Origin of the sequence: Belnapia moabensis DSM 16746 (genome assembly GCF_000745835.1) — a bacterium.
In the GTDB taxonomy this organism is placed as follows: Bacteria; Pseudomonadota; Alphaproteobacteria; order Acetobacterales; family Acetobacteraceae; genus Belnapia; species Belnapia moabensis.
On record NZ_JQKB01000006.1, the window covers coordinates 54729 to 109127 of the forward strand.

At 71.8% G+C, this 54399-nt stretch carries 57 protein-coding genes (2 of these 57 running past the window's edge); 36 read left to right on the top strand and 21 right to left on the bottom strand.

The features are described 5' to 3' along the window. Positions 1 to 383, bottom strand: partial view of a secondary thiamine-phosphate synthase enzyme YjbQ gene (locus EP26_RS05310; protein ID WP_043336649.1) — the 5' portion only. Its footprint begins 43 nt before the window's first position; the window shows 383 of its 426 coding nt (coding positions 1-383); the start codon lies at positions 381 to 383; its stop codon lies beyond the left edge, outside the window. Between the two features lie 37 nt (positions 384 to 420). Between EP26_RS05310 and EP26_RS05315 the strand changes: the two genes are divergently transcribed. The 7 genes from EP26_RS05315 (at position 421) to EP26_RS05345 (ending at position 7436) form a co-directional block, all read left to right on the top strand. Then, positions 421 to 2091 (top strand): stimulus-sensing domain-containing protein, encoded by a 1671-nt coding sequence (locus tag EP26_RS05315; RefSeq protein ID WP_052388824.1) that lies wholly within the window; start codon positions 421 to 423, stop codon positions 2089 to 2091. Positions 2092 to 2152: 61 nt separating this feature from the next. After that, positions 2153 to 3085 (top strand): hydroxyacid dehydrogenase, encoded by a 933-nt coding sequence (locus tag EP26_RS05320; protein ID WP_043336651.1) that lies wholly within the window; start codon positions 2153 to 2155, stop codon positions 3083 to 3085. Between the two features lie 5 nt (positions 3086 to 3090). Beyond that, entirely contained in the window at positions 3091 to 3882 is a 792-nt protein-coding gene (locus tag EP26_RS05325) for a TrmH family RNA methyltransferase (RefSeq protein ID WP_245624299.1), read from the top strand. A gap of 2 nt (positions 3883 to 3884) precedes the next feature. Next, on the top strand, positions 3885 to 4985 hold the full coding sequence (locus tag EP26_RS05330) for an ABC transporter permease (protein WP_043336653.1): 1101 nt from the start codon (positions 3885 to 3887) through the stop codon (positions 4983 to 4985). Further along, on the top strand, positions 4985 to 5737 hold the full coding sequence (locus EP26_RS05335; protein WP_043336656.1) for an ABC transporter ATP-binding protein: 753 nt from the start codon (positions 4985 to 4987) through the stop codon (positions 5735 to 5737). Before EP26_RS05330 ends, EP26_RS05335 begins: the two co-directional genes overlap by 1 nt. Next, entirely contained in the window at positions 5737 to 6756 is a 1020-nt protein-coding gene (locus tag EP26_RS05340) for an MlaD family protein (protein ID WP_043336659.1), read from the top strand. Before EP26_RS05335 ends, EP26_RS05340 begins: the two co-directional genes overlap by 1 nt. Further along, positions 6753 to 7436, top strand: coding sequence for an ABC-type transport auxiliary lipoprotein family protein (locus tag EP26_RS05345; protein WP_052388826.1), 684 nt, complete (start codon positions 6753 to 6755; stop codon positions 7434 to 7436). The genes EP26_RS05340 and EP26_RS05345 overlap by 4 nt, the downstream gene beginning before the upstream one ends. Here the strand turns inward: EP26_RS05345 and EP26_RS05350 are convergent. The 7 genes from EP26_RS05350 to hisF form a co-directional block, all read right to left on the bottom strand. After that, entirely contained in the window at positions 7363 to 7761 is a 399-nt protein-coding gene (locus EP26_RS05350; RefSeq protein ID WP_052388827.1) for a response regulator, read from the bottom strand. The genes EP26_RS05345 and EP26_RS05350 overlap by 74 nt on opposite strands. A 106-nt stretch (positions 7762 to 7867) precedes the next feature. After that, a complete protein-coding gene (locus EP26_RS05355; RefSeq protein WP_043336661.1) occupies positions 7868 to 8911 on the bottom strand; it encodes a sensor histidine kinase in 1044 nt (347 codons plus the stop codon). 61 nt (positions 8912 to 8972) lie between these two features. Further along, positions 8973 to 9917: a glutathione synthase gene (gshB, locus tag EP26_RS05360; protein ID WP_043336663.1), complete on the bottom strand. Its 945-nt coding sequence runs from the start codon at positions 9915 to 9917 to the stop codon at positions 8973 to 8975. A gap of 61 nt (positions 9918 to 9978) precedes the next feature. Then, positions 9979 to 10830, bottom strand: a complete 852-nt coding sequence (locus tag EP26_RS05365; RefSeq protein ID WP_043336665.1) for a SirB1 family protein — start codon at positions 10828 to 10830, stop codon at positions 9979 to 9981. A 3-nt stretch (positions 10831 to 10833) separates the two neighbouring features. Beyond that, on the bottom strand, positions 10834 to 11220 hold the full coding sequence (locus EP26_RS05370; protein WP_043336666.1) for a histidine triad nucleotide-binding protein: 387 nt from the start codon (positions 11218 to 11220) through the stop codon (positions 10834 to 10836). A gap of 17 nt (positions 11221 to 11237) precedes the next feature. Further along, complete coding sequence (locus EP26_RS05375; RefSeq protein ID WP_043336669.1) at positions 11238 to 11768, bottom strand: phosphoribosyl-ATP diphosphatase; 531 nt, start codon at positions 11766 to 11768, stop codon at positions 11238 to 11240. A 3-nt stretch (positions 11769 to 11771) separates the two neighbouring features. Further along, entirely contained in the window at positions 11772 to 12560 is a 789-nt protein-coding gene (hisF, locus tag EP26_RS05380; RefSeq protein ID WP_043336671.1) for an imidazole glycerol phosphate synthase subunit HisF, read from the bottom strand. 363 nt (positions 12561 to 12923) lie between these two features. On the opposite strand from hisF, the gene EP26_RS05385 reads away from it, so the two are divergent. The 7 genes from EP26_RS05385 to EP26_RS05415 are packed head-to-tail and all read left to right on the top strand — an operon-like array spanning position 12924 to position 19812. Continuing rightward, complete coding sequence (locus tag EP26_RS05385; RefSeq protein ID WP_052388828.1) at positions 12924 to 14639, top strand: putative bifunctional diguanylate cyclase/phosphodiesterase; 1716 nt, start codon at positions 12924 to 12926, stop codon at positions 14637 to 14639. Then, complete coding sequence (locus EP26_RS05390) at positions 14636 to 16342, top strand: ATPase domain-containing protein (RefSeq protein WP_052388829.1); 1707 nt, start codon at positions 14636 to 14638, stop codon at positions 16340 to 16342. The genes EP26_RS05385 and EP26_RS05390 overlap by 4 nt, the downstream gene beginning before the upstream one ends. Further along, positions 16339 to 16632 (top strand): circadian clock KaiB family protein, encoded by a 294-nt coding sequence (locus tag EP26_RS05395; RefSeq protein WP_043336673.1) that lies wholly within the window; start codon positions 16339 to 16341, stop codon positions 16630 to 16632. Before EP26_RS05390 ends, EP26_RS05395 begins: the two co-directional genes overlap by 4 nt. 48 nt (positions 16633 to 16680) lie before the next feature. Further along, positions 16681 to 18105: a LutB/LldF family L-lactate oxidation iron-sulfur protein gene (locus EP26_RS05400; protein ID WP_157033412.1), complete on the top strand. Its 1425-nt coding sequence runs from the start codon at positions 16681 to 16683 to the stop codon at positions 18103 to 18105. Then, positions 18102 to 18866 (top strand): LutC/YkgG family protein, encoded by a 765-nt coding sequence (locus EP26_RS05405; RefSeq protein ID WP_084112339.1) that lies wholly within the window; start codon positions 18102 to 18104, stop codon positions 18864 to 18866. Before EP26_RS05400 ends, EP26_RS05405 begins: the two co-directional genes overlap by 4 nt. Next, entirely contained in the window at positions 18863 to 19408 is a 546-nt protein-coding gene (locus EP26_RS05410; RefSeq protein WP_043336675.1) for a Smr/MutS family protein, read from the top strand. The genes EP26_RS05405 and EP26_RS05410 overlap by 4 nt, the downstream gene beginning before the upstream one ends. Beyond that, positions 19405 to 19812, top strand: coding sequence for a helix-turn-helix domain-containing protein (locus EP26_RS05415; protein ID WP_052388830.1), 408 nt, complete (start codon positions 19405 to 19407; stop codon positions 19810 to 19812). The genes EP26_RS05410 and EP26_RS05415 overlap by 4 nt, the downstream gene beginning before the upstream one ends. Before the next feature lie 3 nt (positions 19813 to 19815). Here EP26_RS05415 and EP26_RS05420 read toward each other — a convergent pair whose 3' ends face one another. The 3 genes from EP26_RS05420 to EP26_RS05430 all read right to left on the bottom strand — a co-directional run bounded on the left by EP26_RS05420 (position 19816) and on the right by EP26_RS05430 (position 21950). Continuing rightward, on the bottom strand, positions 19816 to 20349 hold the full coding sequence (locus EP26_RS05420) for a hypothetical protein (protein ID WP_157033413.1): 534 nt from the start codon (positions 20347 to 20349) through the stop codon (positions 19816 to 19818). A 99-nt stretch (positions 20350 to 20448) separates the two neighbouring features. Beyond that, complete coding sequence (locus EP26_RS05425; RefSeq protein ID WP_043336679.1) at positions 20449 to 21060, bottom strand: Maf family protein; 612 nt, start codon at positions 21058 to 21060, stop codon at positions 20449 to 20451. Next, on the bottom strand, positions 21057 to 21950 hold the full coding sequence (locus EP26_RS05430) for a pyruvate, water dikinase regulatory protein (RefSeq protein ID WP_043336681.1): 894 nt from the start codon (positions 21948 to 21950) through the stop codon (positions 21057 to 21059). The genes EP26_RS05425 and EP26_RS05430 overlap by 4 nt, the downstream gene beginning before the upstream one ends. Positions 21951 to 22262: 312 nt before the next feature. Here EP26_RS05430 and hemE point away from each other — a divergent pair, with 312 nt between their 5' ends. The 6 genes from hemE to EP26_RS31675 all read left to right on the top strand — a co-directional run bounded on the left by hemE (position 22263) and on the right by EP26_RS31675 (position 27898). Next, positions 22263 to 23321 carry a uroporphyrinogen decarboxylase gene (hemE, locus tag EP26_RS05435; protein WP_043336682.1) on the top strand — a complete coding sequence of 353 codons (1059 nt, stop codon included), beginning with the start codon at positions 22263 to 22265 and terminating at the stop codon, positions 23319 to 23321. A gap of 187 nt (positions 23322 to 23508) precedes the next feature. After that, positions 23509 to 24585 carry a ferrochelatase gene (gene hemH / locus EP26_RS05440; RefSeq protein ID WP_043336684.1) on the top strand — a complete coding sequence of 359 codons (1077 nt, stop codon included), beginning with the start codon at positions 23509 to 23511 and terminating at the stop codon, positions 24583 to 24585. Further along, positions 24585 to 25235, top strand: coding sequence for an HAD family hydrolase (locus EP26_RS05445; RefSeq protein WP_043336687.1), 651 nt, complete (start codon positions 24585 to 24587; stop codon positions 25233 to 25235). Before hemH ends, EP26_RS05445 begins: the two co-directional genes overlap by 1 nt. A 3-nt stretch (positions 25236 to 25238) precedes the next feature. Then, positions 25239 to 25820, top strand: coding sequence for an MORN repeat-containing protein (locus EP26_RS05450; protein WP_043336688.1), 582 nt, complete (start codon positions 25239 to 25241; stop codon positions 25818 to 25820). 4 nt (positions 25821 to 25824) lie between these two features. Then, entirely contained in the window at positions 25825 to 26277 is a 453-nt protein-coding gene (hemJ, locus tag EP26_RS05455; protein WP_043336690.1) for a protoporphyrinogen oxidase HemJ, read from the top strand. A gap of 154 nt (positions 26278 to 26431) precedes the next feature. Next, entirely contained in the window at positions 26432 to 27898 is a 1467-nt protein-coding gene (locus tag EP26_RS31675) for a DUF2231 domain-containing protein (RefSeq protein WP_052388831.1), read from the top strand. Here EP26_RS31675 and def read toward each other — a convergent pair. After that, complete coding sequence (gene def, locus EP26_RS05465; protein WP_043336691.1) at positions 27895 to 28473, bottom strand: peptide deformylase; 579 nt, start codon at positions 28471 to 28473, stop codon at positions 27895 to 27897. The two genes, EP26_RS31675 and def, sit on opposite strands and share 4 nt — an antisense overlap. Before the next feature lie 316 nt (positions 28474 to 28789). On the opposite strand from def, the gene rho reads away from it, so the two are divergent. From rho to EP26_RS05485, 4 genes are all read left to right on the top strand, one after another. After that, entirely contained in the window at positions 28790 to 30064 is a 1275-nt protein-coding gene (gene rho / locus EP26_RS05470; protein WP_043336915.1) for a transcription termination factor Rho, read from the top strand. 53 nt (positions 30065 to 30117) lie between these two features. Further along, positions 30118 to 30687: an HD domain-containing protein gene (locus EP26_RS05475; protein ID WP_043336693.1), complete on the top strand. Its 570-nt coding sequence runs from the start codon at positions 30118 to 30120 to the stop codon at positions 30685 to 30687. Positions 30688 to 30999: 312 nt separating this feature from the next. Then, a complete protein-coding gene (locus EP26_RS05480; protein WP_052388832.1) occupies positions 31000 to 31986 on the top strand; it encodes a Bug family tripartite tricarboxylate transporter substrate binding protein in 987 nt (328 codons plus the stop codon). Then, positions 31986 to 32732: a GNAT family N-acetyltransferase gene (locus tag EP26_RS05485; RefSeq protein ID WP_043336694.1), complete on the top strand. Its 747-nt coding sequence runs from the start codon at positions 31986 to 31988 to the stop codon at positions 32730 to 32732. Before EP26_RS05480 ends, EP26_RS05485 begins: the two co-directional genes overlap by 1 nt. Here the strand turns inward: EP26_RS05485 and EP26_RS05490 are convergent. From EP26_RS05490 to EP26_RS05500, 3 genes are read right to left on the bottom strand one after another with little or no spacing between them, the layout of a single operon-like run. Further along, positions 32719 to 33627: a LysR family transcriptional regulator gene (locus tag EP26_RS05490; protein ID WP_052388833.1), complete on the bottom strand. Its 909-nt coding sequence runs from the start codon at positions 33625 to 33627 to the stop codon at positions 32719 to 32721. The genes EP26_RS05485 and EP26_RS05490 overlap by 14 nt on opposite strands. 58 nt (positions 33628 to 33685) lie before the next feature. Beyond that, on the bottom strand, positions 33686 to 34654 hold the full coding sequence (locus tag EP26_RS05495) for a quinone oxidoreductase family protein (protein ID WP_043336696.1): 969 nt from the start codon (positions 34652 to 34654) through the stop codon (positions 33686 to 33688). Beyond that, complete coding sequence (locus tag EP26_RS05500) at positions 34651 to 35187, bottom strand: methylated-DNA--[protein]-cysteine S-methyltransferase (RefSeq protein ID WP_052388834.1); 537 nt, start codon at positions 35185 to 35187, stop codon at positions 34651 to 34653. Before EP26_RS05500 ends, EP26_RS05495 begins: the two co-directional genes overlap by 4 nt. A 104-nt stretch (positions 35188 to 35291) precedes the next feature. On the opposite strand from EP26_RS05500, the gene EP26_RS05505 reads away from it, so the two are divergent. Genes EP26_RS05505 through EP26_RS05535 form a run of 7 tightly spaced genes read left to right on the top strand, consistent with a single transcriptional unit; the run spans position 35292 to position 41686 of the window. Continuing rightward, the gene (locus tag EP26_RS05505) at positions 35292 to 35651 is read left to right on the top strand and encodes a (2Fe-2S) ferredoxin domain-containing protein (RefSeq protein ID WP_043336697.1); all 360 of its coding nucleotides are present in this window, start codon (positions 35292 to 35294) and stop codon (positions 35649 to 35651) included. Continuing rightward, positions 35644 to 36945: a tRNA uridine-5-carboxymethylaminomethyl(34) synthesis GTPase MnmE gene (gene mnmE, locus EP26_RS05510; protein WP_043336699.1), complete on the top strand. Its 1302-nt coding sequence runs from the start codon at positions 35644 to 35646 to the stop codon at positions 36943 to 36945. The genes EP26_RS05505 and mnmE overlap by 8 nt, the downstream gene beginning before the upstream one ends. A 1-nt stretch (position 36946) precedes the next feature. Next, positions 36947 to 37561, top strand: coding sequence for a hypothetical protein (locus EP26_RS05515; protein ID WP_043336701.1), 615 nt, complete (start codon positions 36947 to 36949; stop codon positions 37559 to 37561). Positions 37562 to 37583: 22 nt separating this feature from the next. Beyond that, the gene (mnmG, locus tag EP26_RS05520; protein ID WP_043336704.1) at positions 37584 to 39455 is read left to right on the top strand and encodes a tRNA uridine-5-carboxymethylaminomethyl(34) synthesis enzyme MnmG; all 1872 of its coding nucleotides are present in this window, start codon (positions 37584 to 37586) and stop codon (positions 39453 to 39455) included. Further along, complete coding sequence (gene rsmG / locus EP26_RS05525; RefSeq protein WP_043336706.1) at positions 39452 to 40060, top strand: 16S rRNA (guanine(527)-N(7))-methyltransferase RsmG; 609 nt, start codon at positions 39452 to 39454, stop codon at positions 40058 to 40060. The genes mnmG and rsmG overlap by 4 nt, the downstream gene beginning before the upstream one ends. After that, on the top strand, positions 40029 to 40847 hold the full coding sequence (locus EP26_RS05530) for a ParA family protein (RefSeq protein WP_245624300.1): 819 nt from the start codon (positions 40029 to 40031) through the stop codon (positions 40845 to 40847). Before rsmG ends, EP26_RS05530 begins: the two co-directional genes overlap by 32 nt. Then, a complete protein-coding gene (locus EP26_RS05535) occupies positions 40844 to 41686 on the top strand; it encodes a ParB/RepB/Spo0J family partition protein (protein ID WP_043336707.1) in 843 nt (280 codons plus the stop codon). Before EP26_RS05530 ends, EP26_RS05535 begins: the two co-directional genes overlap by 4 nt. A gap of 64 nt (positions 41687 to 41750) precedes the next feature. Here EP26_RS05535 and holA read toward each other — a convergent pair whose 3' ends face one another. Genes holA through leuS form a run of 3 tightly spaced genes read right to left on the bottom strand, consistent with a single transcriptional unit; the run spans position 41751 to position 45917 of the window. Continuing rightward, entirely contained in the window at positions 41751 to 42770 is a 1020-nt protein-coding gene (holA, locus tag EP26_RS05540; RefSeq protein ID WP_043336708.1) for a DNA polymerase III subunit delta, read from the bottom strand. Then, positions 42770 to 43333, bottom strand: coding sequence for an LPS assembly lipoprotein LptE (gene lptE / locus EP26_RS31680; RefSeq protein WP_052388835.1), 564 nt, complete (start codon positions 43331 to 43333; stop codon positions 42770 to 42772). The genes holA and lptE overlap by 1 nt, the downstream gene beginning before the upstream one ends. Next, entirely contained in the window at positions 43299 to 45917 is a 2619-nt protein-coding gene (gene leuS / locus EP26_RS05550; RefSeq protein ID WP_043336709.1) for a leucine--tRNA ligase, read from the bottom strand. Before leuS ends, lptE begins: the two co-directional genes overlap by 35 nt. 134 nt (positions 45918 to 46051) lie before the next feature. On the opposite strand from leuS, the gene EP26_RS36175 reads away from it, so the two are divergent. Genes EP26_RS36175 through EP26_RS05570 form a run of 4 tightly spaced genes read left to right on the top strand, consistent with a single transcriptional unit; the run spans position 46052 to position 50841 of the window. Continuing rightward, positions 46052 to 47146: an alpha/beta hydrolase gene (locus EP26_RS36175; RefSeq protein ID WP_052388836.1), complete on the top strand. Its 1095-nt coding sequence runs from the start codon at positions 46052 to 46054 to the stop codon at positions 47144 to 47146. Between the two features lie 43 nt (positions 47147 to 47189). Next, positions 47190 to 48050, top strand: coding sequence for an FAD binding domain-containing protein (locus EP26_RS05560; RefSeq protein WP_043336710.1), 861 nt, complete (start codon positions 47190 to 47192; stop codon positions 48048 to 48050). Next, positions 48047 to 50353 (top strand): xanthine dehydrogenase family protein molybdopterin-binding subunit, encoded by a 2307-nt coding sequence (locus tag EP26_RS05565; RefSeq protein ID WP_043336711.1) that lies wholly within the window; start codon positions 48047 to 48049, stop codon positions 50351 to 50353. The genes EP26_RS05560 and EP26_RS05565 overlap by 4 nt, the downstream gene beginning before the upstream one ends. Then, the gene (locus EP26_RS05570; protein ID WP_043336715.1) at positions 50350 to 50841 is read left to right on the top strand and encodes a (2Fe-2S)-binding protein; all 492 of its coding nucleotides are present in this window, start codon (positions 50350 to 50352) and stop codon (positions 50839 to 50841) included. Before EP26_RS05565 ends, EP26_RS05570 begins: the two co-directional genes overlap by 4 nt. On the opposite strand, the gene EP26_RS05575 is transcribed toward EP26_RS05570, so the two are convergent. From EP26_RS05575 to EP26_RS05585, 3 genes are all read right to left on the bottom strand, one after another. Further along, on the bottom strand, positions 50838 to 51374 hold the full coding sequence (locus tag EP26_RS05575) for a DUF3576 domain-containing protein (RefSeq protein WP_043336717.1): 537 nt from the start codon (positions 51372 to 51374) through the stop codon (positions 50838 to 50840). The genes EP26_RS05570 and EP26_RS05575 overlap by 4 nt on opposite strands. A gap of 109 nt (positions 51375 to 51483) precedes the next feature. Next, a complete protein-coding gene (locus EP26_RS05580) occupies positions 51484 to 53067 on the bottom strand; it encodes a porin (protein ID WP_084112343.1) in 1584 nt (527 codons plus the stop codon). A 121-nt stretch (positions 53068 to 53188) separates the two neighbouring features. After that, positions 53189 to 53776 (bottom strand): thiamine phosphate synthase, encoded by a 588-nt coding sequence (locus EP26_RS05585; RefSeq protein ID WP_043336721.1) that lies wholly within the window; start codon positions 53774 to 53776, stop codon positions 53189 to 53191. A 3-nt stretch (positions 53777 to 53779) separates the two neighbouring features. On the opposite strand from EP26_RS05585, the gene EP26_RS05590 reads away from it, so the two are divergent. After that, positions 53780 to 54399 carry the 5' portion of a YggS family pyridoxal phosphate-dependent enzyme gene (locus EP26_RS05590; protein ID WP_043336723.1) on the top strand. It continues 46 nt past the right edge of the window, so only the first 620 of its 666 coding nucleotides appear in the window; it begins with the start codon at positions 53780 to 53782; its stop codon lies beyond the right edge, outside the window.

Genomic DNA, 54399 nt, shown 5'->3' on the forward strand with positions numbered 1-54399 from the left:
GGCCGCGTCCGGTGCTCGTAGAGGAAGATGCCCTGCCAGGTACCAAGCACCGGCACGCCCTCCGCCACCGGGATGCTGAGCTGCGTCTGGGTCAGCATCGCGCGGATATGCGCCGGCATGTCGTCCGGCCCCTCCTCCTCGTGCCGGTAGCGGCCGTCGCCGCCCTCCGGCACCAGCCGGGCGAGGAAGGCCTCGAGGTCCGTCCGCACCTCCGGCGAGGCATTCTCCTGCACGACCAGCGAGGCGGAGGTATGCCGGCACCAGATCGTCAGCAGCCCGGTGCCGAGGCCCTGCTCGGCCACCCAGCGGCGCACCGGCCCGGTGACCTCGGCGAGGCCCCGCCCCCGTGTCGCAACCTCCAAGGTGTGGATGCGCTGTTCCATGCCCCTCTCCCGCCTCAAATCGCTGTAGAATGCGCTCATGCCCGATGTCGGCGTCCTCCAGGACCAGCAGATCGCTCCCGGCCCGCCTCGGCGGAAGCGCTGGGTCTCGCCCCTGCTGCGGCGCATCCTGCTGCTGAACGTGCTGCCGCCGGCCCTGTTGGCTGCCGCCATGCTCTATCTCGACCAGTACCAGAACGGGCTGCTCGCCGCCGAGGTCGAGGCGCTGCGGACCCAGGCGCGCATCTATGCCGGCGCCATCGCGGAGGCCGGCACCCGCATGCAGGACGACCGCGCCGTGCTGGTGCCGGAGGCCGTCCGCCCGCTGCTGCGGCGCCTGGTCGACCCCTCGCCCAACACCCAGGCGCGGCTGTTCGACAATACCGGCCTCGTCGTCGCCGACAGCCGGGTGCGCGAGGGCTCCGGCGGCGCCGTGGTGACGGAGCCGCTGCCGCCGCCCGAGCCGCGCGGCGCCTTCTCCATCACCATCGCCGGGCTCTACGACAAGCTGCTGCGGCTGGTGCCGCGCGACAGCCATTCGGACGTGGCAGTGGATATCGCCCCCGACGCCCCCTCCTTCGACTGGCAGCCGAATCTCGGCCCCGACCGGCGGGAGGAGCTGCGGCTGGCGCTGGAGGGCGGCGTGACGCCCTATATCCGCCGCACCGCGGATGGCCGGCTGCTGGTCTCGGTGGCGGAGCCGGCGCGGCGTGGCAACCAGTCGGTCGGCATCGTCCTGCTGACGCGGGAGGCGCGCGAGGTCGACCAGCGCCTGTTCGAGATCCGTGCCAGCGTGCTCGGCATCTTCGTCATCGCGCTGATCCTGACGGTGCTGCTCTCGCTCTACCTGGCGCAGACGCTGGCGAGCCCGATCATGCAGCTCGCCGGCGCGGCGGCGGCCATGCGCCAGGGCGAGGGCCGCGGCGGCAGCGTCCCCCCCGCCGTGCTGGCGCGGCAGGACGAGATCGGCATCCTGGCGCGCGACCTGCAATCCGCCGCCCGCGCCCTCTGGGCCCGCATCGACACCAATGAGCGCTTCGCCGCCGATGTGGCGCATGAGCTGCGCAACCCGCTGACCAGCGTGCGCAGCGCCATCGAGACGCTCCGCCGCATCGAGAACCCCGACCAGCAGCGGCGGCTGCTCGCCATCATCGCCGAGGATGCGGTGCGGATGGACCGGCTGATCGCCGACATCTCCGACAGCTCGCGCGTCGATGCGGAGCTGTCGCGCACCGTCGCCGTGCCGGTGGACATCTCCCCCATCCTCTCGACGCTCGCCGAGCTGCACAACGCCACGCGCGGCGAGGACGACCCGCAGGTGGTGCTTGAAGCCCCGGCCGGCCCGCTGGTGGTGCGCGGCGTCGAGGGGCGGCTCGTGCAGGTGATGCGCAACCTGCTCGGCAACGCCCTCTCCTTCAGCCCGAAGGAAGGCCACGTCTGGGTCCGCGCCCGGCCGACCGGCGCCATGGTCGAGGTGGTGGTGGAGGACGAGGGCCCCGGCATCCCCGAGGCCAAGCTCGAGGGCATCTTCGAGCGCTTCTACTCCGAGCGGCCGAGCGGCGAGCATTTCGGCAAGCATTCCGGCCTCGGCCTCTCGATCAGCCGGCAGATCGTGGAAGGCCTGCGCGGCCGCATCGCCGCCGAGAACCGGCGCGACGCCGAAGGGAAGGTGACGGGCGCCCGCTTCGTCATCCAGCTCCCCATCGCATAGCAACGCCCCGCAACATCCGCTCACGCGACTTCCGCCCGGAACCCGGCTATCCTCCGCCGCCATGGGTCATATCATCATCACCGAGTACATGGCGGAGACGGCCATCGCCCAGCTGAGCGAGGCCCACCCAACGCTCTACGACCCCGATCTCGGCACCGCCCCGGAGCGCCTGCGCGGCCTGCTGGCCGAGGCCCGGGCGCTGATCGTCCGCAACCAGACCCGCGTCGATGCCAGCCTGTTGGACGCCGCGCCCAGGCTCCGCGTGCTCGGCCGGCTCGGCGTCGGCCTCTACAACATCGACCTCGACGCCTGCCGCCGGCGCCGGCTGGAGGTGATCCCCGCCGCCGGCGCCAATGCGGATTCCGTCGCCGAATACGCCATCCTCTCGGTAGGCATGCTGCTGCGCGGCGCCTTCCAGGCGAGCGCCGCCGTGGCCGCCGGGGAATGGCCGCGCGAGCGCCTCAGCACGGGTCGGGAGATGTCGGGCAAGACGCTCGGCATCCTCGGCTTCGGCGATATCGGCCGCCGCGTCGCCCGGCTGGGCCGCGCCTTCGGCATGCGGGTCGTGGCGCATGACCCGATCCTGCCGCTCGACCATTCCGGTTGGGCCGAGACGGGGACGGAGCCGGTGCCCCTCGCCCGGCTGGTGGCCGAGGCGGATGCCATTACCCTCCACGTCCCGCTGGAGCCGGCGACGCGCGGCCTGGTCTCCGCCGAGCTGCTGGCGGCGATGAAGCCCGGCGCCATGCTGGTCAACGCCTCGCGCGGCGGGGTGGTGGACGAGGCGGCGCTGGCGGCCGCGCTGCGCGCCGGGCATCTCGGCGGCGCCGTGCTCGACGTCTTCGAGGAGGAGCCGCTGGCCCCCGGCAACCCGCTCGCCGGGGTGCCGAACCTGATCCTCACGCCGCACATCGCGGGCGCGACACGGGAGAGCAACCTCCGCGTCTCCTCCCTCATCGCCGCCCGGGTGCTGGTCGCCCTGGCGATGGACTGAGCCGCGTGCTGCCCGACCCCGCTCCCATCCCCCGCCCGCCGGAGCCGCACCGCATCTGCGGCGCAGCACCTGTGCGCGCCCTCTTCATCCGCCGGCCCGAAGCCGTGCTGCGGCTCTTCTACACCGAGGCGATGCGGCGCATGGCCGGGCCGCTCTGCGCCCATCTCGCCCGCACCCGCCGGCCCTACCGCGAGGTGCCGCCGGAGGAGCTGGCGCGCATCGCCGGTACGCCGCACCATGGCGGCATCTGCGCCATCGCCCAGGTGCGCTATGCCGAGCGGCTGCAGGGCCCCGTCCTCCCGGCCGACCTGCCGATGGCGCCGCTGCTGCCGGTGCTGGACGGCATCGGCAACCCGCACAACCTAGGCGCCATCGCCCGCTCCGCCGCCTTCTTCGGCTGCCGCGCCCTGCTGCTGTCGGAGGATGGGCGCCAGGCCGACCTGTCGGACGCCGCCTTCCGCACCGCCGAGGGCGGGCTGGAACTCCTGCGGGTGCTGCGCGCGCGCGAGCTGCCGGCGCTGCTGCGGGCGATGCAGCGCGACTTCCTGGTCGTCGCGGCCACCGCCGCGGGTGGCCTCGCGCCGGAGGCGCTGCCGCGCGACCGGCCGGTTGCCCTCGTCCTCGGCAATGAGGAGCAAGGGCCCTCGACGCCCGTGCTGGAGGCCTGCGCCGGCCGGGTGACGCTGGCCGCTGCCGGGCCGGTCGAGAGCCTCAACGTCTCCGCCGCCGCCGCGGTGCTGTTCCACAGCCTTGGCGGCGCCCCGGTTCAACCCCCGCGCCCCCGGCCCCGCCGCTGAGCATGCCGGCGACGCTCGCCGCCACGGCGGACGGCCCGGCCGCCCGCCTCGCCTTCGCCGGCAGCCTCGATGCCGCCGCCACCGCCCGGCTCTGGCCGGAGGCGATGCGGCGGATGCAGGGCGTGCGCGCCCTTACCCTCGACCTCGCCGGCCTCACCGCGCTCGACACCGCGGGCGCCGTGCTGCTGCTGCGGCTGGAGCACATGGCGGGGGAGACGGCATGGCACGGCCTGCCCGCCGGCCCGCTCCAGGCCGTGCTGGACCGCACCCGCCAGGCGCTGGCCGCCCCCGCGCCCGCCGAGGCGCCGCGCCTGCCGCCGCTCGCGCTCCTCGGCCAGGCGACGCTGCGGCGCGGGCAGGACATGCTCGGCCAGGTCGCCTTCCTCGGCGAAGCGGTGGTCGCCGGGATGGGCACGCTGCGTCGGCCCTGGCGCCTCCGCCTCGGCGAGGTGCTGCGCCACCTGGACGAGGCGGGGCTGCGCGCCTTCGGACTCACCCTGCTGCTCGGCGTGCTGATCGGGGTGATCCTCGCCTTCCAGTCCTCCATCCCGATGCGCCGCTTCGGGGCGGAGATCTTCATCCCCAACCTCGTCGGCATCTCCCTGCTGCGCGAGCTCGGGCCGCTGATGGCCGCCGTCATCCTCGCCGGGCGCACCGGCTCCGCCTTCGCCGCCGAACTGGGCACCATGGTGGTGAACGAGGAGATCGACGCGCTGCGCATCATGGGCATCGACCCGGTGGCCTGGCTGGTGCTGCCGCGGCTGCTGGCGGCGATCCTCGTCATGCCGGTGCTCGCGCTGCTGATGGACCTCGCCGGCCTCCTCGGCATGGCCGGGGTGATGGCCTCGCTCGGCTTCCCGCCGGTCAGCGTCGTCGCCCAGCTGCGCCGCGCCATCGCCCTGCACGACCTGCTGGGGGGCTTGCTCAAGGCCGCCATCTTCGGCCTCTCCATCGGGCTGATCGGCTGCCGCGCGGGGCTCTCCGCCGGGCGCGGGCCGCGCGCGGTGGGCGATGCGGCGACCATGGCCGTGGTCGGCGGCATCGTCTCCATCGTCGTGCTGGACGGCATCTTCTCCGTCCTGTTCTTCCGGCTCGGCTGGTGATGGCCGAGAGCGTGCTGCGCGTCGAAGACCTGGCCGCCCGCTTCGACGGGCGCACCATCTTCGAGCATGTCTCCTTCGAGGTGCGGCGCGGCGAGGTCTTCGTCATCCTCGGTGGCTCCGGCTCCGGCAAGTCGACGCTGCTGAAGCACATCATCGGCCTCTACCCGCCGGCCGAGGGGCGCGTCGCCATCCTCGGCGAGGCGATGGAGGGGCTCTCGGGCGAGGCGCGCAATGCGCTGCTGCGGCGGATCGGGGTGATGTGGCAGTCGGGCGCGCTGTTCGGCTCGCTCACGCTGGCCGAGAATGTCGAGGTGCCGCTCGAGCAGCACACCAGCCTGCCGCCCGAGGCGCGCGCCCTGGTGGCGCGGGCGAAGCTCGGCCTCGTCGGCCTGGGCGATGCCGCTGGGCGCCTGCCGGCCGAGATCTCGGGCGGCATGGCGAAGCGGGCGGGCATCGCCCGCGCCATGGCGCTCGACCCGCCCATCCTCTTCCTCGACGAGCCCTCGGCGGGGCTCGACCCGATCACCTCCGCCGGGCTCGACGCGCTCATCAGGCAGCTCGCCCGCGACCTCGGCACCACCTTCGTCGTGGTGACGCATGAGCTGCAATCCATCCTCGCCATCGGCGACCGCTGCATCATGCTCGACAAGGCGGCGCGCGGGATGATCGCCGAGGGCGACCCGCGCCGCCTGCGCGAGGAGAGCGACAACCCGGTGGTCCGGGCCTTCTTCCGCCGCGAGGTGCTGGACTGATGCCGCAGAGCCGTGGCCTTTATTTCCGCGTAGGCGCGCTGGTGCTCGCCGGCCTCGCCCTGACGGTCGGCTTCGTCCTGTTCTTCACCGCCAGCCGCTTCGGCCGCGGCACCGTCGTCTACGAGACCTATCTGCGGGAGTCCGTGCAGGGCCTCGATGTCGGCTCGGCGGTGCGCTACCGCGGGGTCGCCATCGGCCGCGTCACCGAGATCGGCCTCGTCACCGCCGAGTACCGCGTACCGGACCGCACCGCCTTCGGCGCCGTCTTCCAGCTTGTCTTCGTCCGCTTCGCCGTGGACATCGCCAAGGCGGGCGAGGTGCCCTCGGTCGACGAGGCGATCCGCCTCGGGCTCCGCGTCCGCATCGCCGCGCAGGGCATCACTGGCGTGAACTACCTGGAGATGGACTTCCTCGACCCCGGCCGCTTCCCGCCCCGCGAGGTGCCCTGGGAGCCGCGCTACCCCTATGTGCCGGCGGTGGCCTCCACCGTCGCCCAGGTGCGGAACGCGGCGGAGGACCTGTTGCAGAAGTTGCAGAACGCGGACCTCGCCGGCCTGCTCGACAACGGCATCGGCCTGGTCGCCGAGCTGCGCGCCCAGCTGCGCGACGGCGATGCCGCCGTGGCGCTGCGCGAGGCGGCGAGCCTGCTCCGCAGCCTCCGCGCCCAGGCCGAGGGCGCCGACCTGCCGGGGCTGGCCGCCGAGCTGCGCGGCACCGCCGCCGAGGCCCGCGCCCTGCTAACCGCGCGCGAGACGCAGCAGACCCTCGCCAACGCCGCCGCTGCCATGGCGGAGTTGCGCACGGTCGTCGCCCGCCTGCCGAACACCGTCTCCACGCTCGACGGCAGCCTGCGCAACGTGCGCGGCGCCACTACCGACCTCCAGGCGGAGCTCGGCCCGATCCTGCGCGACCTGCGCGTCGCCATCGCCAATCTCCGCGAGACGACCGAGCAGCTCCGCCGCTACCCCTCCCAGGCCATCCTCGGCGCCCCGCCGCCGGCGCCGGAGTCCCGCCGATGACCGCTCGCCGCTCCCTCCTGCTGCTGCCCCTGCTCGCCGGGTGCAGCGTGCTGCCCAACCGCCCCTACCAGGAGACCCAGCGCTTCGGCCTCGCGCCGGAGCGGCCCAGCCGCACGACCCCGTCGCGCAACGCGCCGGTGCTGCTGGTCCGCAGCCTCCACGCCGCGCCGGGCCTCGATGGCCGCGGCCTGCGCAGCCTCACCGCCGGGGGCGAGGTCGCCACCGCCTACTGGCAGGAATGGGTGGCACCCCCTGCCGACCTGGCCGAGGAGGCGCTGCGCCGCTGGCTGCTGGCGAGCGGCCGCTTCGCCGCCGTCACCCAGCCCGGCTCCCGCCTGCGCGCCGACCTGGTGCTGGAGGGCGAGCTGATCCGCCTGCAGGCCGAGCCCGCCGCCGGCCGCGCCGTGGCGGCGCTGGCCATCCTGCTGCTGGCCGAGCCGCAGAGCGGCCCCGGCGAGGCCCGCATCCTTGCCCAGTTCACCGCCGAGGGCAGCGCGCCCCTGCCGCCCGGCCTCGACCCGCGCGCCCCTGGCCCGGAGGCGGCGGCCGCGCTCTCCGCCGCGCTCGGCGAGGCCTTCGCCCGGGTGGAGGAAGGGCTGGCTTCCGCTACCTCTCGCGCTCCAACCGTTCCACCTCGTCGGCCAGCCGACCGAAGGGGGTCGGCTTCGTCAGGATCGTGAGCGGCCCGCCGAGGGCCCGCAGCGCCGCCACCGCCTCCGGGACATGGTTGGCCGACATGACGACCACCGGCAGGTCCGGCCGGCCGGCGCGCAGCCGCCGCACCAGCTCATCGCCGCGCAGCCGCGGCATCTGCATGTCGGTCACCACCGCGTCGAAGGGGCCGAGCTGCGCCTCCAGCTCCAGCGCCGCCTGGCCGTCGCCCGCCATGGTCACCGCATGGCCGCGCTCTTCCAGCTCCTGCTCCACGGCCATGCCGATCAGCGCCTCATCCTCGGCGACCAGGATGCGCAGCCTGCGAGGCCGGGGCTGAGGGGGATCACCCATCCTGTCGGTGTCCATTTAATGAGGAAGGCGAACGCGATTGTGCAGAACAAGACACAACCCGGCCATGCAGTCTAAGCAAATCGCATAAAGATGCGGCGGCGCCGGCTCAAACCGCCGGGAATCGCATGGTCCAGCGCAGGCCCGGCCGGTTGCCGCCGGGGCTGGCCGGCCCCGCCTCCAGGCTGCCGCCGAGCTGCCCGGCCAGCGCCCGGCTGATCCGCGTGCCGAGGCCGCTCCCGCGCGGCGGCGCCTCGGGGTTGAACCCGACGCCGTTATCCTCGACGACGAGCAGGAATTCCGCCTCCACCCGGCGGAACAGCACCAGCAGCCGCCCCTCCATGTCGCCCGGGAAGGCGTATTTCAGCGCATTGCCGACCAGCTCGTTGACCGTCAGCCCGATCGGCACGGCGCGGGCCATCGGCACCGCATGGTCCTCCGCCTGCACCAGCAGGGCGATGGGGCGCAGGTCGACCGCCGCCTCGCGCAGATCCTGCACCAGCCCTTCGAGGAAGCCGCGGCTATGCACCACCGCCTTGCCGTCGTCCCGGTGCCGGTCGAGCCGGGCATTGATCCGTGCCAGCGCCATGATCCGGCCGGATGCGTCCTGCAAGGCCTCGCGCGCCTGCGCCTCCCCCACCGTACCGGCCTGGAGGTGCAGCGTCGCCGCCAGCCGTTGCAGGTCGTTGCGTGCCCGGTGCACGGACTCGCTGAGCAGGGTGCCGCGCGCCTCGGCCACCTTCGCCAGCTCCGTATTGGCGACGGCGAGGCTCAGCCGCTCCTGCGCCAGCCGGGTCAGGGCGATGTGCAACGACTCCATCAGGAAGGCGGTGAAGAGGGCGATGCCGACGAAGAGGAAGAGCGACAGCAGGTCGGAGGCCCGGGCGACGCTCAGTATGCCAATCGGCTCGAACAGGAACCAGACCGCCAGCGCCCCGCTCAACAGGCTGGCATAGATGCCGGTGCCGCGGTCGAAAACGATCCCGGCGATGATGACCGCCGGAAAGAAGAACAGGAAGGGCAGCCCCGGCTGACTGCCGAAGATCCACAGCCGGAGGCCGAGGCAGACCAGCACGAGCAGCGTGGTCGCGCCGTAGCGCATCCAGACCGGCAGCCCGCGCGAGCGGGCGGAGAGCAGGAAGAGGCGTTCCATTGAGGCACTCGAGCCAGCGGCAACCGGAAGCGGCGCCGCCGGGCCCAACGTTCGCGGAACGTCAGCGTTTCGCTTCGATCGCGTCCCAGATCGCCCGCTCCAGATGCACGCCGTCGAAGCGCGCGATCTCCTGCAAGCCGGTCGGCGAGGTGACGTTGATCTCGGTGAGGTAGTCGCCGATCACGTCGATGCCGACGAAGATCATCCCCCGCTCGCGCAGCGCCGGGCCGATGCGGGCGCAGATCTCCTGCTCGCGCGCGGTGAGCGTCGTCTTCTCCGGCCGGCCGCCGACATGCATGTTGCTGCGCGCCTCGCCCGCCGCCGGCACGCGGTTGATGGCGCCCATCGGCACGCCGTCGACCAGGATGATGCGCTTGTCGCCCAGCCGCACCTCGGGGACGTAGCGCTGCACCATCAGCGGCTCGCGCGAGCGTTCGGTGAACATCTCGATCAGGCTGTTGAGGTTGGAATCGCCCGGCTTGATGTGGAACACGCCGGCGCCGCCATTGCCGAAGAGCGGCTTGACGATGATGTCCTGGTGCTTCTCGCGGAAGGCGAGGATCTGCGCGCGGCTCGACGTCACCAGCGTCTCCGGCATCAGCTCGGGGAATTGCAGGACGAAGAGCTTCTCGGGCGCGTTGCGCACGCTCGCCGGGTCGTTCACCACCAGCGTCTTCGGGTGGATGTGCTCCAGCAGGTGCGTCGCGGTGATGTAGGCCATGTCGAAGGGCGGGTCCTGCCGCATCAGCACCACGTCCATGGTGGCGAGGTCGATCTCCTCCCGCGGCCCGAAGGCGTAGTGCGCGCCGTGCTTGCGCTCGACGGTGACCGGTTCGCCCTGCGCCAGCAAACGCCCGCCGATGAAGGCGAGGTCGCGGACATGGTAGTGCCAGAGCTGGTGGCCGCGGGCCTGCGCCTCCAGCATCAGGGCGAAGGTGCTGTCGGCATCGATGTTGATGCCGGCGATCGGGTCCATCTGGACCGCCACCCGGAGGGCGCGCGCCATGGTCGTCTCCACTTGGTTCGTGGCGATTCCGTGCCCCGAACCGGCGGAAAAGGCCAGAGGGTCAATTGAGACGGTGGCGCAGCTCCTCGACCACCATCCGCGTCCGGCTCGCCGCTGGCCCCTCCGGCTCCAGCTCCAGCGAGCGTTCGAGGCAGCCGAGCGCGGCGGCGATGCGGTCGAGCCGCTGGTTCATCAGCCCCGCCTCGCGCCAGAGCAGCGCCTGGTCCGGGGCGAGGCGCAGCATGTCCTCGAGGCAGGTGAGTGCCCCCGCCAGCTCCCCCGCCCGGAGCCGCCGCAGCTTGATGTTGTTCTGCAGCCGCATCAGCACCGCCCGCTTGTCCATCAGCCGGACCAGGCCCGGCCGCAGCTCCGCCCGCTCGCCCTCGATCCGCTTGATCAGCGCGCGCAGGTCCGGCGCCTGCAAGCCGGTGCCGCCGGCGAAGACATCGATCAGCGCCTGCCCGCGCCCGCCCTCCACGGCCAGCAGGAAGTGGCCGGGGAAATCGACGCCATGCGCCGCCCAGCCCGCCGCTTCCGCCGCGTGCAGCCAGAGGATGCCCAGCGCGACGGGCAGCCCCCGCCGCCGCTCGGCGACGCGGATGAGGTTGGCATTGGCCGGATTCTCGTAATCCTCGGTGTCGCCCTGGAAGCCGAAGCGGCCATGGATCACTTCGGCCAGTACGGCGCGGCGGCGCTCGGCATCGCCCGCATCGGCCACCGGGTCCGCCGCCGCGGCGGCGACGGCCGCCTGCGCTAGTTCCGAGAGCAGGGCGGAGGCCCCCCGCCAATCCGCCTCCGGCGCATCGATCCGGGCGAATTGCAGTGCGACCGCCGCCAGCTCGATCTCCGCGTCCGGCAACTGCCCGGCGGCGGCGAGGGCGGCGCGGGCCTCCTCCTCTGGGCTCTGGGCCATGCGCTACTCCCGCGGCTGCGGCACCATCCGGCCGAGGCGGCGGCCGCCGAAGAGATGGACGTGGAAATGCCCGACCTCCTGGCCGGCATACTCGCCCATGTTGGAGAGAAGCCGATAACCGTGCTCCTCCAGCCCGAGTTCCCGCGCTATCCGCCCGACCGCGCGCCAGAAGCCGGCGATGGCCTCGGCCGGAGCCTCGGCATGGAAGTCGGCGGCGCTGACGTAAGGCCCTTTCGGGATCACCAGCACATGCACCGGCGCCTGCGGGGCGATGTCGTGGAAGGCGAGCGCATGCTCGTCCTCGGCGACCTTCTTGCACGGAATCTCGCCGCGCAGGATGCGGGCGAAGATGTTGCCCTGGTCATAGGGCGGCTTGCCGGAGACGGACATGGCGATCCTCCAACCTGTCAGGCGAGCTTGGTCGTGCGCGCGGCCCGGACGATGCCCTTGGGCCGCGCCGCCTTCTCGGCGATGCCGCTGATGCCCTCGCGCCGCCGCAGCTCCGCCCAGACCTCCTCCGGGCGGATGCCGGCATCCACCCAGACGACGACGAGGTGGTAGAGCAGGTCGGCGGATTCCAGGATCGTCTCGGTGCGATGGCCGAGCGTCGCCTCGATGACGCATTCCACCGCCTCCTCGCCGAGCTTCTGCGCCACCTTCGCCGTGCCGCGCGCCATCAGCCGGGCGGAATGCGAGGTGGCGGCATCGCCCGCCAAACGCCTGCTCTCCACCGTGTCCCACAGCCGGTCGAGCACCGCCGCGTCCCCATCCTGCGGCACTTCGAGCGGGGCGAGGTGGCGGCCCTCGGCGCGGCGCACCGCCTTCTTCGGCTTGGCCTTCGCGGCGGGCAGCCGCTCCGGCACCGGTACCGAACCGGGCACCGCCGCGCGCTTCTTCGCGGCCTTCGCCGCCGGCTTCCTCTTGGTATCCTTCGCCATGCGTCAGGCGGCCTCCGTCTCGGGCAGGGGCTCGGGCAGGGGGCGGACCGGCAGCCCGGCCCGGGCCAGTGCCGCCTTGGCATCGGCGATGCGGAACTCGCCGTAGTGGAAGACGCTGGCGGCGAGCAGCCCGGTCGCCCCGACCCGCGCGCCCTCGACGAAATGCTCCATGGTGCCGACGCCGCCCGAGGCGACGATCGGCACCGGCACCGCGGCGCGGACCGCCCGCAGCAGTTCGAGGTCGAAGCCGGATTTCGTGCCGTCGCGGTCCATGCTGGTCAGCAGGATCTCGCCCGCGCCGGCCTCCGCCATGCGCCGCGCCCAGCCGACGGCCTCGATGCCCGTCGGCTTCCGCCCGCCATGGGTGAAGACCTCCCACCGCCCCTCGCCGACCTTGCGCGCATCGACCGCGACGACGATCGCCTGGCTGCCGAAGGCCTCCGCCGCGCGCGAGACGAGCTCCGGCTCGGCGACGGCGGCGCTGTTGATGCTCGCCTTGTCGGCCCCGGCCAGCAGCAGCCGCCGCACATCCTCGACCGAGCGCACCCCGCCGCCCACGGTCAGCGGGATGAAGACCTGCGCCGCGGTGCGCGAGACGACGTCGAGGATGGTGTCGCGGTTCTCATGGCTCGCCGCGATGTCGAGGAAGGTGACCTCGTCGGCCCCTTCGCGGTCATAGGTGCGCGCCTGCTCGACCGGATCGCCGGCATCGCGCAACGCGACGAAGTTGACGCCCTTGACGACGCGGCCGTCCTTCACGTCGAGGCAGGGGATGACGCGGAGCGCGAGCACTTTTCACCTGTCGGGTTGGAGGAGGGGCCGGTGCATCGCATGGCGAAGAAGCGGCCGGGGGTCAAGCGGCGACCTGATTGCGCGACGAGCCTTACCCGCCAGCAGTCGTTACAGGAAAGGTTCGAGTCGATCCGGTGTCTTCTGTTGACGCCGAAACCCGAAAGTTGCTATCTGGCATATCAAGACACTTTTTGCGCGAGCGACTTGCTGTGCTCAGCATTCGTCGAGTCAGATCAGAGGCCATGACTGTTCCCGGTTCCGGCAGCTGCGCGTGAACCGCGGGGAGACGGCCATTTATCCTTTTCATGTTTCTTTAACCGGCTATCCCGGTATGTGCCTGCAAATAGGCAGGATATCCGCCTCATGAACCGGATTTTCGAGCGGGCCATACGCCGCGCCGAAGCTACCGGCATCGAGCTCACCCTGAACGAACAGACGCTCGAAGGATTCTCGGACGGCATCGCCATCGCCGACCTCGCCCTTCACGATCACCCGCTGATCTATGTCAACAGCGCCTTCGAGCGCATCACCGGCTATCGGCGGGAGGATCTGCTCGGCCGCAATTGCCGCTTCCTCCAGGGCACCGATCGCACCCAGCCCGCGATCCACGAGATGGCCCAGGCCATCGCCGAAGGGCGCGACATCGGCGTCGTCCTGCGCAATTTCCACCGCGACGGCACGCCCTTCTGGAACGAGCTGCGGCTGCGCCCGCTGCGCGACGCCGAGGGGCGCGTCACCCACTACCTCGCCATCATGCGGGACGTGACCGCCCTCCGCGACCTGAACGACCAGCTGGTCCGCACCGCCACCTTCGACGAGGTGACCGGCCTGCTTACCGGCCGCGGCCTGCTCGACCGCCTGGCCATGCTGGAGACGGCCGAGCCCGTCCTGATGCTCTGCTGCGACGTCGACCAGCTGCGCGACGTCAACGCGACCTATGGCCGCTCCGCCGGGGACATCCTGCTGCGCGAGCTGGGGCGGCGGCTGGGGGCGGCGCCCGGCCTGGTCGCCGCCAGCCGGCTCGGCGCCGGGCAATTCGCCGCTGCCCTGCACCGCCCGGCCGAGCCGGAGGCGGCCATCGCCACCCTGCATGCCGCGCTGCGCCAGCCCTTCACCCTGCCGGGCGCCACCGTCTCCCTCACCGTCACCATCGGCTGGGCCGAGGCCGCCTGGGCCCCCCATCAAGCGGAGCCGCTGCTGATCGAGGCGGAGGCGGCGCTCTATGCCGCCAAGGCCGCCGGCCATGGCGAGCGCCGCGCCTTTGACCCGGCGGTGGAGCGCGATGCCCGCCGCCGCCTGCGCATGACCGCCGATCTGCGCCATGCCCTGGCCAACCGGGAATTCGTGCTGCACTACCAGCCGAAGGTCGAGCTCGCCACCGGCCGCATCACCGGGCTGGAAGCCCTGCTGCGCTGGCACAACCCGGTCTTCGGCCTGCAGTCGCCCGACCGCTTCCTCCCCGTTGCGGAGCAGAGCGGGCTGATCGTCGAGATCGGCGCCTGGGCCCTGGCCGAGGCCGCCCGCACCGCCGCCGAGCTGCATCGCCGCGGCCATGCCATCCAGGTCGCGGTCAACGTCTCCCCGGTGCAGTTCCACCGCGACGACGTCCCTGCCCTGCTCCGCCGCATCCTGGCCGAGACCGGTGCGGAGCCCGGCTGGATCTCGGTCGAGCTGACCGAGACGGTGCTCGCCGACCGCACCGCGCGGACGCTGGCCTGCTTCCGGGCGCTGCGCGAGATGGGCATCGGCCTCGCCATGGACGATTTCGGCACCGGCTTCGCCTCGCTCGACCAGCTCCGCAGCCTGCCCTTCACCGAGGTGAAGCTCGACCGCAGCTTCGTCCGCAACCTGGATGCGGACCCGGTGCAGGCTGCCATCGTCACCGGCACGCTCGGCGTGGCCCACGCCCTCGGCATCACCGCCACCTGCGAGGGCGTCGAGACGGAGGCGGAGCGCGAGCGGCTGGTCGCATTAGGCTGCCCGGTGGCGCAGGGCTATCTGTTCAGCCTGCCGCTCGCCAAGGAGGATCTGTTCTGGCTGCTGGAGAAGCACGCGGTCCTGCCGGTGGCGGCGGAATGACCGGCACCGCGATATCCCGCCTGCCGACCGGCATCGCCTGGCTCGACCGGCTGACCCATGGCGGCATCCCCGCCCGGCGGCTCACCGTGCTGCTCGGCCAGGCGGGCGCCGGCAAGACGCTGCTTTCCTGCCAGATCGCCGCTGCCCGGGCACGGCTCGCCGGCGGCGGCACCGTCTTCGCCGCGCTCGAGGAGCCGCCGGCCGACATCATCCGCAACGCCGCCGGCTTCGCCTGGGACCTCGCCTCCCTGGACGGGCGGCAATTCCACGCCCTCGACCTGCGGCCCGACCCCGACATGGTCTTCGCGGGCGACTTCGACCTGCGCGGCATGCTCGCCACCCTTTCCGCCAAGGCGCGCCAGACCGGGGCGGAGCTGGTGGTCCTCGACGGGCTCGACACCGTGCTCGGCTGGCTCGCCAGCCCGGCCAGGCGCAGCGCGGAACTCGCCCGCATCGGCCGCTGGCTGGAGGAGGAAGGCCTCACCGCCATCGTCACCGCCAAGGCGGAGCGCCAGGGCGGCCCGGTCGATGCGCTCGGCCCGCTCGAATTCGGCGTCTCGCTCGTGGTGGCGCTGGAGCGGCGCGAGGAGAGCGGCGGCACCCTCCGCGCGCTGCGCATCACCAAGTACCGCGGCAGCCCGCATAGCAGCAGCGCCCATGCGCTGTTCTTCTCCCGCCACGGGCTGGAGCCGCTGATATGGCCCGGCGGCGATGCCCCACCCGCCTCGCGCGAGCGCGTCGGCTCCGGCATGCCGCGGCTCGATGCGCTGCTCGGCGGCGGCTATCTTCGCGGCAGCACGGCGCTGCTCTCCGGCCCTCCCGGCACCGGCAAGTCGACCCTCGGCGCGCTCTTCGCCGCTTCCGTCTGCGCCGCCGGCGGCCGCGCCGTGCATGTCGCCTTCGATGAGGGGCCCGAGCAGGCCATCCGCAACATGCGCTCGGTCGGCATCGACCTCGATGGCCATCGTGCCTCGGGCGCCCTCCGCCTGATCGGCCTGCAGCCCGGCCGCGACGGGCCGGAGCAGCTGCTCTCCGAGATCCTCGCCGCAGTCGAGACCCAGAAGGCCACCGCCCTGGTGGTGGACCCCGTCTCCTCGCTGATGCGCGGCGGCGTCGCCGATCTCGGCCAATCCGCCATCCGCCGCCTGGTGGAGGAGGCCCGCGCCCGCGGCATGACCGCCCTGCTCACCTCCCTGGTCGAGGTGGGGGACGACCCTTCCACCGGCACGCTCAGCGCCGTCTCCACCATCGCCGATGCCTGGATCGCCCTCGGCTATACCGAGCGCGGCGGCGAGCGCAACCGCACCCTCTCCATCATCAAGGCGCGCGGCAGCGCCCATTCCAACCAGACGCGCGAATTCATCATGAGCGGCGAGGGGTGCACCCTGGCTGATGTCTATACCGCCGGCGGCTCCGTCCTGCTCGGCACCGCGCGGATGGAGCGCGAGGCCGAGGAGCGCCGCCGCGAAGCCCTCGCCAGCCTCGACCACCAGCGGCGCCTGCGCGAGCTGCAGACCCAGCTCGCCGAGGCCGAGATGCACCAGCGCCGGTCCGCCCTGCAATTCGAGGCCGCGCAGGCCGAGCTCGCCCTGCTGGAGGCCGCCGAGGCCGGGCGCCGCACCGACCAGGCCGAGCGCCTTGCCCGCACCGCCGCAAGCCGCTCCGCCGATGTTCCGGTGGAGGAGGCCGGGGCACCGGCATGACCGCTGTCGTCACCCTCTACGTCGCCGGCGGCGCCCCGCGCTCCGCCGCCGCGCTGCGCAACCTCACCGCCGCCATCGCCGCCACCGGCCGGCCGGAGGGCACCTTCCGCGTCGAGCTGATCGACGTGCTGCGCGAGCCGGCCCGGGCGTTGGAAGCCGGGCTGCTGGCGACGCCGAGCCTCGCCCTCACCGGCGCCAATGGCCGCCGCCGCTGGTTCGTCGGCGATTTCGCGCAGCCGGAGGTGCTGGCGGGCTGGCTCGCCGACGTACTGGATGGCGATCCCCCCTGACCTCGGGCGCGGCAGCCTCTATATCTGGCGTCCATCAGGAGCTTGCCCGTGGTCGCCATCACCTCGCCCGCCTTCAAGGAGAATGCCCGGACCGCCCTCGCGGACCCCGGCCTGCAGAAGGCGCTCGGCACGGCGAAGGGCGCCTTCCTCCAGCGCCGCGCCCAGGCCGTCGCCAACCTGCCCGAATTCGAGCAGCTCCGGGATATCGGCCGGAACATCAAGAACCACACGCTGGCGAACCTCGACTTCTACCTCGAGGCCTATGAGGCCAAGGTGAAGGCGGCCGGCGGCCAGGTGCATTGGTGCTCGACCGCCGACGACGCCCGCGCCGCCGTGCTGGAGATCTGCCGAAAGGCCAACGCCCGCACCGTCACCAAGGGCAAGTCGATGATCTCCGAGGAGCTCGGGATCAACGCCCACCTGGAAGCCCACGGCATCCGCCCGGTCGAGACCGATCTCGGCGAGTACATCCTTCAGCTCCGCCAGGAGCACCCCTCCCACATCATCGCCCCCGCCTTCCACCTGAACCGCGAGGATTGGGAGGCCGATTTCCGCCGCCTCCACACCGACCTGCCGGCCGACCGCGTCTTCGCCGAGCGGCGCGACATCCTGGCCGAGGCGCGCACCAAGCTGCGGGAGAAGTTCCTCCAAGCCGATGTCGGCATCACGGGGGCCAATTTCCTCATCGCCGAGACCGGCAGCAGCGTCATCGTCACCAACGAGGGCAATGGCGACCTGACCCAGACCCTGCCGCGGGTCCATATCGCGCTGGCCAGCATCGAGAAGGTCGTTCCCACGCTGGAGGACGCCACCAGCCTCCTCCGCCTGCTCGCCCGCTCTGCCACGGGCCAGGATTTCTCAGTCTACACTACCTTTTCCACCGGCGCCCGCCGACCCGCCGACCTCGACGGGCCGGAGGAGTACCACGTCGTCCTGGTCGACAACGGCCGCTCCAACATGCTCGGCACCGAGTTCCAGGAGATGCTGCGCTGCATCCGCTGCGCCGCCTGCATGAACCACTGCCCGGTCTATGGCGCGATCGGCGGCCATGCCTATGGCTGGGTCTATCCCGGGCCGATGGGCTCCGTCCTCACCCCTTCCCTCGTCGGCATCGAGAAGACGGGGATGCTGCCCAACGCCTCCACCTTCTGCGGCAAGTGCGAGAGCGTCTGCCCGGTGAAGATCCCGTTGCCGAAGATGATGCGCCACTGGCGCGAGCGGGAGTTCGAGCGCCATCTGACGCCGGCCACCCAGCGCAGCAACCTTGCCCTCTGGGCCTGGTTCGCTCGCCGCCCGACGCTCTACCGGGCCGCTACCCGTGCAGCCAATGCCGCGCTCGGCCTGCTCGGCCGCGGCAAGGGCGCCTTCCGCTCCCTGCCGCTCGCCGGCGGCTGGACCGCCGGGCGCGACCTGCCAGTGCCGGAGGGCGGCACCTTCATGGCCCGCTATGCGAAGGAGCAGCGCCGCCGATGACCAAGGAGGCCATCCTCGGCGCCATCCGCCGCGGCCTGAAGCGCGGGCCGCTGCCCGCCGACCAGCAGGCCATGCTGGGCGGGCGGCTGGCGACGCATCCGCGCCACCTCATCCCCGCCCGCTCGCGCCTGCCGCGGCCGGACCAGGTCGCCCTCTTCATCCGCAACGTGGAGAAGGAGTTCGGCACGGTCGAGCGCGTGCCGAATGCAGAGGCCGTGCCCGCCGCCATCGCCGACTACCTGGCGGCCCAGAACCTGCCGCCCCGCTTCCCCATGGCGCCCCACCCGGAGCTGACGGCGATCCCCTGGTCGGAGCGCCCGCTGCTGGAGATCGAGCAGCGCCGCGCGGAGGCCACCGACCAGGTCAGCCTCCAGCACGGCTATGCCGGCATCGCCGAGACGGGCACGCTGATGCTCCCCTCCGCGCCGGAGCGCCCGACCACCCTCAACCTCCTCGTCGAGACCGAGATGGTGGTGCTCCGCGCCAGCCGCATCGTCGGCGCCTATGAGGAAGCCTGGGACCGCCTCCGCGCCGAAAGCAAGGACGAGCGCAGCGGCGGGTTCATGCCGCGCAACATCATGTTCGTCACCGGCCCCTCGCGCAGCGCCGATATCGAGCAGACGCTGGAGCTCGGCGCCCATGGCCCGCGGCGCCTGCACATCATCCTGATCGACGACGACCCCGCCGCCCTGCCGATGGGCGATGCCACGGCCCCGCCGCCGGTCGCCGTCCCGGGCGGCCCCGCCGCCCCGGGGGATTGAGCGCGCCCGCCCGGCCGCGCCGGGCCCTGACCGAGCTCGATCGCCGCCTCTGGCAGGCCTGGACGGCGCATGCCCATGTCGCGCCCATGCCCGGTAAGGCCCTGCCGCCCCCGCCGCCCGAGCCGACGCTGCCCGGCCCCGCACCCGCGGCGCCCCTGGCCGTGCCGCCGCCCCGCCCGACTGCCCCTCGCCCCGCGCCCGAGCTTCAGGTCGGCGCCCCACCCCCCGGCCTCGACGGCAAGCGCTGGCGTGAGCTGCGCCGCGGCCGCACGAAGCCCGAGCGCACCCTCGACCTGCACGGCCGCCGCGCCCAGGACGCCCATGCCGCCGTCCGCCGCTTCCTCCACGAAGCCCAGGCCGACGGCCTCCGCTGCGTCGCCATCGTCACCGGCAAGGGCTCCAGCACCGAGGGCGGCGTCCTTCGCCGTGAGCTGCCCTTCTGGCTGAACGCGGCCGAGATGCGCCCTCTCCTCCTCGGCGCCGCCCACCCGCACGCCAGCAACCCTGGCGCCGTCCACCTGCTGCTCCGCCGTCGCCGATGACGCCCTTCGGCCAGCGCCTCCGCGCCCTCCGCGAGGCCCATGGCATCAGCCAGGCCGCCCTCGCCCAGGCGCTGCACGTCTCCCCCGCCTATCTCTCGGCGCTGGAGCACGGCCATCGCGGCCGGCCCTCGCTGGGGCTCATCCATCAGGTGAACGAGTTCTTCGGGCTGATCTGGGACGACGCGGAGGAGATGGCGCGGCTCGCCCGGCTCTCGCATCCACGGGTGGTGCTGGATACGGCGGGGCTGAGCCCGGAGGCGACGGCGCTGGCCAACCGGCTGGCGCGGGACATCCGCAAATTGTCCCCGGAGACGATCCGCGCCCTTGTCCAAACGCTGGATGGGGGTTCCACCCCCATGCCCCCGCCGGGGCCAAAGCTTGGCCCCGGACCCCGCCATAAGTAAGGCTCAGAACCGGAGGCGAGGCCCGGAGACGAGCTGCGCGGCATGCGTCACGCGGCGGCGGCCATGGGTCTTCGCCGTCAGCACGGCGGCGGTCAGGCGGTTGTCATGCACCGCGGCGAGGCCGAAGCCCTGGTTGTTCAGCAGCAGGAAGTGGTCCGTCACCCGCAGCAGGTACCAGCCCGGCGCCAGGCCATCCCGCACCAGGCCGAGCAGGCTCGGCCGCCGCTCCGGCAGGTCGACCGGCGCATGCGCGACATCCAGATGCTCGAGCGCGCCCAGGATGTCCCGCCAATAGGCCGTCACGACCGGCCCACTACCGGGATACCAGTCGGGCGCGATCCCCCGCAGCATGGTGCTCGCCGCCCGGTAGGGCAGCCCGCTCGCCAGGGCCAGCGTCGCCGGCCCGCACCACGGCACCAGCCCGCCATTCTCCGCCATCAGCTCGTCATGGCTTCGTAGCCCGGCAGGACGCTCGATAAGGGCCGCCCCGGCCCCCAGACCGGCTTCAGTAAGCCGCCCATCCTGACGATCCGCCATCGCGCGATCCCGCAAGCACCCGGGCGCGGGATGGCGCCCAGGGCACTCACAAGATCGTGTGACTTCACCTTGTCGTCAATATACGATCGGAGGGAACCCTTACCCGATCAGCACTCCATGCTGCCGCAGGAAGCCGAGCAGCGGCAGCAGCGGCAGGCCGAGGATGGCGCTGTGCTCGCCCTCCACCGCATCGAACAGCTGTACCCCGAGCCCCTCCAGCCGGTAGGCCCCGACCGACCCGAGCACCGCCTCGCCTTCGGCCGCCAGATAGGCGTCGAGGAATTCCTCGGAGAAGTCGCGCATGGTCAGCCGTGGCCGCGCCAAGTGCTGCCAGACCCGCTGCCCGCCGCGCCAGCAGACCATGGCCGTCATCAGCTCATGCGGCCGCCCGCGCAGCGCCAGCAGTTGCGCCCGCGCCGCCGCCATGTCCGGGGGCTTGTCGAACCAGCGGCCCTCGCAGACCAGCATCTGGTCGGCGCCGATCACCAGCGCCTCCGGGTTGCGCCGGGCGAGGCGCTGCGCCTTGGCTTCGGCCAGCAGCATCGCCGCCTCGCCGGGTGCGATGCCCTCGGCGCGCGCACTCTCCTTGATCGCCGCCTCATCGACCGCCGCCGCCTCGGCCGTGAAGCGCAGCCCCGCCGCCGCCAGCACCGCCCGCCGCGCCGAGGAGGCGGTGGCGAGGATGAGGGCTGGCGCCTCCCGCTGGATCATGACGCACCTCCGCCGAGCACCGCCGCCGCCGGGTCCGCCGGCGCATGTGCCGCCGCCTCCCCGCGCCGGGCGTGCCAGGCATCCATCAGTTGCAGGACCGTCGCCGCCGTCTCCTCGATGCTGCGGCGGGTCACGTCGATCACCGGCCAGCCATGCTGGTTGCAAAGCCTCCGGGCGGAGAGGATTTCCGCCTTCACGCTGTCATGGTCGATATAGTCGTTGGTGTCCTGCCGCACGCCGTCGGCGCCGATCAGCCGCAGCCGGTGCCGGCGGATCTCGATCAGCGCATTGGTCTCGATGGTCAGCCCCACTACCGGGCAGGGCGAATCCGCCAGTTCCGGCGGCAGCGCCGCGCCGGGGACGATCGGCACATTGGCCGCCTTGATCCCCCGGTTCGCCAGGTAGAAGCAGGTCGGCGTCTTGCTGCTGCGCGAGACGCCGACGAGGCAGACATCCGCCTCATGGATGCCCGCCGTCCCCTGCCCGTCGTCATGCGCCAGCACGTAGTGCATGGCGTCGATCCGGCGGAAATAGTCTGCATCCATCACATGCTGCGCCGCCCGCTTCTCCCTGGCCCGCGCGCCCAGCTGCCCCTGCAGCAGGTCCACCACCTGGTCCAGCACCGAGAGGCAAGGGACGCCGAGGCGCATGCAGGCCTCCTCCAGCGCCAGCCGCAGGCTCTTGTCGACCAGGGTGAAGAGCACCGGCCCCGGCTCGTGGTCGAGCCCCTCCAGCACCCGGTCGAGCTGCAGGCGGGAGCGGATGAGGCTCCAGCGATGGTGCACCACATGATGGTCCTCGAACCGCGCCAGCGTCGCCCGGGCGATCGAATTGAGCGTCTCGCCCGTGCTGTCGGAGACCAGGTGCAGGTTGACGGTTCTGTGGGGCATCCCGGGAGAATAGCGCACGCCGCTGGGGACGAAGTGGAAAACTCAAGGCCGAACGCCGCCTACGGTGGATGGAGGGGGTGACTCCGCACATAGCGCACAGGCGGGAGAGGATTCCCGACTGAGTCGGCCGACTCCGGGACGGCGGGGGATTCACCCAACGGAGTCAGCGAGTCGCCGACTCAGTCGGTCGTGGACAGGCCTGTGGATGGAATCCGGAGTAATTGCCTCCACAGCATCCACAGGCCCTATCACCACTGCATCCTTTCAAGACTCTTGTTTTCTTGCGAAGGGTAGGGCTCCAGGGAGGAAGGCATGCCAAGTGTGAGCGAAGATCCGAGTCAGAAGCCCCTGCTCCGCGCCCTGGCTGGCGAGGCCGTCTGGCCGCCGCCGATGTGGCTGATGCGGCAGGCCGGCCGCTACCTGCCCGAGTACCGCGAGATCCGCGCCCAGGCCGGCGACTTCATCGCCCTCTGTACCGCGCCGGCAATGGCCGCCGAGGTCACCCTCCAGCCGATCCGCCGCTACGGCATGGACGGCGCCATCCTCTTTTCCGACATCCTCATGGTGCCCTGGGCCATGGGCCAGCCGCTCCGCTTCGCCGAGGGCGAGGGGCCGGTGCTGGAGCCGGTGCGCGACGCCGCGGCGATCAACCGGCTCGACCCCTCGGTCTGCGCCGCCAATGCCGCGCCGATCATCGAGACGGTGCGCCTCGTTCGCGCCGGGCTGGCCGAGGAGGCGCCGCGCACCACGCTGATCGGCTTCGCCGGCAGCCCCTTCACCGTCGCCTGCTACATGGTCGAGGGTCATGGCAGCCGCGACTTCGCCGCCGCGCGCGGCATGGCCTATGGCGACCCGGCCCTGTTCGGCCGGCTGATCCGCATCCTGGTCGATGCCAGCGCCGACTATCTCTGCGCCCAGGCCGACGCCGGGGCCGAGGCGCTGATGCTGTTCGACAGCTGGGCCGGGCTGCTGGCGCCGAGCCAGTTCCGCCGCTGGGTGATCGAGCCGACGGCGAGCCTGGTGCGGGCCATCCGCAAGCGCCACCCGGCGATCCCGCTGATCGGCTTCCCCCGCCTCGCCGGGCCGATGCTGGTGGAATATGCCCAGCGCACCGGGGTGCAGTGCCTCGGCATCGACACCTCGATGGATTTGCGCTGGGCCGCCTCCGCCGTGCCGCCCTCAATGTGCCTCCAGGGCAACCTCGACCCGCTCTCCCTGGTCACCGGCGGCATGGCGCTGGAGACGGAGGCCCGCTCCATCCTGGGTGCCATGCGCGGTCGCCCCTTCATCTTCAACCTCGGCCACGGCATCGAGAAGGTGACCTCCCCCGATAACGTGTCCGCCTTGGTCCGGCTGGTCCGTACCGGCTGACTCGAGGGTTCCAAGGGCCCTTCGGCCCTTGGCGGGAGGAGCTTGAGGAGGGCAGCGCCCTCCTCAATGTCCGGGATTTGCCCGCCTGGGTAATTCCCCCCGCCCCCGCTTTGCTCTAACCCCCAGCTTGACCCGCTGGCGAACCGGCCAAATCTGCGGGCCTGGATCTTGGGCTCGGGGAGTTTCGATGCAGCGGGTGGCGGTGGTGCTGTTCAATCTCGGGGGGCCGGATGCGCCGGACAGCGTGCGCCCGTTCCTCGAGAACCTGTTCACCGACCCGGCCATCCTGCGGGTGCCCGGCTTCATCCGCCCATGGCTTGGCCGCTTCATCGCCAAGCGGCGCACCCCCGCGGCTTCGGAGAACTACGCCATCCTCGGCGGCCGCTCGCCCTTGCTGGAGCTGACCGAGGCCCAGGCCCGCGATCTTGAGGCGGAGCTGAACGCCGCCGGCGGCGCCGAGTACCGCTGCTTCATCGCCATGCGCTACTGGCACCCGATGAGCGACGCCGCAGCGCGGGCCGTCCGCGACTGGGGCCCGGACCGGGTGCTGCTGCTCCCCCTCTACCCCCAGTATTCGACGACGACGACCGGCAGCAGCGTCACCGCCTGGGACGAGGCCGCCGCCCACGCCGGCCTCGCCGTGCCGACCAAGACGCTGTGCTGCTACCACTCCGACCCGGCCTTCGCCGCGGCGACGGCCGCCGCCGTGCGCACCGCCTACGACTCCGCCCGCGCTGCCCTGGCGCCGGAGGTGCCGCTGCGCATCCTCTTCTCTGCCCATGGCCTGCCGGAGAGCATCGTCAAGCGCGGCGACCCCTATCAGTGGCAGGTGGAGCAGAGCGTCGCCGCCGTGGTCGAGCGCCTGGGGATCGAGGGGCTGGACCACTCGATCTGCTACCAGTCCCGCGTCACGCCGCAGAAATGGATCGGCCCGAGCACCGAGCTGGAGCTGGAGCGTGCCGCCCATGACAAGGTGGCGGTGCTGGTCTGCCCCATCGCCTTTGTCTCCGAGCATTCCGAGACGCTGGTGGAACTCGACGTCGAATACCGGGAGGAGGCGGAGCGCCTCGGCGTTCCCGGCTATTTCCGCGTCCCCGCCCAGAACAGCGACCCGGGCTTCATCGCCGCGTTGCGCGACCTGGTCCGCCGCGCCGAGGCCGATGAGCGGCCGCTCTGCAGCTTCGCCGGCGCCCGACAATGCCCGAAGCCCTTCGGCGACTGCCCCCATGCCCGGGCCCGCGCCCGGACCAGGGAACTCGCCTGATGCGCCCCGCCGCCGTCCTGTTCGACTGCGACGGCGTGCTGGCCGATAGCGAGGGGCTGGTGAACCGCCTGGTGGCCGAGGCGATCACCGCTCAGGGCTGGTCCCTCTCCGCCGAGCAGGCGCGCGAGACCTTCCTCGGCATGGCCCTGCCGGCGATGCTGCCCGTCATCGAGGCCCGCTGCGGCCGCCTACCGCCCGACTGGGGCGGGGCGCTCACCCGCCGCATCCTCACCGCCGTGACCGAGGAGGTGGAAGCCATCCCCGGCGCGCCCGCCGCCGTCGCCGCCGCCTCGGCCGCCGGGCTGCCGCTCGCCGTCGCCTCCAACTCCACCCGCGGCGAGCTGCGGGCGAAGCTGGCCCGGCTCGGCCTCGCCCGCTATTTCGGCGAACGCGTCTTCACCTTCGAGGACGTGCCCCGGCCCAAGCCCGCCCCCGACATCTACCGCGCCGCCGCCGCCGCCTGCGGGGCCGCCCCGGAGGATTGCGTGGTGGTCGAGGACAGCCTGCTCGGCGCCCGGGCCGGGATCGCGGCGGGCTGCCGCGTGTTGGGCTTCACGCGGGACACGGAGGCGGCCGTGCTGGCCGCGGTCGGCGCCCGGCCCTTCGCCGACATGGCGGAGCTGCCGGCCCTGCTGGGAATCGAGGAGTAACCCATGATCGGACGCGGAATTGTGGCCGCCGCGGCGGCGCTGCTGCTGATGGCCGCCGGCGACCCGCCCGAGGCGGAGCGGATGGTCCCCGGCGGCCGCGCCGGCTGGGTGACGGACCCGCAGAGCCGCTGCTGGCTCTGGGCTGGCGGCATCGAGCCGGGCGCGACCGACATCGTCGCCGACTGGAACGGCGCCTGCCCCGAAGGCCCCGCCGAGGGCCCCGGCCGCGCCATCGTCACCTGGCAGAGCCGCGGCGAGACCCGCCGCATGGACTACCAGGGCGACATCGTGCGCGGGAAGAATGACGGCCGTGGCAAGCTCACCATCACCGAGGGCGGCCGGGTGGTGAGCGAGGAGGAGGGCGTCTTCCACGACGACCGGCTGGTGGAGGGCCGCCTCGCCCTGCCCCGCCTCGGCATCGAATTCGAGGGCAGGCTCCGCGCCGGCCACCCGCAGGGTCCCGGGCGGCTCAGCGTGCAGGGCCGCGTCTTCCAGGGCGACTGGGTGAATGGCTGCCTGCAACAGGGCGACAACTGGGTCGCCTTCACCCGCCCGGTCGAGAGCTGCGCGGGCCAGGATACCTGACGCCGTGACCATCGACTTCCTGGCGCCGCTCTACCCCTGGACCAAGGCCTTCCACCTGATCGCCGTCATCGCCTGGATGGCGGCGCTGCTCTACCTGCCGCGCCTTTATGTCTACCACAGCCAGGTGCCCGTCGGCGGGCCGCAGAGCGCGCTGTTCCAGACCATGGAGCGGCGGCTGATGCGCGGCATCATGAACCCGGCGATGATCGCCGTCTGGCTGCTTGGCCTGACCCTGGTGCTGACGCCCGGCGTCATCGACTGGCGGGCCGGCTGGTGGCACACCAAGCTGCTCTCGGTGCTGCTGATGAGCGGCTTCCACGGCCACCTCTCCGCCGCCCGCCGCCGCTTCGCCGCCGATGAGCGGCCGAAGAGCGAGCGCTACTGGCGCATGGTGAACGAGGTGCCGGCGGTGCTGATGGCGATCATCGTCATCATGGTGATCGTGAAGCCCTTCTGATCCGCGGCCTCGGCTCTGCCGGCCCGTTGCCCCCGGCCATCGCTTTCGGCGCGTCCCGCCCGTGTCGCGGCGAACCGCCGGAGCTCGGGCGCATTGAGCCATGGCCGCGGCGGACCGCGCGGCCGCCCGACGGGCGCGACGACGAGGGCACCGCATGACATCTCCCCGCTTCGCCAGGGCCGCCAATGCGGCGATCGGCCGGATCGAGGCCACCGCCTCGCTCGACACCCCGAGCCACGCGATCGAGACCGCGATGGCCCGCCCGGCGCAGATCGCCGGCCGCCCCGCGGGCAGGATCGGCGATGCCCTGCACGGCACCCGCTACGGCCACCCCGTCCACCCGATGCTGGTTACCATCCCGATCGGGACCTGGACGCTCGCTTTCGGCCTCGACCTCCTGGCGGCGCTCGGCGCCCGGTCGAATGGCGCCGCGCGGGCCGCGGACATCGCGCTGAAGGCCGGCGCCGCGGGCGCCGTGGCCGCGGCGGCGACGGGCCTCGCGGACTGGCAGCACACCAATGGCCGCGACCGCCGGGTCGGCCTGGTCCACGCCCTCGTCAACAGCACCGCGCTCGGCCTCACCCTTGCCTCGATCGGCCTCCGCAGCCGCGGGCGGCGGCGGGAGGGAAGGCTGGCCAGCGCCGCCGGCTGGGCCTGCATGGTCGTCGGCGGCTATCTCGGCGGGCACATGGTCTATCGCCGCCGCATCGGCGTCGACCATGCGGACCGCAGCCCGGAGCCCCGCGACTTCGCGCCCGTGCTGCCGCTTGCCGAACTGGAGGAGAACCGGCCCCGCCGGGTCGAGCTCCGCGACGAGAACGCCCGACAGGACATCGGCATCGTCCTCGTCCGCCGCGGCGGGCGCGTGCATGCGATGGGGGCGCGCTGCTCCCATCTCGGCGGCCCGCTGGACCAGGGCTGGGTGCTCGGCAACGCGCTCGTCTGCCCCTGGCACGGCTCGAGATACGACCTGGAGACCGGCTGGCCGGAGAGCGGCCCCTCCACCTGCCCGCAGCCGCGCTACGAGACCCGCCTGCGGGACGGCATCGTCGAGATCAGGCGGGAACAGGAGCCGGGCGACGAGATCGTCACCGCCGCCGACCTGCCGCCCGTGCCGCGTGACGCCGCGCCGGGCGGGGGCCGGAAGGCCGACGAGGTGCTGACCGAGCACCACCAGCTGATCCGCCGGCTGTTCGAGACCATCGAGGCAACCCCGCGCCACCAGCCGGAGCGCCGCGACCTGATGCGGACCCTCGCCTCCGAGCTCGAGATCCACGAGCATGTCGAGGACCACCTCTTCTACCCGGCGGTCCGGCCGGTCAGCGAGGATGTCGCCATCGCCCATTCCGAGCACCGCCAGCTGGCCGACCTGCTCGCCATGACCCTGAAGCTCGACACCGCCAGCCCCGAATTCGAGGAGCACCTGCGGGCCCTGCATGCCGCGGTGGACCATCATGCGGGATCGGAGGAGCGGTCCATGTTCCGCGAGGCCCAGCGCCTTGGCGAGCCCCGCCTGCGCGAGCTGGGCCAGGCGCTGGAGGCGATGATCGAGCAGCAGCGGACCAGCCGTTTCCAGCGGGCCTTCCGCGACCTCAAGATCCGGCTGCTGGAGGGGGTCTAGGCGGCGAAGCTCGCCCACTCCCTGCGGATCTCCTCCATCCGCGCCGACAGCTCCTCCGCGCGGCCGATCTCCTCCATGAAGCCCATCGGCCGGAAATCCGCCATGCGCATCGGGTAGAGGATGCCGTCCAGGTGGTCGTACTCGTGCTGGACGACGCCGGCATGGAAGCCCGTCACCTCGGCCGCGACGGGCTGGCCGTCGCAATCGACGCCGGAGTAGCGGATGCGCATGAAGCGCGGCACCGCGGCGCGCAGGCCGGGGATGGAGAGGCACCCCTCCCACCGCATCTGCCGCTCATCGCCTACCGGCTCGATCACCGGGTTGATGACGACGGTATTGCCCACCACCGCATCCCCCGCCGCCCCGGTCGAGCGCTGCGGCTGCACCCGGAAGACGAAGAGCCGCAGCGGCACATGCACCTGCGGCGCCGCGAGCCCCGCCCCCGGCGCATCCTCCATGGTGTCGAACATGTCCCGCACCAGGCGGCGGATCTCGAGCGCGCCGGGGTCGGCGACGGGCCGGCAGCGTTCGAGCAGGACAGGGTGGCCCATGCGGGCGATCTTCAGGACGGCCATGGGTGGAGCCTATCAGCCTGCGCGCGGCCGGCGAGACTTGACCTCGGCCGGCAAATACCCCATCTCAACCGTTGACGGCCAGCGATCCGGTCCTATACGGTTCGGTCCGCTTCCTCGGGGCATATGGCGCGCCCGCGCCCGGTGCCTCTCTCCCTCCTTCCTTCCTCGGGACATCGCCGGCCCTTGGCCCCGGCCCCTCTATCCAGGGTCCGTGTTCATGGCACAGGCGGAAGGGCCGGACTTATGGCGCGCCATGCGCCGCGATGCCGGCCTCATTGGGACCGTCCTGTCCCCTCGCATCCGGACGCACCGCGCCATGCATCTTTCCGAACTCAAGGCCAAGAGCCCCGCCGAACTCCTTTCCTTCGCCGAGGAGCTTCAGGTCGAGAACGCCTCGTCCCTGCGCAAGCAGGACATGATGTTCGCCATCCTCAAGCAGCTCGCCGAGAACGACCAGGCGATCTTCGGCGAAGGCACGCTCGAGATCCTGCCGGACGGCTTCGGCTTCCTCCGCAGCCCGCAGGCGAACTTCCTCCCCGGCCCGGACGACATCTACATCTCGCCCGCCCAGGTGCGCCGCTTCGGCCTGCGCACGGGCGATACGGTGGAGGGCCAGATCCGCGCCCCGAAGGACGGCGAGCGCTACTTCGCCCTCCTCAAGGTCAACGCCATCAATTTCGAGCCGCCGGAAGCGCTGCGTCACCGGATCAATTTCGACAACCTGACGCCGCTCTACCCCAACCGCCGCCTCAAGATGGAGAACCCGGATGCGGAGGCGGTCGCCAAGGGTCCGTCCAAGGACTACACCCACCGCGTCATCGACCTGATCGCGCCGATCGGCATGGGCCAGCGCGCCCTGGTCGTCGCCCCGCCGCGCACCGGTAAGACGGTGATGCTGCAGAACATTGCCAAGTCGATCACCGCCAACCACCCCGAGGTCTTCCTCATGGTGCTGCTCATCGACGAGCGGCCGGAGGAAGTCACCGACATGGCCCGCACCGTCCGCGGCGAGGTCGTGGCCTCCACCTTCGACGAGCCGGCGACGCGCCACGTCCAGGTGACGGAGATGGTGCTCGAGAAGGCGAAGCGCCTGGTCGAGCACAAGCGCGACGTGGTGATCCTGCTGGATTCCATCACGCGCCTCGGCCGCGCCTACAACAGCGTCGTCCCCTCCTCCGGCAAGGTGCTGACCGGCGGCGTGGACGCCAACGCCCTGCAGCGGCCCAAGCGCTTCTTCGGCGCCGCCCGCAACATCGAGGAAGGCGGGTCGCTCACCATCATCGCCACGGCGCTGATCGACACCGGCAGCCGCATGGACGAGGTGATCTTCGAGGAGTTCAAGGGCACCGGCAACTCGGAGCTCGTGCTCGACCGCAAGCTCTCCGACAAGCGCACCTTCCCGGCGATCGACATCACCAAGTCCGGCACCCGCAAGGAGGAGCTGCTGGTGGATCGCGCCACGCTCGCCAAGATGTGGGTCCTGCGCCGCATCCTGAACCCGATGGGCACCCAGGACTCGATGGAGTTCCTGCTGGACAAGCTGAAGTACAGCAAGACCAACCAGGACTTCTTCGACGCGATGAACACCTGACGCAAAGGGGGGCGAAAGCCCCCCTTCTGCTATCCGCCACCCGGGGAGACAGAATGACCCGCGAGGTCGAACCGTTGGCCACCATCCTTCGCGCCGCCAGCTTCGCCGCCCGCGTCCATGCGACCCATCGCCGCAAGGGCGCCGCCGCCGAGCCCTATGTGAACCATGTGCTGGAGGTGGCCGCCATCCTCGCCGCTGCCGGCGCCCCACCCGCCGCCATCATCGCCGGGCTGCTGCACGACACCGTCGAGGACAGCGACGCCGACCCGGTGCCCACCACCCTCGGCATGCTCGAAGCGGCCTTCGGCCCTGAGGTCGCCGCCATCGTCGCCGAGGTCTCGGACGACAAGTCGCTGCCCAAGGAAGTCCGCAAGGGCCTGCAGATCCGCCACGCCGCCCACGCCTCGGATGCTGCGAAGCAGGTGAAGCTGGCCGACAAGATCGCCAATCTCCGCACCATGCAGAGCAGCCCGCCCACCGGCTGGGACCATGGCCGCCGCCTCGAATATGTCGGCTGGGCCGGCCGCGTCGCCGCCGGCGCCAAGGGCGTCAACCCCGCGCTCGATGCGCTGTCCGACGAGACATATCGCCACGCGGTCGCCCGCCTGGCGGAAGAAGCCTGAGAAAGGAAGGAAATCCGGGACGCCGGCCGGCTTGGGGGGTCTGATCCCAGGCCGCATGGAGGGGGGGGAGCGGCCCGGAACTGCTCAACCGGCGTCCCGTAGCCAGAACATGGCACGTCTCGGCCGTAATTGTGAGTCATCAGTTAATGACAGTGGCGATAGCAGCATTGTCGTGATGGCATGGTGCAGACGACGAACCGACGATCCTCCCCCAATGAGGTTGTGACCCGCCGCGCAATTCCTGCCGGCCGGCCCCTGGCGCCGCGATGCGCGAGGCGCCATGGTGCGCGCCCTTCGCCCCGGGAGATCCGAATGTCCCACCAGGCCCCCCTGGCCCTGCCCCGCCGCGCGCTGCTCGGCAGCCTCCTCGCCGCTCCGATGCTGGCTCCCACCCTGGCCCGGGCCCAGCCCGCCTTCCCCACCCGCCCGGTCTCGCTGATCGTCCCCTTCCCCCCCGGCGGCACCACCGACGTGGTGATGCGCGCCCTGGCCGAAGGCGCCTCCCGCCGCCTGCCGCAGCAGATCATCATCGACAACAAGCCCGGCGCAGCGAACACCCTGGGCGCCGCGGCCGTCGCCCGCGCCCGGCCGGACGGCTACCTGCTCACCCAGCTCCCCGCCTCCGCCATCCGCGTCCAGCTTCTGCAAAAGCTGCCCTACGACACGCTGCGCGACTTCACCCCGATCGTCAGCGTGACCGGCTACACCTTCATGGTGATCGCCAAGGCCGGCCGCTTCCCCAATGGCTGGGCGGACTTCGTCGCCGAAGCCCGCCGCCGCCCCGGCCAGCTCGCCTTCGGCTCCACCGGCGCCAACGGCACGCCGCATGTCACCATCGCCGAACTGGCGGCGAAGGAAGGCATCGAGCTGATCCACGCCCCCTTCCGCGGCGATGCCGACGGCTCCCAGGCGCTGCTCGGCGGGCATATCGATATCATGGCCGGCGGCTCCGGCCTCGGGGCGCTGGCCGATGGCAACCAGGCGACCATCCTCAACGTCTGGAATGCGGAGCGCCTGCCCCGCTGGCCCAGCGCGCCGACGCTGCGGGAGCTCGGCTACGACATGGTGGTGACGACGCCCTTCGGCATCGTCGCCCCCGCCGGGCTCGACCCGGCGGTGACGCGCACCCTGCACGATGCCTTCGCCGCCGCGCAGAAGGCCGAGGAGTTCCGCACCCTCCTCGCCCGCTACGACATGCCCGACGAATACCGCGACAGCGCCGGCTACGCCGCCGACATCCGCACGACCGTCGCGCGGGAGGAAGCGCTGATCCGCCGCCTCAACCTCACCGCCGGCTGATGGGGGCCGGGACCGCGGCGCTGGAGCGGGCCTGCCTCACCGCCCTGCCCGCGCCGCGCCAGGCCTTCGACGGGCCCTTCGTGGCGAAGCTCTTCCTCGGCGGCACGGGGCGCGGCAATGCGGTGAGCTCGCTCGACCCCGCGCCCGATGCGGACCTCGCCGCCCGCATCCTTCGCATCGAGGCGCTCTACGCCCGGCATGGCCTGCCCTGCCGCTTCCGCCTGACGCCACTCGACCCGCCCGGCCTCGAGCCGCTGCTGGCGGCCCGCGGCTACGCCGAGGGCGAGGAGACCATCGTCCATGCCGGTCCCCTGTCCGCCCGGCCGGACCCGGCCGCCCACCGCCTCGATGGCCCCGAGCCCGCCTGGATGGCCGTCGTATCGACCGCCGAGTACCAGACCGAGGCCCGCCGCGCCGAGAAGCTCCGCATGCCGGACCTTTTCGCCGTCCCCGCCGGCTGGTTCATCCTGCGGGAGGACGGCGTGGAGGCCGCCTGCCTCCTCGCCGTCGCGGACGGCCCCTGGTGCGGCATCTTCGACCTGGCGACGCACCCCGAACTCCGCCGCCGCGGCCTCGGCGAGCGGCTGATCCGCGCCGCCGCCCATTGGGCCGGCGGCCTCGGTGCCACCCGCCTCTGGGCCCAGGTGGCCTCGACGAACACTGCCTCCCTCGCTCTGCAACGCCGCGTCGGGCTGGCGGAGGCCTATCGCTACCGCTACCGGATCCGGCCCGTCACCGCGCCCTGAGCCGCGGCTCCGCCGTCGCCTTGGCGACCAGGATATCGAGCACCGCCCGCACCCGCCTCGGCAGGTTGTGGGTCGAGGGCCAGGCGGCATGCACGTCGCGCGGCTCCGCCCGCCAGCCCGGTAGCACGGGGACGAGCCGCCCTGCCTCCACCTCCTCCGCCACGCCCCAAGGCGCCAGCAGCGCGATGCCGAGCCCGGCCCGCGCCGCCAGATGCGTGGTATCGACGCTGTCCGCGCTGAAACCCCCATGCGTCTCGATCGAGGCGCTGCGCCCCTCCGGCCCGTCGAGCGTCAGCAGGCTGTTCATCCGCCCCGCCGTCAGCCGGCAGAATTCGTGCTGCGCCAGCTCCTCCGGCGTCTCCGGCATGCCGCGGCGGCGCAGGTAGTCGGGCGAGGCGAAGAGCGCGAAGTCGATCCGCCCCAGCTTGCGAACGATCAGCGACTGCTCGCGGATCGGCCCGAAGCGGATGGCGAGGTCGATGCCCTCGCCGATCAGGTCCACCTGCTTATGGTCGAGCCGCACATCGAGCGAGACGGCCGGGTTCGCATGCAGGAAATCCGTCAGCCAGGGCAGCACCACCGCGTTGAAGAAGGCGGCGACGCAGGCGATGCGCACCGGCCCGGCGAGCGAGGCCTGCGCCCCGCGCAGGCTGGCCTCCGCCTCCTCCAGCCGGTCGAGGATGCTGACCGCCTCGGCATGGAAGGCCTGTCCCGCCTCGGTGGCGGTGAGGCCGCGCGGCGAGCGCAGCAGCAGCGGCACGCCGAGGCGCCCCTCCAGCTCGCCGATGATGCGGGAGACGCTCGGCTGGCTCATCGCCAGGTCGCGGGCGGCGCGGGTGATGTTCCCGGTCTCCACCACGCGCCGGAAGACCGAGAGCTGCTGCAGCTTGTCCATGGGCCGGAAAATTTCCTGCCGCAATCAATCCGGCAGAAACATGCTCCGTTGAGAAAAGCTAAACCGTAAAGACCGTGCTGCCGGTCGTCTTCCGGCTCTCCAAGGCCCGATGTGCTTCGGCGGCATCCTTCAGCGCGAAGGTCTGGTTGACGGCGATCTTCACGCCTCCGGACTTGACCACCTCGAACAGATCGTTCGCCGTCGCCACCAGGTCGTCGCGCTTGGCGGTGTAGGTGTTGAGCGTCGGCCGGGTGACGTAGAGCGAGCCCTTGGCCGCCAGCACGCCGAGATCGGTCGTGACCGGCCCCGAGGCATTGCCGTAGCTGATCATCAGCCCGAAGGGCCGCAGGCAGTCGAGCGAGGTGGTGAAGGTGTCCTTGCCGACGCTGTCATAAACGACGGGCAGCATCGCCCCGCCGGTGATCTCGCGCACCCGCGCCGGGATGTCCTCGCTCGTCAGCAGCGCATGGTCGGCGCCGAGCGAGGTGATGAGCTTCGCCTTCTCCGGCGTCGAGACCACGCCGATCACGGTCGCGCCCAGATGCTTCGCCCACTGCACCAGGATGCTGCCGACGCCGCCGGCCGCCGCATGCACCAGGATGGTCTCGCCCGCCTTCACCGCATAGGTGCGCTTGACGAGGAACTGCGCCGTCATCCCCTGCAGCATCATCGCCGCTGCCTGAGTGAAGTCGATCCCGTCGGGAATCTTCACCAGCCGGTCCGCCGGAGCGCAGCGTGCCTCCGCATAGGCTCCGAGCGCGCCGGCATAGGCCACGCGGTCACCGACCTTCAACTCTGTCACGCCATCGCCCACCGCCTCGACCACGCCGGCGCCTTCCATGCCGACGGTCACCGGCATGCTCGGCGCCTTGTAGAGGCCGGTGCGGAAATAGACGTCGATATAGTTCAGCCCGACCGCATGATGGCGGACCAGCACCTCGCCCGGCTTCGGGTCGGGCAGCGGCACCTCTTCCCAGATCAGCCTCTCGGGGCCGCCGTGCTCGTGGACGCGGATGGCATGGTTCATCGGAGGGTTCCTTGCGACGCCGTCGGTGAAGGGGGTGTCCGAAACAGCGGAAGCGTTGCCGCTTCCTCGCGCGAAATCCCGCGGGCTTCAAGGGCCAGCAGGAAACGTTTGGTCACGATCCCGCCCTCCCCCGAATAGCCGCCAATTCCACCGCCCGCCGCGACGACACGGTGGCAGGGAATGATGATCGGGATGGGGTTGGCACCATTCGCCTGGCCGATGGCCCGCGGCGAGCCGCAGCCGATCTCCCGCGCGATGTCGATATAGCTGCGCGTCTGCCCCGGCGGGATGCGGCACAGCGCCGCCCAGACGCTCTGGCGGAAGGCGCTGCCCTGCGGCGCCAGCGGCAGGTCGAACAGTACGCGCTTGCCGTCGAAGTAGTCGTGCAGCTGTGCCGCTGCCTCGCGCAGCACCGGCGTCGGCGGCGGGTTGTCGATGCCATGGGCCCGGCCCCAGTCGAGGGCCAGGATGGCGCCATCCTCCTCGAAGACGGTGATCTCGCCGAGGGGCGTATGCAGGGTCAGGTGCGGCATGGGGGCAGCATGGCACACCGCGGCCGGGGCGTCGTCAAGCACGGCCCTGGCCGCCAGGGGGCGCCGTCGCTACATGAAGGACGAGCTTCAGGACGCCCCTCCCCATGGCCGATATCGCCGACCCGCCGCCCTTTTTCCGCGCCCATGTCTTTGTCTGCAACAACCGCCGCCCTGATGGTCATCGCCGCGGCTCCTGCGCCGCCCGCGGCAGCGATGCGCTGCGCGACTACATGAAGGCCCGCGCCAAGGAACTCGGCCTCGCGGGCGTCCGCATCAACCAGGCCGGCTGCCTCGACCGCTGCGAATTCGGCCCCGCCATGGTCATCTACCCCGAAGGCATCTGGTACCGCCCGCAAACCCGCGAGGATATCGACGAGATCCTCACCGCTCATCTTCAGGAAGGCGGCCGCGTTCCTCGCCTGATGCTGACGGAGAAGGACATTCCGCCGCCCAAGAATGCATGACGACATCATCTTCGCCCTGGCCTCCGGCCCCGGCCGGGCCGCCGTGGCCGTGCTCCGCCTCTCCGGCCGCGGCACCGGCGCCACGGTAGAGGCCCTGGCCGGCCGCCTGCCCCCACCTCGACACGCCTCCCTCCGCCGCCTGCGCCACCAGGGCGAGTTGCTGGATGAGGCGCTTGTCCTCTGGTTCCCCGGCCCGGCCAGCTATACCGGCGAGGACAGCGTCGAGCTTCACCTCCATGGCGGCCCCGCCATCCTCGCCGGCGTTGCCGAAGCCCTGGTCGCCCTCGGCGCCCGCCCCGCCGAGCCCGGCGAGTTCACCCGCCGCGCCTTCCTCAACGCCAGGCTGGACCTGACTGCCGCCGAAGGCATCGCCGACCTCATCGCCGCCGAGACCGCAGGCCAGCGTCGCCAGGCCCTTCGCCAGGCCGGCGGTGCCCTCGCCACGCTCTATGGCGGCTGGACGCAGCGCCTGACCGCGCTCCTGGCCCGCCAGGAGGCCTTCATCGAGTTCGAGGAGGAAGACCTCCCCCACGACCTCGACGACGCCGTCGCCACCGCCGCCGCGGCGCTGCGTACCGAGATCGCCACCCACCTCGCCGATGGCGGCCGCGGCGAGCGCCTGCGCGAGGGGCTGCACATCGCCATCCTCGGTGCGCCCAATGCCGGCAAATCCTCCTTGTTGAACGCCCTGGTCGGCCGCGACACCGCCATCGTCTCCGCCCGCGCCGGCACGACGCGCGACGTGGTGGAAGCCCGCGTCGACTTCGCCGGCATCCCCGTCACCCTGGCCGACACCGCCGGCCTCCGCGATGCCACCGACGAGATCGAGGCCGAGGGTATCCGCCGCGCCCGGCGCCGTGCCGAGGAAGCGGACCTCCTCCTCCTCCTCTTCGCCGCAGACCAGCCACCGGATGCCGAAACCCTCGCCTGGCGCCGCCCTGACGCCCTGATCGTCCTCAGCAAATCCGACCTAGGCGCAGCCGCGCCCGGCCTCGATGGCCTGCCCATCTCCGTCCGCACCGGCGAAGGCCTCCCCGCCCTTCGCGCCCGTCTCGAGGCCGAAGCCTTGGCCCGCGCCGGCACCACCGGCGAGACCCTGCTGACCCGCCCCCGCCACCGTGCCGCCTTGCAGGACGCCCTCGCCTGGCTCGACACCCTGCCCTCCGCCCCTCTCCCCGAACTCCGCGCCGAAGCCCTGCGCGCTGCCCTCCGCGCCATCGGCCGCATCACCGGCCGTGTGGGCGTCGAGGCCGTGCTGGACGTTGTCTTCAGCGAATTCTGCATCGGAAAATAAGATGGACGACGACCTCCGCGCCGCCTGGACCCGCCACGCCGCTGCCCGCCAGCGCTTCCTGGAGATGGCCGCCCGCGCCCTCCCACCGGCCAAGCTCGCCGACCAGGCCCGCCGCCTGGGCCTGCAACTCGACCGGGAGCTCGCCCAGGTCGGCGATGAGGAACTGGCTTACGCCATCGACCTCGCCATCTACGCCGCACCGCCTGGCCGCAGCCGTGCCATCGACCGCATCGCCCGCCAGCACGCCCGCCTGAACACCGAGGCCGCCCTCGTCCTCAACGCCCTCAGCCATGCCTGGCTTTCGGTCTTCCGCGTCGAGGACACCCACCCCGATGGCGGCCTGCTGCTGGAGGACACGCTGCTCGGCGGCCAAGTCTGGGCCCTCGACGAAGGCCTCGCTGAAGCGGCCGAACCCGGCAGCCTCGTCGCCACCCGCCTCGGCCGCGTCCAGGGCTATGCCATCACCACCGGCGTCCACTTGGTCCTAGACGATCCCACCCTCGCCAGCATCCGCGACGTGCTGAACCGCAGCGGCCTTGCCCCCGCCGACTTGCTGGAGGACACCCGCTTCACCGAGAACCTCTGGCGCCGCGCCTTGGGCTTCGGCCCAGCCTGAGATTTGGTGCTATACGCCCCGCATGTTCGACACGACATGCGATGTGGTGGTCATCGGCGGCGGCCATGCCGGCTGCGAGGCCGCGGCCGCCGCCGCCCGCTGCGGCGCCCAGACCCTGCTGCTGACCCACCGGCTCGACACCATTGGCGAGATGTCCTGCAACCCGGCCATCGGCGGCATTGGGAAGGGGCATCTGGTCCGCGAGATCGACGCGCTCGACGGCCTCATGGCCTGCGCCGCCGACGCCGCCGGCATCCACTTCAAGCTGCTCAACCGCAGCAAAGGCCCTGCCGTCCGTGGCCCCCGCGCCCAGGCCGACCGCCGCCTGTACCGCCAGGCGATGCAGGCCCTGCTGCGCGCCACCCCCAACCTCGACCTTCTGGCCGAAGCGGCCGAAGACCTCATCTTCGACCCCACCGGCCGCCTTGCCGGCGTGCTGACGGCTACCGGCCGCCACATCGGCGCCGCGGCAGTGGTCATCACCACCGGGACCTTCCTCCGTGGTGAAATCCATATCGGCGAGCGCCGCATCCCCGCCGGCCGCACCGGCGAAGCGCCTTCGATCGGATTGGCGGACAGCCTCGACCGCCTCGGCCTGCCCCTTGCCCGGTTGAAGACCGGCACGCCCCCCCGCCTCGACGGCCGGACCATCGACTGGCAGGCGCTGGAAACACAGCCCGGCGACGACCCGCCCGAGCCCCTCTCCTGGCTGACCGAAGGCATCACGAACCGCCAGCTCGCCTGCGCCATCACCGCGACGACACCCGAGACGCATGCGCTGATCCGCGCAAACCTGCATCGCAGCGCCGTCTATGGCGGCCGCATCGCCGGCACCGGCCCGCGCTACTGCCCCTCGATCGAGGACAAGGTGGTCCGCTTCGCCGAGCGCCAGCGCCACCAGATCTTCCTCGAACCCGAGGGTTTGGAGGACGATACCGTCTACCCCAACGGCATCTCCACCAGCCTGCCGGAAGACGTCCAGGCCGCGCTGATCGCCACCATGCCCGGGCTGGAGCGGGCCCGCATCCTCCGCCCCGGTTATGCCATCGAATACGATTTCGTCGACCCGCGCTCCCTCCTGCCAACGCTCGAACTGCGCACCACCCCCGGCCTCTTCCTCGCCGGGCAGATCAACGGCACGACCGGCTATGAGGAAGCCGCCGCCCAGGGCCTCATGGCCGGCCTCAACGCTGCCTGCCGCGCCGCCGGCCCTACGCCCGACCGCATCCTCACCCGCGGTGAAGCCTATACCGGCGTCATGATCGACGACCTCGTGCTACAAGGCGTGACCGAGCCCTACCGCATGCTGACGGCCCGCTCCGAATACCGCCTGGCCCTGCGCGCCGACAATGCCGGCCTCCGCCTCACCGATCGCGGCCTCGCCTGGGGCTGCATCGGGTCGGATCGTGCCGCCATCCACGCCCGCTTCAAGTCCGATGTGGCGGAGGCCCTGGCCCGCGCCCGCCAGGATGGCCGGACGCCCACCCAATACGCCGCCTCTGGCATTGCCGTGAATCAGGACGGCCGCTGGCGCTCCGCTCTGGAGGCCCTGGCCCTTCCCGCCGTCTCCGCCGAAGCCGCCGAGCGCGTGTTTCCTTGGCTCCGCGAGCTGCCTCCCAAGGTCCGTGCAGAACTGGATGCTCAGGCCCTGTACGCTCCCTATCTGGAGCGCCAATCAGCCGAACTCCGTATGCTGGAGCGCGAGGAAAAGCTCGCTATCCCCACTGCCCTGGACTTCACCGACATCCCCGGCCTCTCGGCCGAGATGCGCCAGCGCCTCGCGGCCTCGCGCCCGGCCACGCTGGGCAGCGCCGGCCGCATCCCCGGCATCACGCCAGCAGCCCTCGCGGCCCTCGCCGTCCATCTCCGGCGTGCGGAGGCGCGTTTCACGTGAAACAAGAACTCCCGAGTGTTCCACGTGAAACGGAAGCGCCGCTGCGGGACTACCTCGCCCTGCTCCTCCGCTGGAACACCCGCATCAACCTTGTCGCCAGGGCCGATCCCGAGACGCTCTGGACCCGCCACTTCCTCGATTCCGCCCAGCTCGCCCCACTCTTGCCGGAGACACCCGGCCCCCTGGTCGATCTCGGCTCCGGCGCCGGCTTCCCTGGCCTCGTCCTCGCCCTGCTGACCGGCCGCGAAACCCACCTCGTCGAATCCGACCGCCGCAAATGCGCCTTCCTGCAGGAAGGCGCCCGCCTCCTCGGCCTTACTCAAGTGAAGATCCATTCCACCCGCATCGAAGACGCCCCCTTGCCCCCCGCCGTCATCCTCACCGCCCGCGCCCTCGCCCCCCTCCCCATCCTCTGCGGATACGCCCATCGCCTCCTTGCCCCGCACGGGATGGCCCTGTTCCCCAAGGGCCGAAGCGCCACAGAGGAATTGACGACCGCCGCCGTGGACTGGACTATGCGCACCGAGCGGTTCGGAAGCCGCACCGACCCCGATTCCACCATCCTCCGGCTCAGTGAGATTCGCCCTGTCAGCGCCCAAGCCTGACCGCGCCACGCCGCGCGTCATCGCCTTCGCCAACCAGAAGGGTGGCGTCGGCAAGACCACCACCGCCATCAACCTCGCCACGGCGCTCGCTGCCCAAAGCCGCGTCCTGCTGATGGACCTGGACCCGCAAGGCAACGCCTCCACCGGCCTCGGCATCGACCGCACCGCCCGCGGCGCCGGCACCTATGCGATGATGATCGAGGACAAGCCCCTCGCCGACGTGCTGCGCCCTACCCCCGTCCCCAATCTCAGCCTCATCCCCGCCGACAACGACCTTGCCGGCGCAGAAGTGGAACTGGTCGGCTTCGACGACCGGGAGCGCCGTCTCCGCCACATCCTCACCTCGGCCCCCGACGTCATCGGCGGCTTCGACTACATCTTCTTCGACTGTCCGCCTTCCCTGGGCCTGCTGACGTTGAATGCCCTGGTCGCCGCCCATGGCGTCCTGGTGCCCTTGCAGACGGAATTCTTCGCCCTCGAAGGCGTCAGCCAGATCACCAAGACCATCGACCGCGTCCGCCGCGCCCTGAACCCCGCCCTCACCCTCGAGGGCATCGTGTTGACCATGTATGACCGCCGCAACAACCTCTCGGAGCTCGTGGCCCAGGATGTCCGCGGTTTCTTCAAGGACAAGGTGTTCGAGACCGTGATTCCACGGAATGTTCGAATCAGCGAGGCGCCCTCGCATGGCCTGCCCGTCAGCCTCTACGACGCCCGTTCGCCCGGCGCCCAGGCCTATGCCTCCCTGGCCTCTGAACTCCGCCGCCGCGAAGGGTCTGCCGCATGAAATCCCCCCGCCTCGGCCGCGGCCTCTCCGCTCTCCTCGGTGACGCCCCCGCCCCAGCCCCCGCCATCGGCGAAGCCCTGCGCACCCTCCCCATCGAAAAGCTGGAGCCCGGCCCCTTCCAGCCCCGCGGCCCCATGGAACCCGCTGCCCTCCAGGAACTGGCGGAAAGCATGCGGGAGCATGGCGTCCTCCAGCCGATCCTGGTCCGCGAGAAGCCTGGCCAGGCGGGCCACTACCAGATCATTGGCGGCGAGCGCCGCTGGCGCGCTGCCCAGCTCGTCCCCCTGCACGAAGTCCCCGTCGTCATCCGCGACCTCGGCGACCGCGAAGCCATGGCGGCCGGCCTGGTCGAGAACCTGCAACGCCAGGACCTCAACGCCCTTGAGGAGGCCGATGGCTACCGCCGACTGCTGGAGGAATTCGGCCTCACCCAGGACAAGCTCGGCCAAGCTGTCGGCAAGAGCCGCAGCCATGTCGCCAACACGCTTCGCCTGCTTGCCTTGCCCGACCGAGTGCGGGAGCTGCTGCGCGACGGCGCGCTCACGGCAGGTCACGCCCGCGCCCTGTTGACCGCCCCCGACCCCATCGGCCTCGCCTTGCAGATCGTCGACCGCGGCCTCAACGTCCGTCAGGCCGAAGCCCTCGCCGCTGCCAAGCCCCGCGAACCCGCCGGGCGGCCCGCCCGCGCCGAGCCCGAGGTCGCAGCTCTGGAACGCGAATTATCAGAACGCCTCGGCCTCCGTATCGCCATCCGCAGCACCGGCCGCGGCGGCCAGGTCACCATCGCCTACCGCGACCTCGACCAGCTGGACGGCCTGATCCGCCTTTTACAGGCCTAAGCTAGCGGTTTCCAAAAGCCTTTCGGCCTTTGGCGGGAGGAGTTTGAGGAGGGCAGAGCCCTCCTCAACGCCGCGCCGCCGCCTGCCTCGCCAGCCCGGTGACAGCATTCCGTGCCACAACCTCGCTCGGAATCCCCGTCGTCTTCGTCCGTCGCTCGGCCTTAAGCAACGCCGCTCCCGCCGCCTCCAGCGCCTCCGGCCGCCACAACCGCAGCGCCCGTTCGAAGGCCGGCTTGTGCCGGAAGAAGACCGGCGGCCGCAGCCCATCCACAGCCGCCGACGCCGCCGCGCCACCCGCCACGGCGAGCGAGGCCAGGTGCAGCCGCTGCACATGCCTGAGCGCCGCCCGCACCACCTGCACCGCATTCGCCCCTTCGGCGAAGGCCGTAGCCAGCGCCCGATCGGCCACCGCCGTCTCCCCGGTCATCGCCGCCATCAGCGCCTCCTCCAGGTCGAGCGCAGAGCCCTCGGCGACGCAGGCCAGCACATCCTCCGGCGTCACCCGCCCGCCGGCCCCGACGAAAAGCGCCAGCTTCTCCAGCTCCCGGCGCAGCAGCATCCGGTCCTCGCCCAGTCGCTGCGCCATCCATTCGATGGCCGCCGGCTCGGCCGAGACACCCAGCTCCTGCAGGATCTGCCCGATGGAGCCAGCCAGCTCGGCCCCCCGCTCCCGGTAGCAGGCGATCACCGCCCCTTGCGCCGACCCTTCGACAGCTTTGTAAAGCGCGCTACTGGTCCTGAGCTCCGGCGCTTCCAGCACGACGAGCCCCGGCCCCGGCCCCGCCAGCGCCGCCTTGGCCGCCGCCACCGGCCCCGCTCCGTCGCCAATCTCCCGGACCCGGACGAGGCACCGCCCTCCGGTCAGCGGCGAGCTGGCAGCCTCGGCGGCGAGCTGCCCCGGGCTGCGCAATGCCTCCCGCCCCAACTCCACCAGCCGCAGCGCATCGCCTTCCGTCACGCGCCGCACCAGCGCCTCGGCCCGCTCGCGGATCAGCCCAGGGTCGTCGCCATGCAGCAGCACCACCCGGCACCCGCCGGGGTCGGTGAGGAAAGCCCCCACCCGCCTCGCATCGAGCTTCGCCATCAGCCCGTCGCCTGCACTTCCTTCTGCCGGCGCAGCGCCATCGCCACCTGCCGCGAAACCTCATCGGAGAGGTCATCCATCAGCCGCGCCAGCGCCGCATCGCGCGAAGTATCGGCCGAGAAGAATTGCAGGTCCGGGATGTTGAAGGAGTCGATGGTTCGGTACGGTATGCCCGAAGCTGCGATCCGCTGCGGCGGCATGGCGATGGTATTGAGGTTCCAGCTGCCGTTGAGGATGAAGCGGATGCGCGTCGGCGTCCCATCCCGCCGGTAGCCGAGAATCTCGGACCCCAGATCGACATTGACGTTCAGCAGGTAGCGCGCCGGCGTCCCCGGCACGCTCTCCTCCATCCGCCGCTGCAGGCTCCGGCGCAGAAGCTGCCCCGTGCGGTCGTAGAGCGGCCCGATCCGCACCGCGGCCAGCTCCGCTTCCAGCTCCGCCTCGCTGCCGTCCGCGGCCGTGATCGGCCCATAGAGCGGGCGGAATCCGCAAGCCGAGAGGCCAAGCAGCCCCCCGAGCAGCCCGCGCCTAAACCACGAAATTGACGACACGTCCCGGGACATGGATGCGCTTCCGGATGGGGCGGCTGGCGATGGAACGCTGCACGTTCTCCTCCGCCTCGGCCAGGGAGAAGATCATAGCCTCATCGGCCTCGGCCGGCACCTCGATCGTTGCGCGCAGCTTGCCAAGCACCTGCACGGCCAGCGTCAGCGTCTCCGCCTTCAGCAGCGCCGGGTCGGCCTCCAGCCATGGGAGATCGGCGACCATCGCCCCCTCCCCCGGCCGCAGCATCGACCAGAGCTCCTCCGCCAGATGCGGCATCATCGGCCCGGCGAGCCGCACCAGCGCCTCCAGCGCCTCGCGCCGCACCGCGCCATCCACCGCCCCCGCATCGCCCACCGCATTGGCGAATTCATGGATGCGCGCCACCGCGACGTTGAAGGCGAACCCCTCCAGCGCCTCGGTCACGGCCGCGATGGTCCGGTGCGTCGCCTGCCGCAGCTTCCGCGCCGCACCTTCGGCGCCCTCCACCGAAGCCCCCGCCGGCGGCAGCTCGCTCAGCGCGCCCGCCACCAGCCGATAGACCCGCTGCGTGAAGCGATAGGCCCCCGCCACGCCGCTCTCGGTCCACTCCATGTCCCGCTCGGGCGGGTTGTCGCTGAGGATGAACCACCGCGCCGTATCCGCCCCGTAGCGGCCGATGATGGCCCCCGGATCGACGGTGTTGCGCTTCGACTTCGACATCGCCTCGACGCGCCCGATGACCACCGGCGCATTGCCGCCCTTCAGCCGCGCCGTCCGCGTCCCATCGGCGGCCAGCGAGAACTCCACCTCTTCCGGGTAGAGCCACCGCCCATCGGCCGATTTGTAGCTCTCATGCGTGACCATCCCCTGGGTGAAGAGCCCGGCGAAAGGCTCCCGCACCGCCAGGTGCCCCGTCTCCCGCATGCCGCGCGTGAAGAAGCGGCTGTAGAGCAGGTGCAGGATCGCATGCTCAATGCCGCCGATATACTGGTCGACCGGCAGCCACCCATCGACCGCCTCCCGCACCACCGGCACCTCCGCCCGCGGCGAGCAGAAGCGCGCGAAATACCAGCTGCTGTCGACGAAGGTATCGAAGGTATCCGTCTCCCGCCGCGCCGCCTTGCCGCATTGCGGGCAATCGACATGCCTCCATGTCGGATGATGATCCAGCGGATTCCCCGGCCGCGAGAAATCCACGTCGTCCGGCAGCTTCACCGGCAGGTCCGCTTTCGGCACCGGCACCACGCCGCAAGCCTCGCAATGGATCACCGGGATCGGACAGCCCCAGTACCGCTGCCGCGACACGCCCCAGTCGCGCAGGCGCCAGTTGACGACGCCCGTCCCCTGCCCCTTGGCCTCCAGCGCCTCGATCGCCCGCCGCTTCGCCGCCGGCACGTCGAGCCCGTCGAGGAAGCCCGAGTTGAAGATCGTCCCGTCGCCCGTATAGGCCGCGTCCCCGAGCGCGAAGCTCCCCGCATCCGCCCCCGCCGGCAATACGACGGGCTTAATCGCCAGCCCGTACTTGCTGGCGAATTCGAAGTCCCGCTCGTCATGCCCGGGGCAGCCGAAGATCGCGCCCGTGCCGTATTCCATCAGCACGAAATTGGCGATCCAGACCGGGAAGCTGACACCCTCGAGGAAGGGATGCGCGACGCGGAAGCCGGTGTCGAAGCCGCGCTTCTCCGCCTGCTCGATCGCCGCCTCGCTCGTCCCCATCCGCCGGCACTCGGTGACGAACTCCGCCGCCGCCGGATCGCGCGCCGCGGCCGCCGCCGCCAGCGGATGCTCCGCCGCGACGGCCAGGAAGCTCATCCCGAACAGCGTATCCGGCCGCGTGGTGAAGACCTCCACCTCGTCGATGCCCGCCTGCGCCTCGGCCAGCCGGAAGCGCACCCGCGCCCCCTCGCTGCGGCCGATCCAGTTGGCCTGCATCGTCTTCACCCGGTCCGGCCAGCGCTCCAGCGTGCCGAGCGCCTCCAGCAGCTCTGGCGCAAACTTGGTGATGGCGAAGAACCACTGGCTGAGCTGCTTCTTCTCGACCAGCGCCCCGCTCCGCCAGCCCCGCCCGTCGATCACCTGCTCATTGGCGAGCACGGTGCCATCCACCGGGTCCCAGTTGACCCAGCTCTCCTTCCGCTCGACCAGCCCTGCCTGCCAGAAGTCGAGGAACAGCGCCTGCTGCTGCCCGTAATACTCGACATCGCAGGTGGCGAATTCCCGCGACCAGTCGAGCGACAGCCCCATGCGCTTCAGCTCCGCGCGCATGTTGGCGATATTGTCATAGGTCCACTTGCCAGGATGGATGCCGCGCTCCCGCGCCGCATTCTCCGCCGGCAGGCCGAAGGCGTCCCAGCCCATTGGGTGCATCACCTGATGCCCGCGCGCCCGCTTGTAGCGCGCCACCACATCGCCCAGCGTGTAGTTCCGCACATGCCCCATATGGATCTTGCCGCTGGGGTAAGGGAACATCTCAAGGACGTAGTATTTCGGACGGCTGCCGTCCGGCACGTCCGGCACGGCGAAGCATTGCCGCCGGTGCCATTCCGCCTGCCAGCGCGGCTCGGCGGCGGCGAAGTCGTAGCGGGTATCGGCGGGCGAAGTGGTGGTGCTGGCGTCGCTCATGGGGGACCGGATGCTCATCGGACTCAGGGAATAGGCTGGCCTTACCTATTAGGGAAGTCCGTGCCGCCATCGCCACCGTTGCCTCAGCGAGACGGCGGGGCCACATAGTCGGTGCCCCACCGCATGGACCCTCGATGCGCTTCCGCCTGTTGCTGATCCTGCTGCTCGGCCTCGCGCCCCCGCTGCGTGCCGAGCCCATCGAGGCGCAATACCGCAGCATCTTCTCCGCCAGCGCGCTCGGCACGCCGGGGCCCTCGCTCGGCCTCGTCAGCAACTTCACCCTGGTCTATCGCGGGCTGATGGGCCATGCCGCCTTTGCCCTGGCGCGCGAGGCCTCCGGCCGCTCCGCCTGGGGCTACGCCAATGCCGCGCCGACGCCCGAGCAGGCCCAGGCCGCCGCCCTGGCCAATTGCCGCCGCGTGCTCGGCCCGGTCCAAGCCGAATGCCGCATCCTCGCCAGCGATGCCGGACTCGCCGGCGGCCCCTCCATTCCCCTCGCCCAGGGCGGCATCGGCCCCTTCCGCTGGGCGCCGATGCTGCTCCGCCGTGGCCCGCAGGCGGCCCGCGGCGTCGTCATCTGGTCGCATGGCTATGGCGGGCCGGAGCGCGACTACCGCACCGCCCCCACCCCCGGCTTCGTCTCCATCCTGAACGATGCGGGGTGGGACGTGCTGCGCTTCGACCGCAACCCGGCCGAGGACGCCCTCTACACCAGCCTGCCGCGCCTCACGGACGGCTTGCAGGCCGTGCGCGCCGCCGGCTACCGCCGCATCATCCTCGGCGGCCAGTCGCGCGGCGGCTGGCAGTCGATCATGGCGGCGAGCGCCCATCCCGGCCTGGTCGATGCGGTGATCGCCACCGCCCCCGCCGCCCATGGCGAGGCGAGCCGGGCGAACAACCTCGCCTCCGGCCTTGAAGACTTCCGCCGCCTGCTCGCCGGCCTGCCGCCGGGCGGCCCGCGCCTCGCCGTCGCCATCTTCGACGGCGACGACTTCGACCCAGACCCCGAAGCCCGCGCCAGGCTGTTGGAGGAGGCGGCACAGCGCCGCCCGGCGCCGGTGCTGGCCCTCTGGCCCGCCGGCTCGCAGCCCACCCCCATCCGCGGCCATGGCGGCGGCACCGACTGGCGCTTCACCACCCTCTACGGCGCCTGCCTGCTCACCCTGGCCGATGCCCCGGAAGCCGCCGCCCCACGCGGCCTCCGCCGCACCCCCTGCGGCGGCGGCTGAGGGACCTTGCGCCACCGGAACCGCCGCCCCTACCCTCGCCCGCATGAAATGCCCGCCCTTCGACTACCACGCGCCACGCAGCCAGGCGGAAGCCCTCGCCCTGCTGGCCCGCCATGGTGAGGAGGGGAAAATTCTTGCCGGCGGCCAGAGCCTGGTCCCGACCATGGCCTTCCGCCTGTCGCGCCCGGCCAGCCTGATCGACATCAACCGCATCGCCGAACTCGACCATTGCCGCGCCGAGGGCGGCCGGCTGCGCATCGGCGCGCTCACCCGCCATGCCCGCTTCGAGCGCCCGGTAGCACCCGGCCCGACTGGCGCGCTGCTTGCCCGCGCGGCCGAGCACATCGCCCACGCCCCGATCCGCACCCGCGGCACCTTCTGCGGCAGCCTCGCTCATGCCGACCCGGCCTCCGAATGGTGCTGCATCGCCCTCGCCCTTGGCGCCGAGATGCGGGTGCTGCGCGAGGGCGGCGAGCGCCTGGTCCCCGCCGCCGACTGGTTCCAGTCCGTCTTCACCACCGCCCTCGCCCCGGATGAGCTGCTGGCCGAGGTAAGCCTCCCTCTGCTCGGCCCCGACTGGCGCTGCGGCTTCGCCGAGTTCAACCGCCGCGCCGGCGACTTTGCCCTGGCGATGGCGGTGACCGCCCTCCGCCTCGACCCCGCCGGCCATGTGGCGGAGGCCCGCATCGCCCTCGGCGGCGTCGCCGGCACGCCGATCCTGGCCGAGACGGCCGCCGCCTCCCTCCTCGGCGCCCCGCCGACGCCCGAGCGCCTCCGCGCCGCCGCTGCCCTGGCGGCCGAAGGCTTCGAGCCGACCGAGGACGCCCAGGTCCCCGCCGACTACCGCCGCGACTTGGTCCGCGCCATGACCCGCCGTGCCCTGGAAGGGTCACTTGCCGCATGAACTGGACTGGCCGCCGCCTCCCCCGCACCGAGGACCCCGCCCTGCTCCGCGGCGAGGGTGCATTCACCGCCGACCTTGCTGCCGGCGCCCGCGCCGTGCGCTTCCTGCGCAGCCCCTACGCCGCCGGCCGCATCCTCTCGATCACGGCCCCCGACCTCCCCCCCGGCGCCCTGCTGATAACGGGCGCCGACCTCGAGGGCGTCGGCGCCATCCGCCCCGAGCTCTTCCGCTTCAACTACCGCGCCATCGCCCAGCCCGTGCTGCCGCGCGAGCGCGTCCACTTCGTCGGCCAGCCCGTCGCCGCCGTCGTCGCCGCCACGCCGGAAGAGGCCGAGGACATCGCCGAGACCATCCTCCTCGACATCGAGCCCGAGGACCCCGTCGTCACCATCGACGACGCGCTGCGCCCTGGCACCCCTACCCTCCACGCCGAAGCCCCCGGCAACCTCGTGGTGGACGGCACCATCCGCCACCCCGACTGCGAGGCCGCCTTCGCCCGCGCCGACCGCATCGTCGAGCTCACCCTCCGCTCCGGCCGCCAGAATGCCACGCCGATGGAGGCCCGCGCCGGCCTCGCCGCCTATGACCGCGCCACGGGCCGCATCCGCCTCACCGCCTCCTGCCAGATGCCGCATATGCTCCGCACCGGCATCGCCACCCTGCTCGGCATGGCCGAGGCCGACCTCCAAATCGTCGCCCCCGACGTGGGCGGCGGCTTCGGCCAGAAGATGGCCCTCTTCCCCGAGTACCCACTGCTGGTCTGGCTCGCCCGTCGCCACCGCGGCAGCTTCTGCTGGGTCGAGGACCGCAACGAGAACCTGATCGCCTCCGCCCATAGCCGCGAGCAGCGCCACCACCTGCGCGCCGCCTTCGCCGCCGACGGCACGCTGCTGGGGCTGGAGGCCGACATCCTCGCCAATACCGGCGCCTTCTCCTGCTACCCGACCACCTGCGGCGTCGAGCCGCTGATGGCGCTGGCGGAGTACCCCGGCCCCTACCGCCTCCCCACCTACGCCGCCCGCGCCCGGGCGCTTGCGACGAACACCTGCCCCGCCGCGCCCTATCGCGGCGTCTCCCGCCCCGTCGTCACCTTCGGGCTGGAGCGGCTGATGGACCGCGCCGCCGCCGCCCTCGGCATCGACCCGGTCGCGCTCCGCCGCCGCAACCTCGTCACCGAATTCCCGCATGTGACGCCGACCGGCCTCACCCTCGACCAGGCCTCCTATGTCGAGGCGCTGGACCGCGCCGTGGAAGCCGCCGACATCCCCGCCTTCCGCACCCGCCAGCAGGCCGCCCGCCGCGAGGGCCGCTATCTCGGCCTCGGCCTCGCCGTCTTCAACGAGCGCACCGGCTACGGAACCCCGGCCTTCGCCGCCCGCGGCATGGGCATCGTCCCTGGCTACGAGGTGGTGGACATCGCCATGACCCCCGCCGGCGAGGTGGAGGTCCGCATCGGCGCCTCCCCCCATGGCCAGGGCCTGCGCACCGCCCTCGCCCAGCTCGCCGCCGACCGCCTCGGCCTCGACCCGTCGCGCATCCGCGTCATCCATGGCGATACGGACCGCACGCCCTATGGCTGGGGAAGCTTCGCCAGCCGTGGCGCCGTCATCGCCGGCGGCGCCACGCAGCTCGCCGCGGACAAGCTCGCCGCCCGCCTCCGCCGCGCCGCCGCCCGCCTGCTCCAGGCCGAGCCCGAGAGCATCGCCCTCCGCGACGGCGCCGCCTGGGCCGGCGAGGCCTCCATCCCGCTCACCGAGATCGCCCGCCGCGTCCACCAGCGCTCCGAGCAGCTCTCCGACCTCGACGGCTTCAACCTCGCCGAGACGGCGCAATACGACCCCGGCGGCACCTTCTCCAACGCCTGCCATGTCGCGGAAGTCGAGGTGGATGCCGAGACCGGCCATGTTCGCGTCCTGCGCTTCCTCGTCGTCGAGGATGCCGGCCGCCTGCTGAACCCGCTGATCGCCGATGGCCAGGTCCATGGCGGCGTCGCCCAGGGCATCGCCAACGCCCTGCTGGAGGAAGTCCTCTACGCCCCCGACGGCAACCCGCTCACCGGCAGCCTCGCGGACTACCTCCCCCCCAGCGCCGCCGAGATCCCACCCATCGAGATCATCCACATGGAAACCGAAAGCCCCGAGACGCTGACCGGCGCCAAGGGCCTCGGCGAGGGCGGCACCATCGGCGCCCCGGCCGCCATCGCCAATGCGATCAGCGACGCCCTCGCCCCCTTCGGCGTCGACATCACGGAACTGCCTGCGACCCCCGCCCGCATCCGCGCCCTGATCCGGAACGCCCGATGACCAAGACGCCGATCCGCCTCACCGTGAACGGGGTGCCGCACGACATCGCCGTCGAGCCCCGCCGCACGCTGGCCGATGCGCTGCGCGACGACTGCGGCCTGACCGGCACCCATCTCGGCTGCGAGCACGGCGTCTGCGGCGCCTGCACGGTTCTGTTGGACGGCGAGGTCGTCCGCGCCTGCCTGCATTTCGCCATCCAGGCCGATGGCCGCACCATCCGCACCGTCGAGGGCCTCGCCACGCCGGACGGCACCCTCAACCCGCTGCAGCACGCCTTCTGGCAGCATCACGGCCTGCAATGCGGCTTCTGCACGCCCGGCTTCCTGATGCTCGCCACCTGGCTGCTGGAACAGGAAGAGCCGGTGGACGAGGCGCGCCTGCGCCACGTCCTCTCCTCCAACCTGTGCCGCTGCACCGGCTATCAGAATATCCTCACCGCCGTCCGCGCCGCCGCGCAGGCGATCGGTAAATGGACGGAAGCGGCCTAGCGCGAAGCCGACTGGCTCCGCAGCTCCCGCGCCCGCGCCAGCACCTTGTCCTCGAGATCGGAGTTGGTCGAAACCGAGACCGGGCTGTCCACCCACTGCCCATGGTCCAGCGTCTGCCGGAACACCTGCACCCGCACCCCATCCGAGCGAAGCTGCCGCCCGAGCACATAGGCCTGCGCCCGGAACCGCTCACCATTGGCCGAAGGTGGCGAATACCAGTCGGTGATGATCGTCCCGCCGAAGGGATCGGCCGAGGCCAGCGGCATGAAGGAGAGGGTGTCGAGCGTCGCCCGCCACAGATAGGCGTTCACGCTGAGCCCGCTGCCGCCACCGCTGGCCGCCGCCTCCCGCGCCTCGCGGTCCTTGTCCACGCCGAAGACGACGATGCCGGCGCTCGCGCCTTGCGGGCGGTTCCGCGCCCGGCCTTGGCGCCAGTCGCCATACTCGTCATTCCCGACCAGGCGCTGGTTCTCGCCGCCGCAGGCAGCGAGCAGGGGAAGGGCGGCAACGAAAGCAAGAAGGGCTGGTTTCATGATGCGCGCACACTAGATGCGCCGCCCGGGCAATCAAGCATAATTGCGTTGAGAAACAAAAAGGGGCGGCAGGTTACCCTGCCGCCCCCATTCCGCTGGTCCCGAAGGATCAGAAAGCCAGACGAGTGCCCAGAATGAACACCTTCGCGGTGTTGCGGTCCTGCACGCCCGGGTTGGACGGGTCGAGGTCGCGGCCACGCTCCGCCACCGTGTAGCTGCTGTACTCGGCCACGATGTCGAGGCCCGGCGCGAGGCGGTAGTTGGCGCCGATGCCGTAGCCGAGGCGGCGCATCATGGCCGCACCGGCTGCGTTGTTGGTCGCCGTCAGCGCGCCGGCAGCGTTGTAGCCGAAGGTGGTGCGGCTCGCGCCTTCCACAGTCTGGATCAGGTAGTTACCGCCGACGGTGAACGGCCCGACCGTGTAGCTGGCGCCGGCGAAGAACTGATCCATGGGCCGGTCGCCCTTCTGCAGGTTGCCCCAGAAGAAGTTCGAGGCACCATGCTCATACTGCGCACCGACCGTGAAGCCGTAGGCCGAAGCCTGCGCACCCACCTGCCAGACGCCGAGCGGCTGGAAGACAGAGCGCTGCACGTTGAGCGGGCTGAGCTCCTTCGCTGCGCCCGAGCCGACATAGCCGCCGGTAACGGACAGGCCGACACCGGCCAGGCTGCCGCGCCAGCGCACCGCACCCTGGTACTCGTTGCGGCGGACCGACTGGTTCGGGCCGGCCGCGGCGATGCCGAAGTTAGCGGCGCCGGTGAAGGCATAGGAGGTGTCGCACCAGCCACTGGACTGGTTGCTGGGGCAGCCCGTGTCTTCGCCTTCGTTGTAGTTGAAGGCGAAGGATGCGCCGAAGTCGAAGCCGAAGAACTGCGGCGACAGGTAGATGATCTTGGTGTTGTCGCCGAGCGAGCCCGGGGAGGTCGTCGTGCGCACATTGGCCTGGCGGGTCACGAAGGACTCGCGGTCGCCGTAGATGCCGCCGGTGCCGAAGTTGGTGATGACGCCGGAGTTCATCAGGCCGCCGACCGGACCGTCCTCGTCACCGAAGCGGATCTGGCCCCACATCGGCGAGGCGATGAAGGCGTACATCTCGTCGATGCTCGCCGTCGTCTTGCCGGTGCTGGCACGCTGCTGGACGATGTTGCGGCCTTCCTGCTGGTTGAAGGCGATCTCGACCACCGCGCCGTAGGACAGGCCGTTCGCCGTCTTGCCGTTGACGAAGACATGGACCTCGGCATCGGTGCTGAAGTCGTTCTTCGACAGGCGGGCGACCTGGCCCGTGCCGGTGCCGACATTGGACTCGGTCGTCGGAACGGACGGGTTGGTCGGGTTTGTCGTGCCGGCGATGGAGAAAGGCGACTGCGCCAGGTTCGCCGTCGCGCCGGACGTGTTGGTCGCCAGGCCGGACGGCACGGTGCTGTTCCGCCCGCTCTGCTGCGTGTTGCCGTAGTAGGCCCGGAAGAAGCCGCCGATGCGGACGGTCGGGGCTTCCTGTGCCTCGGCAACAGCCGGTGCCAGGAGCGCCGCGCCGACCACCGCGGTCGTGCCCAGCAGTATCTTGCGCATTCTAAACCTCCTCAGTCGCCGGGCTGGCCGGCTGTTCCCTGTCTGACCCACCCGCCCCCCCGCGGCTTGCGCCGCTTTGGCAGGTGCCATACCCAAACCCGACCAATGCCGGTTGACGGACATGACCGGGTCCGCACCGGACTATGGTCCAGCGCAATAATGGGCGGCAACGGGCGACACAGCGTTACCGCGACATCGCTGAGACACTGTGGCTCGCCAGCCACAGGATGTTGTAAGCCCTTCGTCACAAAGCCCGGAAACCATCGATGGCCGCCAGCCCCGCCGCCCAGCGTGGCAGCCGCCCGGCATTCCCCGGCCCGACCCCACCGAGCGCGATCGCCGGCCGCCCCGCCCGCCGTGCCAGCCCTGCCCAGCGCAACGGCCCGAGTCCCCGCGCCCCCGGATGGCTCCGGGTCGGGAAGACCGGCGACACCACCACCGCATCCACCCGCAGCCGCCGCGCCCGCGCCAGCCCGCGCCGCCCATGCACCGCCGCCGTCAGCAGCAACCCACACCCTCGGCTCCGCCGCGCCAGCAGGAAGGGCAGCACCCCCGCCACCCTCTCCCGGTCCGGCAGATGCAGTCCCGCCCCGAGCCTGAGCGCCAGCCGCCCATCGCCGCCGACAAGCAGCCGCAGCCGCCTCCGCCGTAGGATGACGGCGAGCCCCTGCAACACCCCCGGCGCCAGCCCCCGCGCGAGCACCGCTGCCCCGGGCGGCAGCCGCGCCGCCAGCGCCCGCGGGTCGGGCAGCCGCACCGGGTCGCTCACCAGCACCAGCCGCGGCCCCGCCCATGGCTTGAGCCGCCGCGCCGCGCCCTCTAGCTTCCCCATCGCATGACCGACATCGCCGCCAACCTCGCCCTGATCCAGGCCAGGATCGCCGAGGCCACCGCCCGCGCCAACCGCCCGGCCGGCGCCGTCACCCTCGTCGCCGTCTCCAAGACCAACCCGGCCGAGGCAGTCGCCGCGGCGCTGGCCGCTGGCCAGGCGGTCTTCGGCGAGAACCGCGTGCAGGAGGCCGCGGGCAAATTCCCCGGCCTCCGCCCGGACTGGCCGGCGCTCCGCCTGCACATCATCGGCGGCTTGCAGACCAACAAGGCCCGCGACGCCGTCCGCCTCGCCGATGTCATCGAAAGCCTGGACCGCCCGAAGCTCGCCGTCGCCCTTGCCGAGGCCATGGCGAAGGAGGGCCGCCGCCCCGACCTCCTGGTCCAGGTCAACACCGGCGACGAGCCGCAGAAGGCCGGCATCCCGCGTGCCGAGGCCGAGGGCTTCATCCGTGCCTGCCGCGAGGAATGGGGCCTGCCGGTGCGCGGCCTCATGTGCATCCCGCCCGCGGCGGAGGACCCGCGCCCACACTTCCTCTATCTGGCGGAGCTCGCCGCCCGCCACGCCCTGCCCGTGCTCAGCATGGGGATGAGCGCCGACTTCGAGGAAGCGATCGCCTGCGGCGC

Coding starts and splice junctions, on each gene's coding strand:
- EP26_RS05315 (WP_052388824.1), top strand. CDS start 421: ATGCCCGATGTCGGCGTCCTCCAGGACCAGCAGATCGCTCCCGGCCCG.
- EP26_RS05320 (WP_043336651.1), top strand. CDS start 2,153: ATGGGTCATATCATCATCACCGAGTACATGGCGGAGACGGCCATCGCC.
- EP26_RS05330 (WP_043336653.1), top strand. CDS start 3,885: ATGCCGGCGACGCTCGCCGCCACGGCGGACGGCCCGGCCGCCCGCCTC.
- EP26_RS05335 (WP_043336656.1), top strand. CDS start 4,985: ATGGCCGAGAGCGTGCTGCGCGTCGAAGACCTGGCCGCCCGCTTCGAC.
- EP26_RS05340 (WP_043336659.1), top strand. CDS start 5,737: ATGCCGCAGAGCCGTGGCCTTTATTTCCGCGTAGGCGCGCTGGTGCTC.
- EP26_RS05345 (WP_052388826.1), top strand. CDS start 6,753: ATGACCGCTCGCCGCTCCCTCCTGCTGCTGCCCCTGCTCGCCGGGTGC.
- EP26_RS05350 (WP_052388827.1), bottom strand. CDS start 7,761: ATGGGTGATCCCCCTCAGCCCCGGCCTCGCAGGCTGCGCATCCTGGTC.
- EP26_RS05355 (WP_043336661.1), bottom strand. CDS start 8,911: ATGGAACGCCTCTTCCTGCTCTCCGCCCGCTCGCGCGGGCTGCCGGTC.
- gshB (WP_043336663.1), bottom strand. CDS start 9,917: ATGGCGCGCGCCCTCCGGGTGGCGGTCCAGATGGACCCGATCGCCGGC.
- EP26_RS05365 (WP_043336665.1), bottom strand. CDS start 10,830: ATGGCCCAGAGCCCAGAGGAGGAGGCCCGCGCCGCCCTCGCCGCCGCC.
- EP26_RS05370 (WP_043336666.1), bottom strand. CDS start 11,220: ATGTCCGTCTCCGGCAAGCCGCCCTATGACCAGGGCAACATCTTCGCC.
- EP26_RS05375 (WP_043336669.1), bottom strand. CDS start 11,768: ATGGCGAAGGATACCAAGAGGAAGCCGGCGGCGAAGGCCGCGAAGAAG.
- EP26_RS05385 (WP_052388828.1), top strand. CDS start 12,924: ATGAACCGGATTTTCGAGCGGGCCATACGCCGCGCCGAAGCTACCGGC.
- EP26_RS05390 (WP_052388829.1), top strand. CDS start 14,636: ATGACCGGCACCGCGATATCCCGCCTGCCGACCGGCATCGCCTGGCTC.
- EP26_RS05395 (WP_043336673.1), top strand. CDS start 16,339: ATGACCGCTGTCGTCACCCTCTACGTCGCCGGCGGCGCCCCGCGCTCC.
- EP26_RS05405 (WP_084112339.1), top strand. CDS start 18,102: ATGACCAAGGAGGCCATCCTCGGCGCCATCCGCCGCGGCCTGAAGCGC.
- EP26_RS05415 (WP_052388830.1), top strand. CDS start 19,405: ATGACGCCCTTCGGCCAGCGCCTCCGCGCCCTCCGCGAGGCCCATGGC.
- EP26_RS05420 (WP_157033413.1), bottom strand. CDS start 20,349: ATGGCGGATCGTCAGGATGGGCGGCTTACTGAAGCCGGTCTGGGGGCC.
- EP26_RS05425 (WP_043336679.1), bottom strand. CDS start 21,060: ATGATCCAGCGGGAGGCGCCAGCCCTCATCCTCGCCACCGCCTCCTCG.
- EP26_RS05430 (WP_043336681.1), bottom strand. CDS start 21,950: ATGCCCCACAGAACCGTCAACCTGCACCTGGTCTCCGACAGCACGGGC.
- hemE (WP_043336682.1), top strand. CDS start 22,263: ATGCCAAGTGTGAGCGAAGATCCGAGTCAGAAGCCCCTGCTCCGCGCC.
- hemH (WP_043336684.1), top strand. CDS start 23,509: ATGCAGCGGGTGGCGGTGGTGCTGTTCAATCTCGGGGGGCCGGATGCG.
- EP26_RS05445 (WP_043336687.1), top strand. CDS start 24,585: ATGCGCCCCGCCGCCGTCCTGTTCGACTGCGACGGCGTGCTGGCCGAT.
- EP26_RS05450 (WP_043336688.1), top strand. CDS start 25,239: ATGATCGGACGCGGAATTGTGGCCGCCGCGGCGGCGCTGCTGCTGATG.
- EP26_RS31675 (WP_052388831.1), top strand. CDS start 26,432: ATGACATCTCCCCGCTTCGCCAGGGCCGCCAATGCGGCGATCGGCCGG.
- def (WP_043336691.1), bottom strand. CDS start 28,473: ATGGCCGTCCTGAAGATCGCCCGCATGGGCCACCCTGTCCTGCTCGAA.
- rho (WP_043336915.1), top strand. CDS start 28,790: ATGCATCTTTCCGAACTCAAGGCCAAGAGCCCCGCCGAACTCCTTTCC.
- EP26_RS05475 (WP_043336693.1), top strand. CDS start 30,118: ATGACCCGCGAGGTCGAACCGTTGGCCACCATCCTTCGCGCCGCCAGC.
- EP26_RS05480 (WP_052388832.1), top strand. CDS start 31,000: ATGTCCCACCAGGCCCCCCTGGCCCTGCCCCGCCGCGCGCTGCTCGGC.
- EP26_RS05485 (WP_043336694.1), top strand. CDS start 31,986: ATGGGGGCCGGGACCGCGGCGCTGGAGCGGGCCTGCCTCACCGCCCTG.
- EP26_RS05490 (WP_052388833.1), bottom strand. CDS start 33,627: ATGGACAAGCTGCAGCAGCTCTCGGTCTTCCGGCGCGTGGTGGAGACC.
- EP26_RS05495 (WP_043336696.1), bottom strand. CDS start 34,654: ATGAACCATGCCATCCGCGTCCACGAGCACGGCGGCCCCGAGAGGCTG.
- EP26_RS05500 (WP_052388834.1), bottom strand. CDS start 35,187: ATGCCGCACCTGACCCTGCATACGCCCCTCGGCGAGATCACCGTCTTC.
- EP26_RS05505 (WP_043336697.1), top strand. CDS start 35,292: ATGGCCGATATCGCCGACCCGCCGCCCTTTTTCCGCGCCCATGTCTTT.
- mnmE (WP_043336699.1), top strand. CDS start 35,644: ATGCATGACGACATCATCTTCGCCCTGGCCTCCGGCCCCGGCCGGGCC.
- EP26_RS05515 (WP_043336701.1), top strand. CDS start 36,947: ATGGACGACGACCTCCGCGCCGCCTGGACCCGCCACGCCGCTGCCCGC.
- mnmG (WP_043336704.1), top strand. CDS start 37,584: ATGTTCGACACGACATGCGATGTGGTGGTCATCGGCGGCGGCCATGCC.
- EP26_RS05535 (WP_043336707.1), top strand. CDS start 40,844: ATGAAATCCCCCCGCCTCGGCCGCGGCCTCTCCGCTCTCCTCGGTGAC.
- holA (WP_043336708.1), bottom strand. CDS start 42,770: ATGGCGAAGCTCGATGCGAGGCGGGTGGGGGCTTTCCTCACCGACCCC.
- lptE (WP_052388835.1), bottom strand. CDS start 43,333: ATGTCCCGGGACGTGTCGTCAATTTCGTGGTTTAGGCGCGGGCTGCTC.
- leuS (WP_043336709.1), bottom strand. CDS start 45,917: ATGAGCGACGCCAGCACCACCACTTCGCCCGCCGATACCCGCTACGAC.
- EP26_RS36175 (WP_052388836.1), top strand. CDS start 46,052: ATGCGCTTCCGCCTGTTGCTGATCCTGCTGCTCGGCCTCGCGCCCCCG.
- EP26_RS05560 (WP_043336710.1), top strand. CDS start 47,190: ATGAAATGCCCGCCCTTCGACTACCACGCGCCACGCAGCCAGGCGGAA.
- EP26_RS05565 (WP_043336711.1), top strand. CDS start 48,047: ATGAACTGGACTGGCCGCCGCCTCCCCCGCACCGAGGACCCCGCCCTG.
- EP26_RS05570 (WP_043336715.1), top strand. CDS start 50,350: ATGACCAAGACGCCGATCCGCCTCACCGTGAACGGGGTGCCGCACGAC.
- EP26_RS05575 (WP_043336717.1), bottom strand. CDS start 51,374: ATGAAACCAGCCCTTCTTGCTTTCGTTGCCGCCCTTCCCCTGCTCGCT.
- EP26_RS05580 (WP_084112343.1), bottom strand. CDS start 53,067: ATGTCCGTCAACCGGCATTGGTCGGGTTTGGGTATGGCACCTGCCAAA.
- EP26_RS05585 (WP_043336721.1), bottom strand. CDS start 53,776: ATGGGGAAGCTAGAGGGCGCGGCGCGGCGGCTCAAGCCATGGGCGGGG.